Raw genomic sequence first — 56,213 nt, forward strand, 5'->3', positions numbered from 1 at the left:
CGCTATGGCGAGCCGGGAGGAGGACATCGGCTCGCTTCCGCACGAGACACTCATCATCCATGGGCGCGAAGACCAGGTCATCCCGCTGTCCAATTCCTATACACTGCTCAGACTGATTCCACGGGCGCAGCTGCACGTGTTCGGCCGCTGTGGCCATTGGACGCAGATTGAGCATGGAGAGCGATTTAACCGGTTGGTCGGTGACTTCTTCTCGGAAGAGGCGCTTTAAGCCTCCGCGCGGAGGTCTTTGGGGAGCGTTCAAGTGACGCCAACGGCATGTGGCAACGAACGGTCCCCCAATTAGGTTTTCGTTCCAGGCAGGTTTACGCACCCGGTGAGAGCGTGCGAGACGATGAACTTTTAAGAAAGAGCCCTGACTGGCGATCTCTTGAGGAGGGGACATGAAGGAGGAGAAAGGGAAAGCGGGAGAAATAGACAGAGGAATACCGCTTTTCGTGCCGGATGTAGTGGCTGATCTGCATTTCCCGGACATTCGGGATCTGGCGGAACGGCTTCGTTTCAATCCTGCGGACGGTCGCATCTGGCTCGACGATCGTCGAATGGTCTTGATCCATACGGACGCGTTTGCTTCACTGCGACAGGAACTCATCGAAGCTTTAGGTATCGATGCTGCGCGCGGATTGCTGACCCGCATGGGATATCTATCGGGTTCTCGGGATGCCGCGCTCGCACGAAAGGTTCGCGGGCAAGACAGCGCATTTGATGCCTTCGCGGTAGGTCCTCAACTTCACGCCCTGGAAGGCATCGTCCTGGTAGAACCTGTCAGAGTGGATATCGACAGCACCACCGGTCAGTATTACGGGGAATTTCTGTGGAAAGACTCGTCCGAGGATGAGGCTCACATATCCGTGTACGGCATCGGCTCCGAACCAGCCTGCTGGATGCAGATTGGCTACGCGTGCGGCTACACGAGCGCTTTCATGGGCCGGCGTATTCTATACCGGGAAGTCGAATGCCGCGCGATGGGCAATACATTATGCCGAATCATTGGAAAGCCCGTGGAGGAGTGGGACGCCCCCGATGCGGACCTTCGGTATATGCTGCCACAATCTCTGGAGAAACGTCGCTTTGTCGCGTTGAAAAGTTCAGGGCCAGCCCCGACTGACTCTACAGATCATGAGTGTGTGCCTTGCAAGCCTGACGAAGTGCCTGTCAAAGAAGGACCAATAGGCGCGTCTGCTGGATTCAACGCAGTGATGCACAAAATATTCAGAGTGGCTCCCACTAGTGCGACCGTTTTACTGATGGGCGAGAGCGGCGTGGGCAAAAGCCTGTTTGCTCGGGAACTGCACAACAGAAGTTCGCGTGTAGGGAAACCATTCGTTGAATTAAATTGTGCAGCTATTCCCGATTCGCTGATTGAATCGGAGCTTTTTGGTGCGGAGCGAGGGGCATTCACCGGCGCATCCGATGCCCGCGTTGGGCGTTTCGAAAGCGCAAACGAAGGGACCATTTTTTTGGATGAGATTGGTACTCTCAGTCTAACCGCTCAAGCGAAGCTATTGAGAGTTTTGCAAACGGGGGAGATGGAGCGACTCGGGAGTTCAAAGACGGTTAAGGTCAATGTTCGGGTAATTACTGCGACTAATGACAACCTCAAACAGGCGATAAAAAGCGGGCGTTTTCGTGAGGATCTTTTCTACCGGCTGAATGTATTTCCAATTTTTATTCCACCTTTGCGTGAAAGAAAGGATGATATCCCGGTTTTGCTGGAATTTTTCATAAAGAAATTTTCACGAAGGCATGGTCGGCCCCTCAAGGGCTTATCCAATCGTGCGCTTCATCTATTGCTGGATTACTCGTGGCCCGGGAATATCCGCGAGATGGAGAATGTGCTCGAACGTGGCGTTATCCTCGCCGAGGAAGGCGGTACGCTCGATGTATGCCACTTGTTTAGTAGCGATGACACCGTGGAATGTAAGGGTGCTTTTGGTTTAAGCGACCTTGGGTCGCTTGTCCTCGATTCCATATCGACGAGCGCTCCCCCCGAGGCGATCCGCAAGAGCGGAGAAGCCCCGGAGGGGCTCGAGGATTGGGCAGCGCTTGCTGTACAGATGAACAAAGCGACACTTTGCGAGGTCGAAGATGCGCTCGTACGCGCGGCACTCAAAGCCGCGAACGGGAACATATCAGAAGCCGCACGTCTTCTCGGATTGACACGCGCGCAACTCGACTACCGTGTCAAGAAGTTGAACAATTCAATGCCAATCTCGACGGAGAAGTAGAGAGCGCAAAGCACCAGCGCTTGGGACGCGCCGGGATCGAAAGTTTCCTCCTTGGCTAGGTCCTGTTCACATTCTCACGAGCGGTCCAAAGGCACAGGCAAGCGAAGCGAAGGCGAGATAGTTGCCTGCGAGCTTGTCGTAGCGAGTGGCGACACGACGAAAATGTTTGATACTACTGAAAAAGCGTTCCACGATGTTCCGGGTCCGATACAGCACGCGGCTATAGCGACGCTTGGTCTTGCGGTTCGAACGCGGCGGGATTACGGCCTTCGCACGCGTAGCGCGGATGCTCTCCACAAAGGCGTTCGAGTCGTAGCCTTTGTCAGCGATGACCGCCCCGGTGCGCAAATGCTCAACCAGTTCATTCGCGAACGAAATATCGGAAACTTGCCCCTCGGTGGCAATCAACCGCAGGGGACGTCCGGCGTCATCGACGGCCAGGTGCAACTTGATCGTCTGCCCACCTCGCGAGCGACCGAGCGCTTGCAGACCGTTTTTTTGGGGGCTCCGGACGAATGCTGGTGCGCGCGCACGATGGTCGAATCGATCAACACATGCTTGATCTCGGTTTCGTCGGCCACGGCGTGGATCACGCGTTCCCACACCCCCGTGCGACGCCACCTGGAGAAACGCACGTACACGGTATGCCATCGTCCCAACGCCTTCGGCAAATCGCGCCACGGGCAGCCGGTCCGGCCAATCCAGAGAACCGCTTCGACAAACCAGCGATTGTCGGCCGCCGTTCGTCCTGGGTCGCCTTCCTTGCCCGGCAAGACGGATTCGATTCGTGCCCATACCTCGTCGCTCAGTAACGTTCGGATTGTTACGGCTCGGGTTATTTGAGTGTTGGCAGGGGGCGTTTGTCTCGCGTTCGGCGGGAGCCCGGGCGGGCGTAAGCGGGTGCAATCAGGCTTTGCGCTTCAGCCGCTCGACTTCGGCGTGCAAGGCCGGGGTCAGTTCTGCGATCAGGGATTCGATGTCGCGCACCTGATGTTGAACCGTCAGCACCGCGATACCTTGCGGCATGAGGTCGTAGATCACGAAGTGTTGCCGCGCCGGAATCATCAGGAACGGAGCCGAACAGTACTGCCGCAAGCGGCCCTTCTCCGGGGTGGCGGCGGCAACGCCCATGGCAGCGTACAGATCGGCGATGTAGCGGTCGGCAACGTCATCACCCCACTCACGGCGCGACCGCGTGTAGATGCGACGCAAATCCAGCGCCGCATTCCGGGTCAGCAGAAACGTGGCGGGTGATGGCGCGTCATTGCCAGCCATCGGCTTCCTTGCGGTCGAGCACCGCCATGTCGGCCTTGAAGTCACCGCTGGACGCAAAGACGCGGCCCGCTGCCAAATCGCGGTATCCAGAGAGGATGGCTTCCTGCACGAACTGGCCGTCGCGCCGTTCCATGTCGCGGCGGATCAGGTCGCGCACGTATTCGCTGGGCGTTTCGTAAAGACCCGCCTCGCCGACCATTCGGTCCACGAATTCAGCCAAGGGTTGCGACAGGCGGGCGTTGATGCGTTCGGACATGGGAACCTCCCGGAGCGATCAGATAGAAGTATTGTCGCACAAGTGGCGGCATTTGTCGCAACTATTGCGCACTCAGAAGACAAGCGACTGTGCTGGTACCTGATGTTGCTCATTTGGTAATCCCCCCGTTTTTAACGGAGTTCAGGAGTAGAAACTATGCGGCCATGGCCAGCCGCTGCTTTGGCGTCAATCCGCCCAAGGCCATGTTTGGGCGGTCGTGATTGTAAGTCCACATCCAGTCAGTCGCGAAACGCTGCACATGGTCCAGATCCTCCCAGTGGTACTGCGACAGCCATTCGTACCGCACGGTCCGATTGAAACGCTCGACATAGGCATTCTGCTGGGGCTTGCCCGTGTTACGGACCGGGCTATTTGAGGATCAGCGAGGAGTGTTTTTCCCGCGAACGTCGGGAACGAATTTTTGAACTTCACCGCGAACAGCGCGGGACATGGAGAACGTAAAGAAGGCCGGTACTGCCGTGATATCGTGAGACGGTTTCCAAGCCACACACGAATCAACAACAGTCCGGCCTATGTATCGAATCGTACACGCCTTTCTCACTCTCGAACAACATCATCGCGCCGTCGTCTCCACGCCACAGTCCTATCGCCCCGAACGCTGCCCGCATTGCGGATTCGGCGGATGTCACTGACCGGCATATTCGAGCCATTCCTGACCTGCCCCCTTCAATAGGGCCAATGGGCTTCTAGCAAAGTCCCTTTAAGAGACTGTTTCATAAAGGCTGTTCGGTGCGCTGAAGAGTGTTCCAGCAAATCAGGCAGCAACCGAGTTTGAGGAACGCGCCGTGAATGTCGGCACGACGCTCGAAGCGAATACGGAGTCGACGGAAGTGATGCAACCAGGCATGCGTGCGTTCAACGACCCAGCGATGTTTGCCAAGGCCGCTGCCGTGTTCGGTACGGCGCCTGGCAATCACTGGCTCGATACCGCGATTGCGCAATGCTCTTCGATGTCGCTCGGAGTCGTAACCGCGATCGGCGTAGACAACGCGCGGTCTCTGCAGTGGGTGGCCACGCAATCCGCGAATCGGCGGAATCGCGTCGATCAGCGGCAGCAATTGCGTGACGTCGTGGACGTTGGCGCCAGTCAGGATCGCGGCGAGCGGCGTGCCGTTGGCGTCGGTGACGATATGGTGCTTGGAACCGGGTCGTGCGCGATCAGTGGGGTTTGGCCCAGTTTTTGGCCCGCCCCAACAGCACGAATCGATGAAGAGTCGACAGCGGCTCGCGAGAAATCGATCTGGTCTGCCGCACGCAGCTTCGCGAGCAGCAACACGTGCAACCGGTCCCACACGCCAGCAGCTTGCCAGTCGCGAAGCCGTCGCCAACATGTCACGCCCGAGCCGCAACCCATCTCGGCGGGCAAGTCGCGCCAGCGCAGTCCGGTCTTGAGCACGAACAAGATTCCGGTCAGCGCGGCGCGATCCGATACCGGCAGACGGCCCGGGTTCTTCTTGCGTCGAGGCTTGGGTGGCGGTAGTAACGGCTTGATCAGTGTCCACAATTCGTCGTCAATGATCGGCTTGCCCATCTCCTCGGCCTCGGTTGTTCCGATGCCTGAGGTTAACAGCTCGCCGCGAAAGTTGATATGACTCCCCGTGTCAATGGAAGATCGGTTTTTCATTTTCCTCTAAAGACATGTTGTTGGAATTTCCTGAGGGCGACGTAGCAGTAAATGTAGACGGTGGATCACGCTGAGATATCCGCGGGTTGGGTACCGCATTACAGTGGTCCGTCCAATGAGCCTGCCGCTATCTAACGCCGCAAGTCTGGATGCAATCCGTTGCCTAACTTTGTCGCGGGTTACTCGTGTGCCGGGCTACGCCGCCTTCAGGAAACTCGTCCTGCAGTGGTCAGGGGTCGGTGAGGGTTAGTCAGGTATCGCGTCACGCCGTCGTCGGCACCTCGCGTGGTACGGCGAGCGACATCGCGAGCCGGCTGATGTCCCAGATGAACCCGGCGAGTTCGCGTGCGACCGCAACCACCGCGATGTTCTTCTGCTTGCCGCGCGCGACAAGCTTCCGATAGCGCCGGCACAAGCGGACCTGGGCGTCCCAGGCGCGATCCACGATGGGTTTGGGGATGCCTTCGTGCCGGCGCTGGATCTCGGGACTCACGCGGGCCGGGTACTGGTAGCTCCAGGCGGCTTCGACCAGCAGCTTTCTGGCATAGCTGTTGCCGTGCTTGGTGATGCTGCCCTGACGGCGCTTGTCGCCCGACGAGTGTTCGGACGGCGTGACGCCGAGCCAGGCCATCAGCTCGGATGGGTGCGCGAAGCGTGACAGATCCCCCAGCTCGGCGAGCATGCCTACTGCCGTGGTGAACTTCACGCCGCGCATCGTCTGCAGGGCGAGGACGGCCGGATAGAAGCGCCAGTTGACGACGGCCTCGCGCAGCGCAGCTTCGAGCCGGTCGCATTGCGCGAGTCGGTCCTCGATGGTGCGCCGCAGCTCATCGAACGCGAATTGCTGCCAGGCACTGGGAAACGAAAACGCGCTCAGCCAGCGCCGGTGCGCCGGACCCCAGTCGGCTCGGCCCGTATAGCGCACCCCATGCGAGAGCAGGAAGGCCTTCAGCCGTTGTCGTGCACGCTTCAGATCGTCCTTGGCGGTCACCCACGCACGTGAGAGATCGCGGAACGCTTCATCGTCCACGGTGGGCACGTAGACCGCCGACAGGTCGCCGGCGCGGAGCGAGCGCACGAGCTTCACCGCGTCGCGTCGATCGGTCTTGACGCGCTCACCGGGCTTCTTGGGGATCAACGACGGCGCGCACACCATGCAGTCGAATTCCTTCTGCACGAGCTGCCGGTAAAGGCCATAGCCGCAGGGGCCTGCCTCATAGACGATGTGGATGTGCCGCGCTTTCGACTGCAGGCGTTTGCATAGGCGATCGATATCGGTCTGCGTCGTACCGATCTTGCCCAGCAGTTGGACCTCGTCCGTACCCGGTGCATAGGCAGCCGTGATCGAATCCTTATGGACGTCCAAACCGACGTACAAGATGCTATCGTGTTCCATGCTTTGCGACACGTGTCGCCGTCTGCCGGACGTAAACCGGTTGAGGTATTGGATGGCAAAGCTCTTCCCTGTCTTGTCACACTCCGCCGTCATTGCTATTTGTGGCAGAGGCTGTGACCTGCTGTACGACCAGCAGTTGCCTACCAGGACATGCGCGATGGGTAACTGTCGGGTGTGAAGCTCTTGGGACAATGTACTTTTCGAATGACGGCTCATCTCGGTGACGAGGGGGCTGATACTGCAAGCAGAAATGCGGTGTGAAGGCTAGGCAAGTTCCGAACGCACAACGTAAGTGAATTGCCGCTCGAATCCTCGGAAACACGAACAAGCCAAAGCTGCTGATAGGCTTGAACCAAAAGGTAAATGGCCGGTTACTTCCTTAGCATGTGGAAGTACGTCGTCGAAGTGCCATCGGGGAACAGGCAGGTGCTAACCGGATAGGCCCACCGGTGTGGGTCGGCAAGGATGGGAACGTGGTAAACCCGATTTCTCGCCTTCACTCCAGTGAACCGGTATGAAGGCAGGCAATCCGCAAGGAAAGCTGTTGGGGGAGCGGGCATGGGATTGCGGAAAAAGCGAACGGCGGCCTGTAATGGGCTGCATAAGGGTTCAAGATTTGCCCTGACCTGAAAGGGTGCCCACTTCCGCATGGTGCGGCTGTCGTATGCCATCGTCTGAGATTCGACGAGAGGAAGCCTGGAAGAAACCGGTATCGCTATGGTTCGGCGCCTCTCGCCTTGGCAATTACGGTGAATCAACGATGAGACGTATGCGAAGTCCATGTGTAGTCAGCATGGTCGGTGTCGGAACGACACTTAACGCTGTGCTTGAGCGCAGTGCGGTGAAAGTCGCACGCTGCGTTCTTAGGGGGCGGCGACGCAGCAATGCGTTGCTGCTACCCGCCGGCCTCCGTGCTGGAAATCGCTGCGTGTGGCCCTGTCCACACCGTGCGGCTCTGGCAGTCATGCTAACCCGCGTTTGATTCCTTCGCGGCAGGCCAGCCTCTCTGCCCGACGGGGAGTCATATTGACTAACAGCCCCTCAGGGCCTTTATGAAACCGTCTCTTAGATGTGAGACCGTCAAGTCTATAGATTGTCGTTTGGCGTGTTTGGACAAGGAAATCAGGAACGCTTCAATTGCATGAGGTGTGAGGGTATCGAGTGCATTATCCTGAGGCGATGCGAAAGAAAGAAATGCGTTTATCGATAGCAGGTGATTCTCGATGGTCTTTTTTGCGAGGCCGCGTGTCTCGCGCAAATAAGTCGCGTACTCGCGGAGCACAGGGGAGAAATTCATGCTGTCCGGTTCGACAGTCAGTTGGTCGTGCGCTCTCAGAAAACGCTGGAAGACGCGCTTGACAGAACGAGATGTTCGATCATCAGTCCAGGGCTCGAAGAACGCGTCGACGTCGCTGGCCACGAATCGCTGGGTGGAGCTGCACGAGCCTGCCTGCTCCAGCGCTCGTCGCGAGTGAAACAAGAAAACACGGATCGTGCTCTTGACGTAGCCCTCAGTCGCCAACCAATCACCGAAACTTTCCAGCAACGGAGCAACTGGTGAGCCCGTGTACTGTGCGTGAACTTTAGGAAAGAGCTGAGTAAGCATGGTGACCTCCGGTTCCACACACGTGGTGGAGATCTAAGGCTACGCCCCCCGGAATATTATGTTCACAACCAGTTCTGCAACCGCAGGAGCACAGCAGCATCGCTGTGACGACTCCACGTATTTAAAAACTGCACATTAGGCGTAAATCGCGGTGGTATCGTAAGCGCCTCACGTGGGCCGTTCGCGGTGTTGCGCGCGCATGAGGCATGATGGGGTTGTTCCTCTGAAGGGCAAAGGATCGCTCCTGGAAGCCCCCTGGGCTCAGACGTTGTTCGTCAGCGGAGGCCGTCGTATGGGCAACCTGTCGATAACGTTCCAGGGAAGCAACTCGTCGATACGATTGATCTTGTGATCGGCGATATGGGTCAGGACATATTCCAGATAGGCGTGCGGATTGATGTCATTGATCTTGCAGCTCCCGATCAAGCCGTACATCGCCGCGGCCCGTTCTCCGCCACTGTCGGAGCCGGCGAAGAGGAAATTCTTCCGCCAATGCACATAATTGCATTGTCGGAATAATGCGCAGCCAGAAACTATGCGGAGTTTGCATGGTACGGCTCGTCACGGGCGTCAGTGCGACGCGCCTTGCATGGATCGTTGGGTAGCAGCAAACTACACATAAAAAGTGCTTTCCTGTTTGGGTTGTAACCCATTCAGGAGAAACATCATGATCGGCTTGGTTCCTCTACGACCGCAGCCTCAGGCGTGGTTATGGCGCAGCGTCCTTTCTCCTTTCGCGGAGCGCTACTGCGAATATCTCGTTGAGGCCGGCTACGCGGCTTGCACCGTCAACCGTTACGTGAGGTGCGTCGCGCACTTTGCGTACTGGCTCACAACACGCCGCATAGCCGTAGCTCGGGTCGACAATCGACTTGCCTGCGGCTTCGTGAATGACCATTTGCCTCGATGCACCTGCCCCGATCCGATTCCGAGATGTCGGACAGACGTCAGCGCGGCACTTCAGCATTTGCTGGTCGTCCTGGGTGCGGATTTCGGTGATGGTGATCAGCCGTTTCGGCGAACGTGATCAGTTTGGAAGGTGGTGTTGCGCGGTCAATGGATTATAGCGAAGGTGATCACGATCAGGATGCGGAGGACTGCTTGGCGTTGGTCTTTCGCATCGATTCCCCCTTCAACGGGAGTTTGTGGGCCTGATGGACGAGCCGGTCGAGGATCGCGTCGGCGAGCGTCGGATCCTGCAACCAGGCATGCCAGTGTTCGAGAGGCAGTTGGCTGGTAATGATCGTGGAGCGCGTGCCAACGCGATCGTCGAGCACTTCGAGCAGATCGTTTCGGGCACCCTGATCGAGATCCTGCAGCCCCCAGTCGTCGAGCAGTAGGACGTCCATCTTGGCGAGCTGCGCGAGCCGCCGCGTGAAGCTGCCGTCGCCGTGGGCGATCTTCAATTCCTCGAACAGCCGGGCAACGCGGACGTACATCACGGAGAAGCCTTGTCGGCAGGCCTGCTGACCGAACGCGCACGCAATCCACGTCTTGCCTGCTCCGGTCGGCCCCGTCAGGATGAGGTTTTGTGCATTACGGATCCAGTCGCAACCAGCAAGTGCGGCGACGACGCTCTTGTCGATGCCGCGGCTCTGCCGGTATTCGATGTCCTCGATGCAGGCCTGGGGATTCTTGAGTTTCGCGGACTTCAGCAGCCGTTCGAGCCGCCGAGTATCGCGCCAGGCGAGCTCGCGCTCGACGACCATGCCGAAGCGCTCTTCGAACGACAGGCTGGTGCTGGCGGTCAACGCCGCTTGTTCCTCGAACGCGCGGGCCATGCCGTCGAGCTTCAGGGATTTGAGCTGGGTTAAGGTTTGCTGCATCAACATCGCGACCTCCTTGGGTCAGTGGTAATAGTCGGGCCCGCGCACGTTCTCGTGATCGGGCGAATGCCATTCGGTGAGCGGAATCGGGAGCATCGGTTGTCGGTCCAGGCCGGACTCGAGGATCGACAGAACGGAGCGACGGGTCGGTGAGCCGATCACGAGTGCTCGCTGGCAGGCGGCTTCCAGCCGTTCCTTGCCGTACTTACGCGAGAGCGACAGCAGTCCGAGGCACGCTCGATATCCCATCTCGGGGTGCGGCCGGTTGGTCAGCAGGTGTTTGACGATTGCCTCGGCACCGGGACCGACGGACGCGCCCCAGTTCAGTAATCTCCCGGGCGTCCATTCCATGTGGGCACGGTGCGCCGCCGGCATGTGCTCGGGCAACGTTGTATGCTTGTTCCGGAGTCGGCTGCGGGCGTGGGCGGCAACGCGCTTGCCGCGGTGCAGGATCTCGACGCCGTGGCGTGTGACGCGCGCATAGACCTCCTGACGTACGAGGCTGTGCGGGACGCTGTAATAGTGATGGTCGACTTCGACGTGGTAGTCGATGTTGACGCGGCACTTCACGAAGGTCGCGATCTCGTAGCGGCGGGCCGGCAGCGGGCGTAGCGCTGGTCGGTCAAGCCGCTCGAACCATTCATGGCGGTTGCCGTCGAGCTTTTTGAACGGACGCCGGTTCAGGTCGGCAATCAGCTTGCCGATCGCCTTGTTCAGCTCGGCCAGGCTGTAGAAGCGGTGGTTGCGCAGGCGTGCGAGGATCCAGCGCTCGACGATCTGCACGCCGACCTCGACCTTTGCTTTGTCCTGCGGCTTGCGCGGTCGCGCCGGCAACATGGCGGTCGCGTAGTGGTTCACGAAGTCCTGCGTGGTGTTGCCCAGCACCGGTTCGTAGCGATCCGCCTTGGCGATCAATGCCTTGGGGTTGTCGGGCTTCTGTGCCCGAAGCCGTTATGTGGCGATCGACGCACATTTGTATTGTTGTCGGGAGGGGCTCGAATTTCTGGGCACATAACGGGCTACAGCGCGTTGAGCCATTCGATGAGTGATTTGTCGTCCTTCCAGACTGCGCGAGTGCGGGATGCCCCCGAATTCGAAGGACCTATCTCGCAAGCACGTAACGCCTCGGTCTTTGCGCGTAACGTCAGCTCGGCATAGCGATTAGTGGTATCGAGGCTAACGTGTCCGAGCCAGCCTCGAATGACGTTGACTTCGACACCGGATTCAAGGAGGTGGACGGCGGCAGTATGGCGAAAAAGATGAGGACTGACATGTCGCGGCTGCGGACCGTCCGTGTCCCACGGCGCTGCATGTCGCCGGACTATCTTGTAGATACCAAAGCGCGTCAGGGGGCGGCTTTTACCTGCGCCGAACACCGGACCATTGGGCAATGTGCGTTGCTCATCGAGCAGTTGTTGAAGATATTTTACTGTTTCATCCCAGAGCGGGCACACGCGCCACTTGTCGCCTTTGCCGTGCAGATGGACCTTGGCTGGATGCGCTAGATCGAGATGGTCCCTACGAAGTTCGGCGACTTCCTGAACCCGGGCACCCGTGTTGTATAGAAAGAGCAACAGTGTTCGGTCGCGAAGTGCAAAACGCCCTTGCTTTGGAAGAGACCGAAACAACGCTGTCACCTCCTCCTGCTCGAGGTAATGGGTGTCGGGCAATGATGTCCGCTTGACGGGAATCGCTGCGATTTGCTGGCATGCTGCCAACATCTCCGGCACGCGCAACGCGAGGTACGCGTAGAAGGTATTCAGCGCCGCCCGCCGCTGGTTGCGAGTACGCACGGAGTTGCCGCGCTGCTGCTCCAGATACTTGAGGAACGTCAGAACGCGTTCGAAGGTGAGGTCCTCGACCGTCAGAGAAGTAATTGAAATGCGGCGTTGCTCGGATACAAATCCGAGAAACAGGCGAACTGTGTCGCGATAGCTTCGAATCGAACCTTGACGCAGGCCTTTCTGCACGGGAAGGTGATCGATAAAGAATGACTGTATCAATGAGCCGAGAGATGAGTTCATGATGGGAGAACCTCCCTGAGAGTTGCCGCGGCGAATGCCTTGTAACGGCGATTAGCCTGCTCAAGGAGCTCAGGTGTCGTAGACAAGTACACCGCGGTGGAGCTCACGTCGACATGCCCCATGAACGTCGAGAGCGCGAGGAGATTTGCCTGTGGATCAAGGCCGAGACGGTACCATCGTGTGAGCACGCCCACGGCGAATGCGTGGCGGAGATCGTGCAAGTGCGGATACGAGATGCCCAGTGGAATCTCAAGGTGCAGTTTGGGAATGAGGGCGTGAAAAGTCTGGCTGATCGTGCATGGGTTGATTGCCCGTCCACCACGCAAGCAGAACAGCGGACTCTCATCCTGAGCTGGGCATGTGGATGCTGTTTCGCGTTGGCGCAAATGCTTGGCAAGCAATGCCCCAAGCTTCGGGCCGAAAGGTACCAGCCGGCTCTTGTAGAACTTCGTTTCGCGGATGATGAGCAGTTGACGAGGAAGGTCAACGTCCTTGATTCGCAGCCTGCAGACCTCACCGACCCGCAATCCGAGTCCGTACAGAACAGCGAAAATGACGAAATACGTGTCACCTCGCCCTATGGTGCCGCCTTTATCGGGAAGCGTCTTGGCAAGCGCAAGCAACTTCTTAATCGACGCCCTGTCGAAAATGAAAGGCGTTCGTTCATATCGTGATCGGCGCGGTGGTGATCGCAGTGGCGTCGCGACAAGCCTCCCATGATTGACGAGATACGCGAACAACCTCCCAATCGTACAGCGCAGATGGTTGTAGCTTCTTGGGTGTGGTCGCGGACGCGAGAGCAGGAACTCGTCTACGACGGTTGGAGTTACTTGGGAAAAGCTGCGGATCTGCTTGCGTAGCAGGTATGCGTCGAGTAGAGCGAGTGCCTTCTCTTCGACGTCGAAACGCCTGCCCAACGAGCGCTTGTAGCCGAGGAATTGTTCGATATCTGGCCCAAGAAAGCTCCGGAAGCGGGTAGGAGATCTCATAGCACATCCTCCCCATCGCCTTGCGCGACATCGCGTAGTTGATCAATTGCCAGCTTGCCGTATATCTGGGTCGAAGAGATGCTTCGATGGCCAACATAGTCGCCAATATGCTTGAGTGAGAAATGAGCATTCAACAAGCGCTGTACGCAGCTGTGCCGTAGTACATGTGAGCCTGCTCGTGGAACGTTGACGCCTGCCTTGCGAATGAAGTGGGCAGCCCGGCATACCACGGCCGCGTGACCAATCGGAGCGAGCGGCGCCGACATGCGCATGAAAACCTCGCGATGCGTTGTGGCCGGTCGTCCATTCTTGAGGTAGTCGACGATCGCCGATCCGGCCACTGCCGAAAGCGGATAAGTGGTAGTGTTGCCTGCCTTGCGGTCCCGGATTCTAAACCGCTCGTTGCGCCAGTCGATATCGTCCAGGGTAAGCGAGGCAACTTCGCACGCCCGCAGGCCATATGTAGCCAGTAGCAACAACATCGCGTAGTCGCGCCTGCCACAGGGAGAACGCCGGTCAACGCTCGCCAGGACCTGTTCGACCTGGTCCCAGCTGATAGATCGGGGGATACTTGCGTGTCGATATGATTGTGGAAACTCGACGAGCGGGCTCAGGTCCCGGGATAAGACTCCTTCCCGATACAGATAGCGCAGAAAGACGCGCAACGTTCCGCAGGCGTTACGAAGAGTTGTCCATGCAATACGTGGACCATACTCGGCAATGAACCCGCTGATTACGGTTGGCGAAACAGCCCGTAACCGGATGCCGTTGCGTTCGAGGTGGGTGGCGAATTGATGCAGATGGAAACGGTAGTGGAGAATGGTACGTGGGCGAAGACCCTTCTCCTCAACAAGAAACGCCATAAAATGCGGAGCCTCTCGTTCGAACGGGTTATCCGGCTTGTGTGGACGACCTGGGCCATCGTAACCCTCAACTACTAGGCGAAGCATCTGGCAAATAGGATTGCGGACCTCATGAGAGAACTTGCTCCGCCGGGCAGCACTGCGTCCGCGCCCATGTCGACGAATCCACGTTTGCACAAACGGTTCGACGTAGTCGCTTAGCTGCGCGAAATCCCTCGCACCGTGCGCCTTCGCGTACTCCCCAAAGCTCATCAGCACGGGCACGCGATGCAACACACTACGTGCCGTGTAATGAGCCTCCGTCAGCCACGTGACGTATTCCTCAATCGCCGGAGCGAGCCAGGACGCACGAATGCGGTCGACGGTCTCCGGACGAAAGTAGTAGTGTTCGAGCATGACAATCTCCCAAGGAAAGCGGGAAATCACCATGCCACAGCAAGCGCGTTATGTTGCCTCGCAGTGCAGCAGAGTCGCTCTCAACGTCCAGGTGAAGGCGAATCGCCACATAACGGCCTCGGGCACAGAACCTCGATTTTGTTCCCGGCAACAAAATCGAACACCAGCAACTCGGGAACGCCGCCGTAGAATTCCAACGCGTCGATCAGGCTGCCGATCCAGTCGGGCATGGTCTCGGAACGCGTCGCACATGCATAGGTGTAGTTCGAGGCGCCGAGAACGGCCACGAACACGTGGGCCTTGAACGCGACGCCGCCGTCGCGGCCGAGGATCGGCACGGTTTGCCCGGCGAAGTCGGCGAACAGCTTCTCGCCGGCGCGGTGTTGCTGGCGCATCGAGCGCTTCAGCGCCGCAGCCCAGTCCTTGTACCGCTGGCAGAACTGCGTATAGCGATAGGTGCGTTGGCCTGGGTGAGCCTCGACGTACTCCTCCCAGAGCAGTTGCAGCGTCACGCCCTTGCGGCGCAGGTCGCGGTGCATCGCCGCGTAATCCGGTTCGACCCGGCGGGTCGGGACCGCGGTTTCCTCCGGCAGGTCCAACCTGATCTCGAGCTCGTCGTCGGCGAGCGGTTCGACGGTAGCCCAGTCGAGGCCCGCCGCGCTCGCGCGCGCGGCGTATGCCGAGATGGCGCCGACGCTGATGCCGATCGCGCGGCTGATCTGGCGGTGCGACAGGCCGCACGCCCACTTCAGCCGCAGTACTTCCTTCAGTTTGCGCATGCTCATCCGATGTGCCGGCATCAACCTGTCCCCTAAAAAGGATCAAGGCTAACGCCCGTCGTTGATCACATGCGCAACACCACCGCCGAGCCAGAACGGCTATCCCGTTTCGGTCGAGTGATCAGCTGTTTCGGTTCACTGATCACTCATTCCGGGAACGTGATCACCCGTTTCGGCAAGATGATCGCTCGTTTCGGAAACCGGTGATCAGCGATCACCTTCGACCGAAACGGCCGATCACCATCAATCGGAACCACCGATCACGTTCAACCGAAATCGCTGATCACGTTCGCCGAAATACGCATCCTGGGCGCGTGCGCTGTCCCCCGGTATCTTTGCGCAGAACCGGATTCGGTACAACAGGAGGTGTGTCGTTTCACTGAGTACCTCAAGGACGTTTGCGGCCTTGCCGAGTGCACGCGATATCAGCGTGGTCGAATCATTCGCGATTTCTTGCATCAACGCTTTGGTCGCGGACCCATCGACATGGAGCGGCTAACGATTCGGGATGTCCGTCGATTCGTGACACGTTACCCTGACGGGTGCAAAGCCGGAACAGCTCACGTAGCGGGCATAACGTTGCGCAGTTATCTGCGATTCAGGAGCATGCAATATAACGAGCAGGTCGCAGAGTTGATCGCGGCGGTGCCGAACGTAGCAGGATGGAGGTTGGCGGCATTACCTCAAACGCTTTCGGACGCAGCGATCGGACAGCTCCTGAATTCCTTCCATCACGAAACGGCGGCCGACTTGCGTGATTACGCAATGGTACGTTGTCTGGCAGATATTGGATTGCGTGCTGCGGAAGTCGTGCAAATACAGCTCGACGATTTAAACTGGCGCGACGGCACGCTGCAAATCCGTCGCACCAAATCGCGACGGGGCTACGTCATTCCGTTGCCGGAGCCAACAGGTCATGCGATCGCCGACTATATCCGGTTAGCCCGAAGAACAACGACGACCTCCCGCGCCGTCTTTGTACGGCACTACGCGCCTTCCGACCTTCCGTTGGGAACCGGGCGTGTCCATCAGGCGGTGCATGCCGCATATGTTCGCTGCGGCTGGACTGACCAATCTGGAACTCATCTTCTGAGGCACAGCGTGGCCCGACGGCTGCTTCGTTCCGGCTCGTCGTTGAAGGAAGTGGCTGACGTACTGCGCCATCAAAGCATCGACACCACCGCGATTTACACGAAGATCGACCTGCAAAGCATGGAGGCTGTCCCGCTCCCCTGGCCGGGGAGCAAATCATGAAACGCTTCGTCAACTCGGCTGACACTATGGTATCGCTGGCGCAAGCATATCTCGCCGAACGACGCTGTCTTGGCTTCGACCTCAAGATCTCTGGGCACGTATTGATGAACTTTGCCCGCTTCGCAGACGCGCTGGGGCATCGTGGTCCGATCACGGAAGATCTGACTCTTACCTGGGCGCACTCGACACCGAGCGAAAGGGCCATTACATGGGCGCGTCGGATCGAGGTAATCCGGCCCTTCGCGAAGTATCTCAGGCAGTTCTATCCCGATACAGTTGTTCCGCGACGTGACCTGTGCGGGCGGGCCCATCGTCGTCTGGCGCCGCACATCTACACGGAGCAGGAACTCGGCGAACTCCTCACGGCGTCGGTGGCAATGTTACCCGTCGGTTCGATCAGACCGCTTACATATGAAGCGCTGTTTGGATTGATTGCGGCAACCGGCTTGCGTATCTCGGAAGCCATCAATCTCTCTCGAGACGACGTGAATCTTGCCGAGGGCACGCTTACGGTGCGTGAGACGAAGTTTCACAAATCGCGCGTTATTCCGATGCATCCTACCGTAACTCTGGCCATGAAGCGTTACGCTACTCGCCGTGCGCTGGTCGTCGCCGCAGAGCCGTGCGTTTCGTTCTTTGTGAATCTTGATGGCAGGAAGTTGCAGGCCCGAACGGTGCATTGGGTGTTCGGTCGGCTTCGCGAGCAACTCGGGTGGACTTCTCGGGGTGACCACGCGTTGCCCCGAATCCATGATCTTCGCCATACGTTTGTGTGCCGGTGCATTCTCAAGTGGTATCGGGACGGCGTGAACGTCGACAACCGGATGATTGCGCTGTCGACATATCTGGGGCACGTGAAGCCGAGCGATACCTACTGGTATCTGACTGCGGTTCCCGATCTCATGGAAATCGTGAGCCAGAAATTTGCGCGCTTTGCTGAAGGGGTACGTCATGACTAAAACCTGCCTGGCTCCTTCCTTTGCGACGCTCCTGCAGGACTTCTTCGTCGAACGGTTGATGCAGCAACGCGCGGTGAGCCCGGAGACGATATCGAGCTATCGCGATTCGTTTCGTCTGTTTCTTCAGTTCGCATCGGATCGCCTCGGGAGGTGCCCAACTGATCTGACGCTGGCGGACATGGATGCACCTCTGATCCTGGCGTTTCTGCGACACCTCGAAGTTGAGCGGCGCAACAGCACGCGGACCCGCAACGTTCGACTCGCAGCGTTGCGCTCGTTCCTGAAGTACGCAGCACACCGTGACGTCGCGTCGTTGGCCGTTATACAGCGTGCACTTTCCGTGCCGATGAAGCGTTGCGATAAACCTATGGTCGGATTCCTGTCACGCGAAGAGATTCAGCAACTGTTGACGGCGCCTGACCCGGACACTTGGGCGGGTCAACGCGACAGGGTTCTGCTGGCAACGATGTATAACACGGGGGCGCGCGTCTCGGAGATCCTGGCACTACGCGTCCATGATGTCGTCCTGGATACATCACCCTTCGTTCATATTCTTGGCAAAGGACGTAAGGAACGAACGGTGCCTTTATGGCGATCCACGGCAAGGCTCATCAGGGGGTGGTTGCCGCAGATCCAGGATGCATCAAGTCAGAGGCTCTTTCCAAATCGATCGGGAAACGCAATGACACGCTCCAATGTCGCCGATCGGATGAGAATTGCCGTAACGCGCGCGAAGGACCAATGTCCGCAACTCGCCAAGCGACGTGTTTCTCCGCACTTGGTTAGGCACGCGACTGCCATGCATCTACTTCAATCAGGGGTCGACCTGTCGGTCATCGCCTTGTGGCTGGGACACGAAAGCCCGTCGACAACACATGGCTATATGGAAGCTGATCTGACAATGAAGGAGCGAGCGTTGAAGAGGATTCAGCCGCCGCAAGTAAAGAATCGTCGATATCGACCACCGGACCGCATCCTTCAGTTCCTGGAGTCGTTGTAATTATGCGTAGCTCGCCGAACCGCGAATCCTTGCGGATCGCTTCGGCGACTCGCATGGCACTATTCGACAGTGACGGACTCAACATAATTTCTGGCTGCGCATTATTCCTTCCCAGACTGACGCAGCGCAAGGCGTTTTCGGCCAGGGCGTTGCTGATTTCGATGCGACCATCTTCGCAGTACAGAACAAGCGCATCCCATTGATTGAGCGAGTAGCGGATCGCTTTGGCCAGCTCGGACTTTGTCGACAGGATTGCGATCTTCTGCATCATCCACGCATTGATGGCTGCAAGCACCGGCAGGCTCTTGTGCTGTCGTACCAGCTGCCGTTCGTCTGGCGGTGCGCCACGGATATGAGCCTCTATGTCATAGAGTTCGCCGATCAGCTCGAGCACATACCGCGTCGCCTCGGTCGGTGTACGGACGTGAACATCGTATATGTACCGTCTCGCGTGATCCCAGCATGCAGCCTCACGGATCCTGCCGCCCTCGTACAACTCGTTAAAGCCATCGTAAGCGTCGGCCTGCAGGATACCCTCGAATCCGGCGAGATGAGTCTGCGGATGAATGCCTTTGCGGTCAGGCGAGTAAGCGAACCAGACTGCGGCGGGATCCCTCGATCCCGAACGGCGATCATCGCGAACATAGACCCACAGGCGTCCCGTGCGGGTCTTCCTGTTACCCGGAGCAAGCACCGGGATCGGCGTGTCATCCGCGTGCAGCTTGAACGCTGCCATCGTGTAGACCCGCAGCGCTTCGGTCAATGGCTCGCACAGGGCTTCGCATTGGCCGACCCAGCGCCCCATGCTTGCAGGATCGAGCTTCACGCCATCGCGCGCGGCAATGGCCGATTGCCGGTACAGCGGCTGATGATCCGCAAACTTCGAAACGAGGATGTCAGCCAGCAGGCTCGGATGGGCGATGCTGCGCTCAATCGGCAGGCCAGGCATCGGTGGCTGTGAAAAGTGATGGCAGCAGGGGCAGACTGCCTTGCGCCGGATCGTGCGAATCACCTTGAACGCAGCAGTGACGCGGGCGAGTTGCTCGGACACGTCCTCGCCAAGTGGGTGCATGGGGCTGCCGCAGTCCGGGCAGCTTGAACCGGGATCAAGCGCATGCTCTTCGCGCGGCAGATGCGGCGGCAACGTTTCCTTCGGGGCCGTTGCACCGATGGACGCGCTCGTGCCCGACGCGCGGGCACGTCGAACATCGGCGACGCCACGTCCCCCGGTCAGATCCTCCAGTTCGGTCTCAAGCCGCTCGATCTGCCGGTCCAGTTGCTCGGACTTGCGGCCAAACTGCATCCGTTTCAGTTTGTCGATCTGGGCCTTGAGCTGTTCGATCTCGATATCACGCTCGGCAAGCTGGGCACGGGCCTCAATCAGCAAGGCCTTGAGCGCATCGACGTCATCAGGAAGCTGGGCATCATCCGTCATGCGCGGAGTTTACGCGCGCGCCAAAGCGTTTACAACATCGATAGCACCGCCGTTCGACGTGGTTGCCGCCAATCGATGCCTTCGAGCAACATCGACAACTGTGCGTGGGTCAGATGGATCTTGCCGCCGTCAGCCTGCGGCCAGATAAAACGCCCTCGTTCGAGCCGCTTCGCGAGGAGCCAGAGTCCGTCCTCTGTGGCCCACAAAATCTTTATCAGGTCACCGCGGCGCCCCCGAAAAATGAAGACATTGCCGCCCAGCGGATTCTCCTCGAGCGCCATCTGCACCTTAGCCGCCAGCCCCTGGAAGCCGCAACGCATGTCGGTGACGCCTGCCGCGATCCAGATGCGAGTGCCTGCCGGCAGGCCGATCATCGCAACAACTCCCGGATCAGCAGCCGCAGCACGTTCGGCGACACCTCGCCTCGAATTCTCAAGCGTGCCCGGTCGAACTCGATCTCGCAAAGATCCTCTGACGACGGTGCTGCATCGATCGTCATCGGCGGCGTATGCTCGGCGGTCTGGGCGTCGAGATGCACCGGCAGCAGCGACGGCACCTCAGGTTCCTGCCTCGGCGCCGCGCTCTCCGGCAGCGTTGGCAAACCGTATTCCCCCGCCAGATAAAGCCGTCGCCATTTAAACAACAGGTTCGCATTGATATCGTTGCTGCGCGCGATCAACGCCACCGACGCGCCCGGTTCGAGCGATTGTTCGACCAGTCGCCGTTTGAACTCGGTCGGAAAGTTCGGCCGCTTATAGGCGCCGTTTGCGGCGCGCTCGTCCCACGTCTTGTCCACTTTGGTATCCACCATAATTTGGTGCACACCAAACTACCCAAAACCTCAATCAGCACACCAGAACGGCCCATGCGAGGCGCTTACGTGGTATCGACGTCGCGATGTCGCAGCACTGCGCCGATCGCCTGTAGCGTCAGGCCTTGGCGCAACCAGCCAGTGGCGGCGGAATGACGAAACAGATGGGCGCCGAGCGAAGGTGCCTTGACTCCGGCGCATCGGATGGCGCGTTGGGCGGTTGATGAGATTTGTCGTGCGGCGACCGGCGTGAAGGGAGCACGGACAATCAGGAACACGCCGTCGCCCGCGACTGCAGGACGGGCCGTGCCAAGGTAGTGCAACAGTGCATCGCCTACGTCCTGCGGCATGGGCAACCAGATCTCCCTGCGTGACTTGCCCGTCACACGCAATCGACCGTGTGTCCAGTCGAAGTCGCCCAAGCGCAGACCGGCGACGTCGCCGGCGCGCAGGCCCAGCCGGGCGAGTAGTAACAACACAGCGCGATCGCGCACGCCGAGGGCTTGACTCGGATCGCATGCATTGAGGATCCGTTCGATATCGACGGGTTCGAGATAGCGCGGCAACCCACTCTGTCGCCAGCGCGCGACCCGAGGAATTGCGTGCCGCAAGCCATCGGCGCACTCCTGATGGGCGACAAGAAAGCGCACGAAGGCGCGTACCGCCGAGACCACGTTGCCGGCCTTGCTACGGCTGAAGCCGCGTGATTGCGCGAGAACGAATGTACGCAATTGAGCAGCGGTGTAGGAGCGGGGTTCGGTGCCAAGCGTGTCTAGCAGCCGCCTGACCACAAGCCCGTATGTGTCAAGGGTTAGCTCGCACACGCCCCGATGTTGGCCCATCCACATGCGAAACCTTGTCTCCAGCGGCGGCAAGACCTTCGTCACCTCCGGCACAACCCCACTCTGACGGAGATACAACATGAAGCGGCGGGCGCCGCAGTAGGCGTTCGAGCGCTCGTGCGCGCGCTTGCCACTACGGCCGTTCGCCAGATGGGTGCGATAGGCCGTCATGCTGGACTCGTCGAGCGTCGCGACGCTTGCATGGCCGTTGACCTGCGCCCAGTTCATGTATCGCGCAGCGGCGAAGATGTAGCTGCGGATTGTCTGGGTACCGTAGCCGCGGCTGGCTAGCCAGTCCGTAAAGCCATCCAGGTATGTACCCGCGCCATTCCGACAAAGCCTCTCTCGAGACCGGATGTCAAAGACGTAGTTGCTGACCATCGTGTCCCCCAATCGGTAAGGATGGAGAGCCCACTTTATGCAGCACGATGGTCGTCGACAACCGGCGGAACGCACCGAGAAACAGAGGCTTGCGGTCGCAAGCGCGATTCAACTCCGCATATTCCTGAACTCTGCATTCGCCAGAGCGCATTGACGTGCTCGACCTCGAAGCTGCGTACCTCAAGCTTCTCGAGACGATCGCGGGCGAGCATCGCTCCGGTGCTCGTATGACGCGGCTTGCGTTCGCGATACATCCCCTGGGCGCGCAGGTAACGGCGCAGTGTCGTATAGGACGGTACGCCCACCTCGCCGAGTATGACCTTGAGGTTGTCGTAGTGGAGCTGGCATGTCCAGCCTGGGTGCTGGCGATATTGCGCGCGGATCGACTGTACCGCTGCGGGCGACAGGAGTGCGCCGGCGCCAGAAGGACGTTGGCGGTTGCGAAGGGTGTCCACCGGGTCGTGGGCGGCCTTGCGGGCCTTGTAGAACCATCGCTCGATGGTCGAGCGGCCGAACTGGACATCGTCGCCGGTCACCGGATGACGCCAGCGTTTGGTGGCCAGCACGGTGATGAGTTCGCGCAACTCGCCGGGTTCAGGTGGTGCGGCAAGCAAGGGGCCCACGATCGCAAAGCGCAGCCGCGCCCAACGATCCCGCAAGGGTAAATCGTGAAGTTCAGTCATGCTCTCTCCAGGGATGCGGCGCATCGCACCGCGATTCAAGGCAGAGGCGAGACTACAGGCGCGTTCCGAGGGGGGCGAGCGAGAAGTTCTGCGGGCGGCTACCGTCCCTCACTCACGGCGCCCATGGCGCTTGCGCTGGTGAGTGGAGCAAGCCACAGCAGCAGGCACAGCAGCGGCTCGGGAGGTCGCGTCGCGACAAAGCGTTCGAGCAGGCTCACCGGTGCCAGCCCGGTATCGATGGGCGGCATGAACGCCGCCTGTCCGAGCGTCCAGAATGGTGTGCTGACGAAGTCCGTGGTCCACCACTTGCGCCATCTGGCGATCGTCGCGGGCGGCACGCCAAGGGCGTCGAGCTGGCGCATTGCCGCAGCCGAACCCGCGCTAGCCCGGGTGGCGCTGACGGTGACCATGATTGCGCCGACGTAGACGCGCCGGCCAAGAAAGCGCACGGAGAAAGGCGTGGTACGGCGGCGACAGCCAGCGCAGCAGAAGCTGTGGCGGAAATCGCAGTGGCAGCGGGCTTCGCATGAAACTCCGCGCGGCTTGCGTGGGTAACGGGCGCTATGCAGTACGCCGCCGCAGCGGCAACCCTGTTCCCGGGTCTGATCGGCGTAGTCCTGATCAATACGTAGCAACAGGCGATAAAAATTGGGGGCGTTGGCTCTCACGTGGCACACTGGGGGAGTCTCTGTTCTTGGCAGACGTGAGACTCTCCCTTGGGCATCGTTTGTGCAAGATGCCTGAGGGAGATCCCCCTCTCTACATCACGCTGGACGCCCAAAACACCCCGAATTCCCATCAACCAACGCGCTCATGCTCATTCGAATGCGCTGCGCGTACCAGGAGGCAGCACAACACCAAAGGTTTTGAGCACCCCGCGGATCTGGTTGTACAGGCCGGTACGCATACTGACCAACTGACTGCGCGCTCCAAGAAGCAGTCGGACTTTGAAGCGCCCCGGGATTTCCGGAGGCTCCAATTCTTGAGAAAATGGAGCTATGGAAAACACCAAGAAGAAGTCCCCAAGGTACTCGCCGGAAGTTCGTGAGCGGGCTGTGCGAATGGTACTGGAACATCAAGGCGACCACGAATCGCAATGGAAAGTGATCGCGTCGATCGCAGCGAAGTTTGGCTGCTCAGGCGAGACGCTGCGTAGCTGGGTACGCAAGGCAGAGCGGGATCGGGGTTTGCGCCCGGGCAAAAGCACGCAGGAGCAGGATCGGCTCAAGGAGCTGGAGCGGGAAGTGCGTGAGCTTCGGCAGGTCAACGAAATCCTGCGCAAGGCGTCAGCGTATTTCGCACAGGCGGAGCTCGACCGCCGACCGAAGTGATGATCACGTTCATCGATGATCACCGGCACGTCTACGGGGTCGAGCCGATCTGCAGGGTGCTGCCGATCGCACCGTCGACGTACTACACGCACGTGGCGCGCCGCGCCGATCCTGGCCTGATGCCACCGCGGGTCGAGCGCGACCGGATGCTCAAGGATGAGATCCGGCGTGTGTGGGAGGAAAACTTCCAGGTCTACGGCGCAGACAAGGTCTGGAAGCAATTGAAGCGGGAAGGCATTGTGAATCGGCCCGGGTTTCCCGGAGACCGTTTTGCTTGAGTCACGCCCCCATGGCGGACCCAGCGAGTTGACGATAGTAAGCTGCTTCGGCTTCGGCGGGTGGAATGTTGCCAATCGGCCCGAACAGGCGGCGGTGATTGAACCAGTCGACCCATTCGAGCGTCGCCAGCTCGACGGCCTGCAGATTGCGCCACGGACCGCGTTTATGAATGACTTCCGCCTTGTACAAGCCGTTGATCGTCTCGGCCAGAGCATTGTCGTACGAGTCGCCAACACTGCCCACCGACGGCTCGATACCAGCGTCCTTCAGGCGCTCCGTGTAGCGAATCGAGACATACTGCTTAGGTTCAAGGAGTCGTCGCAACACCCGTCATCAAGTCGCGAATAGTAACTCGTCTAGCGCTTCTCCAGGTGTCTTCCATCCGAGAGTTTTGCGTGGTCGGCAGTTTAGGGCGTTGGCGACCGCGTCGAGTTCACGCTCGGAGTATCGGCTGATGTCGGTGCCTTTGGGAAAGTATTGTCGAAGTAGGCCGTTGGTGTTCTCATCGGTTCCGCGCTGCCACGGGCTTTGTGGATCGCAAAAGTAAATTTCTAAGCCCGTGTCGATCTTTAGCTGCGCATGCTGAGCCAGCTCCGCTCCTTGGTCCCATGTCAGCGATTTGCGCAAATGATCAGGCAGCTTGGCAATCTTCGCGGCGATAGCGTTGCGAACAGCCTCGGCTCCGTGCCCCGCTAACGCTGGTCCGTTCTTCAGTCGCGTACCAGAACCGTGGCCTGGCATGCGAGGAAGATGCAGAAGCATCGTGAAGCGGGTTGTTCGTTCAACCAGCGTACCAATCGCGGAGCTGTTCAGGCCGATAATCAGGTCGCCTTCCCAGTGGCCCGGCACCGCGCGATCATCAACTTCTGCCGGACGCTCACTGATCATAACTTCGGAGGTGATGAAACTTTTGCCCCGTTGTTCCGTTCTGGCGCGTGGCACGCGCAGCGCCCGGCCCGTACGCAGACACGCGGACAGTTCTCGTCGTAGAGCTCCCCGGCCCTGAATGTAGAGCGCCTGATAAATGGCTTCGTGCGAGATCCGCATAGACATATCGTCCGGATAGTCGACTTGCAAGCGACGACTGATCTGTTCTGGACTCCAGCACGTACCCCAGCGTCGATCCGCCCGGCGACCGTGTCGTCGTCCCTTCCACGGTACGTTCGGACCGGCAATCGGCTTGCCTCGTGAATCAGTAACCGCTCCGGCTAATCGATTCTGAACATATGCTCGCAGCTGTTCGTTCTCTGCCAGTTTGGCGGCTTTCGGACGTTCCGCCGCGCGCTCGGCCTTCCATTGAGCGACTGTGGCCCGATACGTTAGCGTACCACTACGGGTCGCTGCGTTCCGCCGCAATTCTCGCGAGATTGTCGAAGGCGAGCGACGCAACTGTCGCGCGATCTCACGAACCCCGTGACCTTGAGTCAAGAGCAATGCGAGTTCTTCGCGCTCGGAGAACGACAGGTAGCGACCAGAGCTTGGCGCCAGCTCGATCGGCGCCATGCCTCCCGCTTCACGGAACCATCGTGGACCCAGGGGGCGCGACATGCCGCACGCCAAAGCGGCGCCTTCGCTCTCCATTCCCTCGGCAATGCATTTCCAGAATGCTTTCTTCGTTTCCAACTGATTAACGCCAGGTCTACCGGGCGACGGCATCATCGGCCGCCCTGTTCGTTGCGAGGCCCAACCTCGTGGTCTTCCCATTTAACACCTCCATTATTAGAGGTGTTGCGACGACCAGTTGAATCCGCCCAATGCGTATCGATCCGCTATACGGATCGGTTGGTCGACGCTGGCATCGAGCCGTCAGTGGGCAGCGTCGGCGACTCCTACGATAACGCAGTGGCTGAAACGATCAACGGCTTGTACAAGGCAGAAGTGATCCATCGCCTTGGTCCGTGGCGCAACCTGCAGGCCGTTGAAATGGCGACGCTCGAATGGGTGGACTGGTTCAACAATCGCCGGCTGTTCGGCCCCATCGGAGACATTCCCCCTGCCGAGGCAGAAGCCGCTTATTATGAGCAACTCGCTGGGTCCGCCATCGGGGCGTGACTCAAGCAAAACAGCCTCCGAAAAACCCGGGGCGCTTCACTTCGTGGCTCGCGATACTCTTGACCTCGACGGCTCGATACCAGCCACTGCGCGTAAGTTGAGCAATACCGCGCGTGTCATTGCTGTCGGTCTTGTTCAATTGTGTTGCGAGCGCCGCGTGCACGTGACGGGCATGAATGCAATCAACAGGAACACCTCGATTTCGCAGTGCGTGATAGAACCATACTGCGAGAGGGCCCGTTTCCATGCCGACGCGCCGGACCTCGGGGGCCTGCTGTCGGATGATGCTGTCAATAGCCTGCGGATCCGATGCTACTGTTCCGCGCCAGACGGGGTTACCGTCCGCATCGATTACGCAAACCGCCGTCGACTTCTGCGATACATCGAGACCCACATACGTTTCCATGGCAGCCTCCGTCGTTAGCCGGAGACGCAATTACAGCATGTGATTGGCGTGCGTGCCTTCGCGTTCCACCAGGGCGTGCAACCGGCGGTAGCCGAATCGACGACGTTCGTGCGCCAACTCCACCAGACGCGCCGCTAGCACCTCATTCTCGTGGTCCGGCTTCGCGTCGTAATGCAGCACGCTGCGAGAAAGCCCGACAAGCCGGCAGGCGCGGCGCTCGGAGATGTTGACCTTCTCCCGAATCGCCGACACTGCTTCGCGTTTGGCTTGCGGGCTCAGGGCTTTCCCTTGACGACGACCTTCAACGCTTCCATATCGAGCATTGCTTCGGCCAGCAGTTTCTTCAGCCGGGCATTCTCCACCTCGAGGTCCTTGAGCCGGCGGGCTTCCGAGTGGATAGCGTCAACTGTCTTGTACGACCGGACACTGTAATTGTCGCGCTCCATCCGAGACTTCCATGCCGCCGAACTTCGCACGCCAGGTGTAGAACGACGCATCACTGAACCCGTGCTTCCTGCACAGTTCCTTGACCGGCATACCGGCCTCGGCTTCCTTCAGAAACCCGATGATTTGCTGTTCCGTAAAGCGCTTCTTCATGTTCGTCTTCTTCTCCGAAACGAACTTTACTAGACTCCGGCTGGCCCTGTTTGCAGGGGGCAGGTCATTCCGGGATCGGCGTAATCGAGCCACCGGATGATCGCCGCCGCCTCGCTCACCGTCTTACTGTCCAGCAGACCGGCACGGTACTGCCTGCGCCACTTGAACACCATGTTCGGATTCAGGCCGCGCGACTGTGCGAGCTTCGCCACCGAGATGCCCGACTCGCACGCTGCTATCGCAACCTCGCGCCGGAATTCAGGTGTGTAATTCGGCCGCCCTTTGTGGCTCCTGGCACTGTCGATCTCTGTCATCAAAGTGATCCCCACTACTCGAAGTGATGGGCATCACTTTGGACTCACGCGACTACGCTGTCGATGCGGCCTCGAAATAACGCTTACCTTATGGATCTGTTTTCCAGCCCCATTTTCTGAAAATTGCAGCGCCTTCCTTCGACTCGAGAAAGTCGACGAACTGCCTTGACGCCGGCTGATCTGCGCCGAGCCGCGTGATGGCGGCACCGGCGTCACGATAGATGGCGTACGCCGACTTGATCGGCACGACATCGGCAAGCGATGGATTGGCGACCTGCCAGATGTTCCAGATCAGCCATACATTGCTCTCTGGATGGTCGGTCCACGTCGTCTTCGCCTCAGCACTATTTTTCGCATAGCCGACGATGTTGCTGCGGAGAGCCTTTACCTGCGCAATGCTACCGAGCCGCCCGGCGACGTCTTCCCATACGCCGTTCTGTCCCGCGCCGTTGACGACGAGTATCTTTACGCCCGGTTTGAGCAGATCGGTGAATCGCCGGATGTGCATGGGATTGCCAGGCCGCACCAGCATCGCCATTGGCCGCAGATAGAGCGGCTCAGGCGCGTTTGGCGTGAGCTGGTCACCCATTGCGTCGACAAAATCCGACATCATGGTTTCAGACCCGCTGTAGATGATGTCCGCATCATCTTTCGCCTTGCTGATCCAGGTCGGCGTGGGTCCGGCGGTGACCGACACGGACACGCCGGTCTTTTTCTGGAACGCCGCGGCGGCTTCCTTCATGACAGGTGCGGGACCGCCTGGACCATACACGTTCAGCGTAGTTTGCGCGTGGACCGCAGCGGAGAACAGCGCCGTCGCGATCCATGCAGGCAGGATGGGAAACCGTTTCATGAGGGAGCTCCTGAAATATCTGCTGGATAGAAGCTGGTGACCGCCTGTCTGAACGTCGCTTTCGAAAACGGACCAAGGTGCGCGGCGAGCAGGTGGCCCTGCGCATCGTAGAAGAGCGTGGTTGGAAAGCCGACCGCACCCACGGCGGCCGCGACGGCATGCGTTGGATCGAGCAGGGAGTTCGTGATGTCCAGATGGTGTGTCGCCAGAAAGTCGTCGACGGTTCGCGCTGCCTCGCCCTGGTTCACGAAGACAAGGCGTACGCCCGGATAGTCTGTCTGCGCCTGAGCGAGAATGGGCATTTCCGCCTGGCAGGGACCGCACCAGGTCGCCCAGAGATTGACCACCGTTGGCACACCGTCTCCTGCCGATAAAGGCCTCGTGTGGCCCGTCCCGACAGGCAACGATATTGCCGGCAGCGTGGCGGTGGGGCGCGCAAACTCCGCGGCTGCGCTTGCTGTGCCCCAGACGACTGCACCCGCTGCAATGGCGGCCAGCAAAGGTAGTCGGATGGAGCGCGATCGCATGAGAAAGTACACAACCGCGCAGGCCCCCGCGACGAGGCCACTGACCGCATCAAAACCGCGATCACGGATGTCAAACGCTTTCATAAGGTCGCCGCTGTAGTCGGGCAGATACCGGATCACGAAGCCTGCACGGGCCACGACCAGTCCGGCCAGCACGGCGCAGAAAATTGCGGATTCAACGCGCGCGTGACCGCGCTCGAGCCAGAGCCCGGCGCACATGGCAACGCCTACGCTGAAAATGAAGATCAGCGGCTGCAGGGGTAACGCAAAATGTCCGACGTTCACGCTTCGCCTCGCCCCGCTGCGTCTGTCAAAGCGGTATCAGGCTGTACCCGTCCGCCTGGAGAACCGCGAGCGTCGTGAGGGCAGACAGTGAGTGCGTCACCGCCGGCATCACCCATTCGGGCGCAAACTGGTTTGCAATCAGCGCCTGCGCGCAAACTGTAACCTCAACATTCGCCTCGCACAGCGCGGCGATAAGATCCACGCTCGGGTTCGGTGTTCCGTCATACGCCTGGTGCCAGGCATCGTCTAGCACGACCGACGTAGCGTCTCCATGCACGACTGCGACGAAGTGAAGGTGAGCGGCCGGAACGCCAGACATCCTGAACAGATTCACCGCGCGGGCGACCCTGTTCAGTGAAGGGTTCGGCATGTCCTTTTGCCTGCCGGCGCTGCTTATGGAGAAGACGAGGCGATAGTGCGCTGCCGGATCGGGCAGGTGCGCCGCGCCATCGACTGCATGGGCAGCGCCGAAACGGGCAATGGACGGACCCGACCCGGTCTCTGTTGTCGATGAGTCAGGCGTCACGGCGGGCTCCATTTCTTGCTGACAAGCTGTCGCTGTTGATATGGCCATTGCTCCCGGCGAGGATGAAGGCGTCCAGGTGCGATGCCCGACTTATTGACCCCACGCTCATGATTTGCCCGCATCCAGTGCGCTGTTCAGTTCGTCCAGCGGCAGCGCGCCGGTGCGTTCTGTACCGTTAGAAAAAATGATCGTAGGTGTTCCGCTGATGCCAAGGCTCCGTGCGAGCGCGAGGTTACTGCTGACGGCTGCTGCATTGCACGAGGTGCCCCGCGGCGGCTTCGTACCATTGAGCATCCACGATGACCAGGCAGTGTGCCGGTCCGGGGAACACCAGATTGCATCCGACATGGGCTTCGAATCGGGCGTCAGGATCGGAAAAAGGAACGTATAGATGGTGACGTTATCGAGCTTCTGGAGGGTCTGCTCAAGCCGCTTGCAATAAGGGCAATACGGGTCCGCAAAGACGGCCATCCGGCGACTGCCATCGCCCTTGACGGTCCTGATCGCATTGGCGAGCGGCAGGCTCGAAAAATCGATTCTTGAACTGTCCTGCAGGGCGACCTGTGTGAGATTGCGACGGGTGCGGCTCTCGATCATCTGGCCGACAAGGAGATAGTTGGCCGATCGATCCGTGTAGATGAGCTGCTTGCCCACATTCACCTCGAAGATGCCTGCGAGCGGCGTTTTCGCGACGGACGTTACGTCGATGTCCGGGCCAGGATTTTTGCGCAGCATGTCCTGAATTTCCGCCCGCGTTGGTGCCGATGGCGGAGCTGCGATGGCAGAAAGCGAAATGCCTGCCGTCGCGAAGGTGACAAAGGCATGCCGTGCAAGACGCGTTGCCCACATTGACTGGATCATGTTCATCGGGCCTGCCAGGAGTTATAAAGCATGTAAGCCGCCACGGAAAGAATCATTGCCGAAAATACAAGATTGAGGGCACCGCGTTTGCGGGCCAGCCGGCTAGCCGCACGGGTGCCGAGCCAGCCGCCGACCACACCACCGCCGACGAACTCTGCAGCGATGAGCCAGTCCACCTGTCCCGAGATTGAATAATTGACCGCCGTTGTCAGACCGAACGATCCAACCGCAAACAGGGAGGTCCCGATTGCATCCATGATCGGCAGGCGACCTGCAAACATCAGCCCGGGCACAACGAGAAAGCCGCCACCGATTCCGAAAAAACCCGACAGGCTACCGGCGCCAAGGCCCGTGCCGCAAAGGCGCGGATACGGCGTCGGATAGGCCGCAATGGTCGAAGCGGCCTGCTGCTTCGGCCGCAGCATCAGGAATGCAACGACACACATCAGAAACGCGAAATAGGTGACCAGCTTCTGTCCGTCGACGAGCTTGCCAACGGTCGAGCCTAACGCGGCACCGAGCACGCCGCTGGCGGCAAACGCGAAGGCCGGCCCCCATCGCACGTGCCCGGCTCGTGCGTGCGGAATCATGTTGATGTAGGCACTAGCCGCGACCGCCAGTGCCGCTGTACCGATTGCAATGTGGGGATTGCGCAGGCCCACCACATACAGGATGAGCGGCACGGCGAGGATTGATCCGCCGCCGCCCACCAGTCCGAGCGAAAAACTGACAAAACCGCCGCATAACGCAGCAGCCACGCCCTGCGTCGTGGCGTCCGCAGCGAAAACCATGAGTTCTACCCCTGACGCTGTGGCAGCGTTGACGGCTGGCCGCATGCGAGGTTAGCCGGGATTGCAACGTCCATCATTTTCGGGTTCGGCAGATGCAGCCCGTTCATGATTTCGACATACTCGGCCTCGGTTTTGCCCGCAAGGCGGGGATTGAATTTCTTCTCTTCGCCGATACTCGAAGCCGTCCAGCCCTTGTAGTCGTGTGCCGGATACAGCGTCGTGTCATCGGGCAGCCTGAAAAGCTTGTTGACGATCGAATCGTAGGAACGATGGGGATCGCCACCCTGGAAATCCGTGCGACCGCTACCACGGATCAGCAGAACGTCGCCCGTAAAGACCGCCGTTGGCGCCGTGGGATTGAGCACGAAGCTGAACGATTCATCCGTATGGCCGGGTGTGTAAATTGCTCGCAGTTCGATGCCGTCGACGCTCAGCACTTCGTCTTCATGGACGTGGCGGGATACGCAGTGCGCTTTCGACAGTTCACCCATGATCGTGACGCACTGTGTCGCATCCCGCAAATCGCCAAGGGCCGTGATGTGGTCGGCATGGGTATGGGTATCGATGGCCTGAACGAGACGCAGGTCGAGTTGCGCGATCACGGTCAGATACTGATCGAGCTGCTCCTTGACAGGATCAATGATCAGCGCCTCACCCCCTACTCGCGACGCGAGAAGATAGGTGTAGGTGCTTGAGGTGGAGTCGAACATCTGACGGAACAGCATGGCCTTATAACCTCAAAAAAAACGCCTTTATTACTTATTGATATAAGCTTATATCTGAGTAGAATATAGACTTGAGAGCATGAAATGTCAACATGAGGGAGCGGGGGCCTTGGCAGAAATCACGGACATCCGGAAGCACTACAGCGTGGTCATCGTGGGTGGCGGCGCTGGAGGGACGAGCGTGGCAGCGCGACTGAAAAAGCTCGACCCGGACCTTGAGATCGCGGTGATCGAGCCGTCGGAATATCACTTTTATCAGCCCGCGTGGACACTGGTGGGCGGTGGGCAGTTCGACATTGCGAAGACGCGTCGGCCGATGCGCGCATGTCTTCCCGCGGGGGTTGAACTCATTCCTGGCCGGGTGGCACTGTTCCAGCCGGAGCAGAATGCGGTGATGCTGGAGGGCGGCCAGAGTGTCGGCTACAAATACCTGGTGGTTGCAGCTGGTATCCAGTTGGACTGGGACGCGATCGAAGGTTTGCAGGAGACGCTGGGAAAGAACGGCGTGACGAGCAACTACCGGTTCGACCTTGCGCCTTATACGTGGGAGTGCATTCAGGCGTTCCGTGGCGGCACCGCCCTGTTTACCCAGCCGCCCATGCCGATCAAGTGTGCAGGTGCCCCGCAAAAAATCCTGTACCTGGCGGCGGATCACTTTCGTAAAAGAAAACTCGCGGCCGACATCCGGTTTATGACGCCGGGGCCCTCGATGTTTGGGGTGCCGTTTTATGCCAAAGCGCTCGACAAGGTGATGGCCGATTACGGCGCGACACCCTGCTTCGGACATCGGCTCGTGAAAGTTGACGGGCCCGGGAAAACCGCGTTCTTCGAAGTCGGCGGTGCCGACGGTAGCAAGTCGGTGCAGGAAATCAGATTTGATCTGCTGCACGTGGTCCCGCCACAAAGCGCGCCGCGATTCATTCGGGAAAGCCCGCTGGCCGATGCTGCCGGATGGGTTGAGGTGGATAAAAATTCCCTGAGGCATGTCCGCTATCCGAATATTTTGGGGCTCGGCGATTGCACGTCAACACCTAACAGCAAGACTGCGGCGGCGGTGAAGAACCAGATGCCGGTGGTCGCTGCCAATCTCATGAAGGCACTGACCGGTCAGGGCGAAACATTGACGTATGACGGCTACGCGTCGTGCCCGCTGACGACGTCGGTCGGAAAAGTCATGCTGGCCGAGTTCTGTTACGACGGCGTCGTGACGCCGAGCTTTCCGATGGACCCGCGTTTGCCGCGCGGGTTTTACTGGTGGCTCAAACAGTCGTTCCTGCCATGGCTTTACTGGAACAACGTCATGAAGGGTAAGCGCTGGCCACTGACCCACAAGCGTCGTGACTTCCCGGAAGCCGTGCCGGCGATACGGCCATAGTGACCCCGGCGGGAGGCTGTCGTGTCCGGTTCCAATGATGCATCCGCAACCCAGGTCTGGCACCTCAAGCGAAATTGCGCGATCTCGCCGCGTCAGTTCGCGATCTTCTACTGTTCTCTCGTAGCATCAACCGAATCGATGAGTTGCTGCCGTGGCGTTTGATGCCGGCGGAGCAGCCGCTCCAGCAGGTTGCGTGACGATGGCATCAACTCGGAAACCCGCGTTACGCGCGGTCAATTCACCGGCACCGGTCTATCAGTTGCACATCGGTAAGCAATGAAATGAACGCGTCCCACCCGTGAACGTGGGAGAAGAGGAAGGTGGATCCTCACGGGCCAACGGCATCGATGTGCCCAAGGTGAAAAATGCTCGCATTTCCCGGCAACCGGAGGACCCACAGATGAATGCTATGCCAGTTGGAATCGACATTGCGAAAAACGTGTTTCAGGTCCACTACGTCGATCAGGAGACCGGCGAGATTGTGAACAAACCGATTAAGCGAGGACAGTTTCTCGAGCACTTCGTGAATCGTGCCCGATGCCGGATCGGGATGGAAGCCTGTAGCGGCGCCCATCACTGGGCGAGGCAGTTGATGCAGATGGGACACGAAGTGAAGCTGATGCCGGCGCAATTCGTGAAGGCATTCAACATCCGCAACAAAAGCGATGCGGCTGACGCGAAGGCGATCTGGCTGGCGGTACAGCAGCCGAGCAAGGTGGTGGCGGTAAAAACTGAGATGCAACAGGCGGTATTAATGATGCATCGACAGCGCGAGCAACTGGTGAAGTTCCGTACGATGCAGATCAATGGCCTGCGCGGGATGCTTGCCGAGTTCGGCGAAGCTATGGGGAAAGGTCGAGCAGCCATGGCCATGGAAATTTCTGTTGTGCTCGCAAGTGTCGAAGAGCGTTTGCCGAAGGTGCTGATCGATTCTCTGCGTGAGCAGTGGGAGCGGATCGAAAAGATGGATGGAGAAATCGCAGCAATCGAACGTCGGCTGCGCGAATGGAAGAAAGAAGACAAGGCAGTGAAGATGATCGGCGAGATTCCTGGCGTTGGGTTGCTGACGGCAACAGCCGCGGTCGCAATGATTGGTGATCCGAAAGCTTTCCGGTCTGGTCGGGAGTTTGCGGCTTGGGTGGGGTTGGTGCCAAGGCAGACGGGTTCGGGCGGAAAGGTGAACCTGCACGGGATCAGTAAGCGCGGTGACCAGTATCTGCGCAAGATGTTGATCCACGGAGCGTGGGTAGATCAGATGAAGACACGGCGACCATCAAACGTAGTGGTGGTCGCGCTGGCGAACAAGATGGTGCGGACGATCTGGGCGATACTGGCCTACGAGCGACCGTATGAAAAAGGCTACATGAACGTGAAACCGGCCTAATCGGTGGACGTGGCGTGGTGTAGAAGATCAACGTTTTACAGGGTGAGCGTCGAAAAGTTGCGTTGGCAATCGTGAGAGATGACAAGACAGGTCGGCCCGAGCCCATCGCGGCGGACCTATCCGCGATTTCGTGGGCGGGGCATATCATGAGGTGTAAAAGTCATGGATATGCCAATGAAGAAGAAAAGGCAAACTGTAGCGCGTCAGGCAGCGGCCCGAGGGCCGCTGCCTGAGCTGCCCAAGGAACTGCTGGACCAGTTGGTCAAGGGGCCGATGTCGCCGGCCGAGGTGCAGGATCTGATGCTGGCCTTCAACAAGGCGGTCATCGAGCGTGCAATGGGCGCCGAGATGAATCTGCATCTGGGCTACCCACCGGGCCGGCCTAAGCCGCCCGGTCAGGACAACGAGCGCAACGGCGCCAGCGGCAAGACGGTCATCACCGATCGTGGCCCGGTTCGGGTCGATGTCCCCCGCGATCGAGACGGCAGCTTCGAACCAATCCTGATTCCCAAGCACGAGCGCCGTTTCACCGGCTTCGACGAACGCATCATCGCGATGTACGCACGCGGCATGAGCGTGCGCGAGATTCAGGCGTTTCTGGCCGAGCACTACGGCACTGAAGTCTCGCCCGACTTCATCAGCTCGGTCACCGACGAGGTGATGGCCGAGGCGCTGAGCTGGCAGAACCGTCCGCTTGAGCCGATGTATCCCGTGGTGTTCTTCGACGCTTTGCGGGTCAAGATCCGCGACGACGGCGTGGTCAGCAACAAGGCCGTCTATCTGGCCTTGGGCATCCAGGCCGATGGCCAGCGCGACGTGCTGGGGCTCTGAATCGAGCAGACCGAGGGTGCCAAGTTCTGGCTCAAGGTGTTCAACGAACTCAAGACGCGCGGCTGCCAGGACATTCTGATCGCCGTGGTCGACGGCCTGAAGGGGCTGACCGAGGCCATCAACGCAGCCTATCCGCGGACAACCGTCCAGACCTGCATCGTGCATCTGATTCGCAACAGTCTCGAGTACGCCAGCTACAAGGACCGTAAGGCGCTCGCCGCAGCACTGCGGCCGATCTATGCGGCCGCCAGCGAGGACGCCGCAAGACAGGCGCTGCAAGACTTCGCCGACGATCCTTGGGGGGCGAAGTACCCTACGATCGTGCAGTCGTGGCAACGCGCGTGGGAACACGTCGTGCCGTTCTACGTGTTCCCGCCGGAAATTCGACGGGTTGTGTACACCACGAATGCCATTGAAAGTCTGAACATGCAACTGCGCAAGATCATCAAGACGCGCGGCCACTTCCCGAATGACGAGGCGGCCATCAAGCTACTCTGGCTGGCGCTGCGCAATGTGCTGGCCAAGACCGTGCGGGCCGCCTTCGACTGGAAATAAGCGATGAACCAGTTTGCTATCCTGTTCGGCGAGCGATTTATGCAGGCGGGTGGATAGCGTTTGTTCAACCGCCTCGCCCACAAAAATGCGGACAGGTTCAAAATCCGTGATAACAGCGCACCCTGATCAAACGATGCTGTGCTGTTCTGCGGGCCCTTGAGCCATTGTCCAATATAGACTTCTATTCCAGAAATGCAACGGATCAACCTTCAGATGCGCGCAGCGGCGGCAACTCCTGGAGCTAAGTTGCGCGCAACCGTGTATGCAGGTGGTCGCTGCGAACAAAAGGACATGGTAGAAGGATGGATATCCAGATCCAGCGAAAATGTCCAGCGTGCATGTTATGGGAATCTGGCCGGCGTCTCCTGCCTGTGTGAGAGATAGGCGCATGTTGATCCAAGGAGCTTCCCGGGCATGCTTAACGACGCATTTTTCAGAGCAGTCTGAACAGGTCTCTCCTTATCATTGGGACATCTAAACCAATTCGGCGCGACTGAATTCTGCGCGCTTTTTTACAAGTGCGATGCAAATACCAGAGCAGATCCGGTCAGGCTCCGTGCCTTGTCCAGAACTCCGCGGGCGTGATGATGGGATAGCGATTCGACAATACCAGCAGATCCTTGTCCCCTGTGATCAGGTACTGGGCTTTCGCGGCGATCAGGGTCATTAGCACGGGCTGGTCGGCAGGGTCACGCAAATTCTCATCCTGCACTGCTTCAGGCTCGACAATATCGGCCAGGAACATGAGGCTGTCGGCCAGATCGCGAATCTCTGCCCGCGTTATCTGAATCCTTGGCAGACGCGGCAGGACGCGCACCAGTTCATCCAGAATGTAGTGCGACAGCGCAACGTCCAGGCCGCCCTGGCGCCAAGCCTCGACGATGCGCCCGGGCACGCTACCCGGATACGCGAGGCCCGATACCAGCACGTTGGTATCAAGTACGACGCGCAACCCGGACATCAGCGCGCCTTCCGGTCGGCTGCCACCGCTGCCTCGATCTCGGCCAGGCCTTCCTCGGCCGGCACGCCGGCATAAGCCTCGCTGATCCTGCCGCTCAGGGCGTCGAAGCGCTCCTGCATGCGCCGGATACGGGCGAACAGTTCGGCGTCGACCAGGGCCGCGACCGGCTTGCCGTCCTTGTTGATGACAATGCTGTCGTTGCGATACTGCACCTGGTTTAGCATCTCCCCCAGGTTTTGCCGAAAGTTCACGGCACTAACTTCGGTAATCATTGCGCACCCATAAGCAATATGATCAATATAGTCATTATGATCCGGTCGCTGTACGATGTCCAGCATCAGGCGGGCTGCATGACCGCCGAGACATGAGCGTTATAGGGTCAGATGGCGGTCCGGATTCGCCGCGTTCCTGGCAGGGCCGGCGCTTCATTATCGCGGGATATCAGGCGCAGCTTTCCATTTTTGCGCTCACTAACTGACTCTCACCTGGGCGGCTGGCCGCCGCACAGGTAAGAGCTTGTCAGATTCACTTTGGTTGCTGTTGCTCGTATCGGGCTTGCTCTTTCCCGTCGAATGGTGGGGGAAACTGGACAGACGGGCTGCATGCCAGACAGCGCGCAGCGCTTCGAACGTCAAGATCGGACTCCCGCAAGCTTCGTCCACTTCTCCGTCGAGCAGTGTGTCTTGTAAAGCGTTCATTCGATCCTGTAACGACGGATGAGAATCACTTTCTTGCCATTGATCGAACGCAAGCACGACGAACGCAAACAGTGCAAAGTAGATTCCCGTTTTTTGTTTGCATTCGAGTAAGGTCAGCGGCTGGCCTCTGCTATCTGCGTACTTGCCAATGCCCTCCGGAATGAAGCGGGTCGCGAACTCATCGCACGAAAGTTCCTCTGCACGGTGCTCCATCTTTGAGGCATCAGTGCTGGAAGTACCATCTTGCTGATGTTGAACATGACGTACGTGTGGAGCATCGCCCACCCGGACACAAACATTGCCGATTAGCTTGCTAAAGATCCTTATCCGGAAATGAGCCCGGCTCCGGAATGTCCGGAAGGGAATCGCAAGAGGATTGCTGGAATCCCTGTGACCTGCCCCCGGTTTTAGTCCGGACTGCAGTTAGAGTCCGAGGTTAAAAACTGCTGCTTTGCATCGTGCGCCCGGGCGAACTGCACCGGCGTCAGATAGCCGAGTGAGCTATGAGGCCGCTCGGTGTTGTACTCGATACGCCATTCCTCAATCAGCCGCTTGGCGTGGCGCATTGACACGAACCAGTGCTCGTTCAGGCATTCATTGCGTATTCCACGCAAAACGAACATCCATTCCAGGCTAAAGCGAACGCCGATTCCACGGCAAAGCGAACAGGGATTCCACGCCATCGCGCACAAACAGGACGCAGCGACGCGGGAGCTTTGCCTTTTTACTCGGACTGCGACTTCGCAGTCAACCGGCTTCGCGTCTTGCGCATCGATTCACCTGCGAGCGTGATGCGATGAGCGTTGTGTACGAGCCGGTCGAGGATCGCGTCCGCAACAGTGGGTTCGCCGATCGCGTCATGCCAGTGGTCCACTGGCAGTTGGCTTGTCGCCAGCGTGGAGCGATTGCCGTGACGATCGTCGAGGACCTCGAGCAGATCACGTCGCGCGGAGTCGGTGAGTGGAGCCATCGCCAGATCGTCGAGGATGACGATGTCCGTCTTGGCGAGTTGCGCGAGCCAGCGTGCGTAGCGGCCGCTGCCGTGTGCGATGGCCAGTTCCTCGTTGAGTTTGGGCACGCGCAGGTAGCAGACGGAGAAGCCCTGCCTGCATGCCTGAACGGCGAACGCGCAGGCCAACCAACTCTTGCCGAGCCCGGTCGGCGCGACCAGTATCAGGTTCTGGCGCTCCCGAATCCACTCACAGGTCAGCAGCCGAGCGGTGAGCGTACGATCGAGGCCGCGCGCAGTTCGATAGTCGATGTCCTCGGGCGATGCGTCGGGGAACTTCAGTTTCGCGCGGCGCAGCCGCGCGGCTGTTTGTCGCGACTCCCGTTGGCTGGCTTCGCGCTCGACCAGCAGCCCGAGACGTTCCTCGAAGCCCAGCCGGTCGATGCCGTCCTGGGCCTGCTGTTCGGCAAGGGCGGCGGCCATGCCGGTGAGACGCAGTGCGTGCAGTTTGTCGACGGTCGGATGTTCAAGCATAAGAACTCCCTGTTGATTTCAGTGGTAATAGGAAGGCCCACGCACGTTGGCGTGCACGAGCGGCAGGTCGGCCTGGGCAGCAGCCGCTTCGGGCTCCCGGTCCAGGCCGTTCTTCAGCGTCGAGGCAATGAACTTGTAGTTCGGCGCTTTCAGATCGATGGCGCGACGGCAGGCGGCTTCGAGCCGGTCGCGCCCGTAGTCCTTGCCCATGCGCAGCACGTCCAGGCAGGCGCGGTACGCCTGCTGCGGATGCTTGCGCGCGCCGAGCAGGTGCTGGATAACGGCCGCGGTATGCGGACCAATGTCGGTGGCCCAGTTGCGCAGCCGCTGTGGATCGCAGCCCTTCACGACGGCCTGATGTTCCGGCGGCATGTGCGCGTCGATGGTGGTATGGAAACGACGGCGGGCGCTCTTGCCGTGGGCGGCAATGCGCTGACCGCGATGGAAGATCTCGACGGTGTTGGCCGTGACGCGCACATTGACCTGTTCACGCGCGTACCGGTACGACACCGAGTAGTAGTGCTCGTCCACCTCGATGTGATAGTCCGGACCCACGCGGGCCACGATCCACTCCGCGTACTGGTATGGCTTCTCGGGAAGCGGCCGCAGCGCCGGACGATCGAACTCCTCGAACGCGCTGCGTCGACAGCCCGGCAGTTTCTTGAACGGCCGGTTGTTCAGCTCGACAAGCAACGCGGCGACGGCCCGGTTGGCCGCGTCCAGACTGAAGAAGCGCTGGTTGCGCAGCTTCGCGAGAATCCATCTCTGGGCCAGGAGTACCGACAGCTCGGCTTTGGCCTTATCGCGGGGCTTTCTGACACGTGCAGGAATGATGGCCACGGAATAATGCGAGGCCATCTCCAGGTAGGTCGGGTTGATATCTGGCTCGTAGAAATTCGCCTTGCGCACGCCGGACTTCAGGTTGTCGGGCACCAGGACCGCAGGCAGGCCATCATAAAATGCGAAGGCGCGCACATGCGAGCCGATCCAGTCGGGCAACTGCTGCGTCCACGTGAGTTCGGCAAACGTGTAACCGGACACGCCCAGTGCCGCGACGAACGGCCGGCCTCGCGGATCTCGCCGGTGTCGGGATTGATGATGCCGAGCTTCTTGCCCGAGTAGTCGACGAACAGTTTCTGGCCCGGCGCATGCGTTTGCCGCAGCGTGACCGGCAAGCGCTGCGCCCATTCCTGATAGGCCTTGCAGAACCAGCTATAGCCAAAGCCATCCGGGTGTTGCGCCCTGTATTCCTGCCACAGCAGGTCCAGCGTCACGCCCGGTTTGCTGATCTCCCGATGCACCGTCGGCCAGTCAGGCATGCCGCGCGGCAATGCCCGTGGCGCCGGCGGCGGATACAGCTTCGCTTCGAGCGCCGCGTCGTCGCTGGCCAGTTGCGCGGGCAACGGCCAGTCCAGCCCCGCCAGTTTCGCCCGATGCAGGTATTGCCACACCGTGGCTGTCGAGGTGCCGATCGCCTGGGCGATCTCCCGATGGGTGCGGTCGCACTCGAAATGCAGCCGCAAAACTTCACGAATCTTGCGCATGGTCAACCTGATGTTTGCCATCCGGCACTCCCGACAAAATCGTCGAGAGTGCCACTGTTGACCCGCGTCGCTGCTACAGCACCTTGCTGTTCGCTTTCGCGTGGAATCCCTGTTCGTTTTGCCGTGGAATCGGCGTTCGTTTGGCCGTGGAATTCATGTTCGCTTTCGCGTGGAATCCGCGTTCACTTTGCCGTGGAATATTCACATTCATCTCGGAACCGCCCGTTGAAGCTCTCGATGTAGGCATTCTCCACCGGCTTGCCGGGTCGAATGAACGATAGCGTGACGCCGGCTTCGTAGGCCCATGCATCCAGAACCTTACCAGCGAACTCCGGCCCGTTGTCGACCGTGATGGATGCGGGTAAGCCTCGCATCTCCTTGAGTCGCTCGAGCACTTGCTGTACTCGTAAGCCCGGCAGCGAAGTATCAACCTCGATGGCCAGGCACTCGCGCGTGTAGTCGTCGACCACGTTCAGGCATCGAAACCGTCGACCATAGGCCAGCCCGTCAGAAACGAAGTCCATCGACCAGCTCTGATTCGGGCCTGTTGGTAACGGCAGCGGCGTGCGCTCGACAGCCGCAATACGCTTGCGTCGCCGCTTGCGCACGCTCAGTCCCGCCTTGCTGTACAGGCGCCAGATGCGCTTGTGGTTGGCGAAGCAGCCATCCCGCTGCAACAGCACGTGAATCCGGCGATAGCCGTAACGGCGCTTCTGAGCGGCGATGGCCATCATGCGGCCAGTCAGCGCTTCGTCGTCAACCCGGCGACGTGATTCGTAGTGGAACAGCGAGCGCGAAATCCCTACCAGCCCGCAGGCCCGGGTAACACCCATGGCGCGTTCGGTCATCAATATCCGGACCGCTTCGCGCTTGGCCTGCGGGCTTGCTACTTTCGAGCCAGCAGGTCCTTTAGCGCGGCGTTGTCGAGCATCGATTCGGCCAACAGGCGCTTGAGCTTGTTGTTCTCCTGCTCCAGTTCCTTCAGGCGCTGCGCTTCGGAGACCGTCATCCCGCCGAACTTCGCTTTCCAGTTGTAGTAGGTCGCTTCCGAGATGCCGTACTTGCGGCACAGCTCCGCCGGCTTCAGGCCAGCCTCGGCTTCCTTCAAGATGCCGATGATTTGCTCTTCGGTGAATCGCTTTATCATTGCCGTTCCTCTCTGGAACGGACTCTACACCGTCACCGTACTAAACGCGAGGAGCAGGTCATCATACAGTTAAGCTGGTCTTACGCTGACGTGGTGCGCTTCGTAACTGCTGTCATGGGCCAGTATCGCCCAAGCCGTTCGCGCGATCTTGTTCGCCAGAGCGACGGCTGCCACATTGGCGGGCCGCCGCTCCTGAATTCCTTTCTGCCACGCTGTTGGTACCTTCGTGTGACACAGGACCGAGCGGGCTCCATGAATCAGCAGTGTGCGCAGGTACGGGTCACCTCGCTTCGAGATGGAGCCCAATCGGATCTTGCCGCCCGTACCGCTTTGTCTCGGGACAAGACCGAGGAACGCAGCGAATTCACGTCCTGACCTGAAGGTCCTCGCGTCTCCGATGGTTGCGACCAGGGCCGTTGCGGTTAGCCTGCCGATGCCGGGCACGTCGGAAATCGCGCGACACGCCATCTCCTGTTTCTGCCACGCACCAATGCGCTTCTCGAGTTGATCGATATCGTCCTGGAACGCGTCAATGCGACGTAACTGGTCTTGCAGATTAAGCATGATCGATGCTGGAAGTGCATCCTCCAATTCCGCCATGCGTTGCCTTACCTCGGCAAGTCCTGCCGCACGTCCTGTCCGAAACGTCACGCCAAACTCGTAGAGAAACCCACGGAGCTGGTTCACCTGCATTGTTCGAAACTTGATGAGTTGCGAGCGCATTCGGTGCAGGCTCAGCATCGCTTGCTGGTCTTCCGTCTTCGCTGCGACGGTGCGCTTTCCAGGTTGCTGAACCGCAGTCCATATCGCCTTAGCATCCGCCGCGTCGGTCTTGTTCGTTTGGACAAAGGGCCGGATAAACTGCGCATGCAACAACACGACCTCGTGTCCCAATGCCTGAATCTTACGTGCCCACCAGTGAGCGCTCCCGCATGCTTCAAGAGCGGCACGCCCGGCGGGACGCTGGGCAAGAAACGCGATCAGATCATCGCGGCCGAACCGCCGATTCGCAATCTCGCCGGTTTGGGCGTCGACCCAATATAACTGGAACACCCGCTTTGCAACATCCAGTCCGTATGTCGTAGCATTCATTTGGGGCCTCCGTTCCTCAAGTGGTTGTGTCGCAACTCCACTTTGGCACATTGATGCCGTTCGGTTCTGGAGGCCCTCAATTACGTCCTCCTCCCCAATATAGGGAGGGCGGTGTCCATTCCATCTCGTCCCGAAGCGGACGCTTTGCGCTCTCCGCAGCCTTCGGCGCATGCGCACCGTTCAGGCGGAACACCGACACGAGTTCGGCCAGATACCGACCCTGATCCTCGAGCGACTGCGCTGCAGCCGCCGCCTGTTCGACGAGTGCCGCATTCTGCTGGGTCACATGGTCCATCTGCGTCACCGCCTGGTTGACCTGCTCGATGCCGCGGCTTTGCTCTTCCGACGCAGCGGCAATTTCGCCCATGATATCCGTAACCCGCCTCACGGCCTGTGTGACCTCCGACATGGTTTTGCCGGCCTGCTCGACCTCTGCGGTTCCTTCCCGGATCTGCTCGACGGAGGTCGAGATCAGTTCCTTGATTTCCCTGGCGGCGCTCGATGAGCGCTGCGCGAGGCTGCGTACCTCGCTGGCCACGACTGCGAAGCCCCGGCCTTGCTCGCCGGCGCGTGCGGCTTCCACGGCGGCGTTCAACGCGAGAATGTTGGTCTGGAACGCGATCCCTTCAATGATGCTGGTGATCTCGGCGATTTTCGCTGAGCTTTGGTTGATCTGACCCATCGTGCCCACTACGCGACTGACCACAGCGTTACCCTTTTCGGCAACCTCGGACGCATTCGCCGCGAGCGAACTTCCCTGGCGGGCGTTCTCCGCATTGTGCCTGACCGTGGAAGTGAGCTGTTCCATCGACGACGCCGTTTCTTCCAGCGATGCAGCCTGCTCCTCGGTGCGCGATGACAGATCAGTATTGCCCGCGGCGACTTCCTTGGCTGCGGTGCCGATAGAATCCGTCGACGACTTGATGCCAGATACGATCGACACAAGTTTCGCCTGCATATCTCCCAGCGCACGCATCAGTGCGCCCACTTCATCGATCGTGCGTGTGTCGATCGTGCGCGTCAGATCGCCGTGAGCGATCGCCTCGGCGAGGACCACGGCGTCTCGAAGCGGCGGGGCGATGAGCCGCGCAATCCACGTGGCGAGTAGCATGGCGAGAATGGCCGACACGACCACCCCCGCAACGAGCGCGATCTGGGTCCTGACCTGGAGCGAGGCGACCTCCTGTGCGCGCGCGGAGAGCAGCACCGCTTCAGCGTTCGAGACCTCGGCTATGACCGCGCGCATGGAATCCATGCGCTGCTTGCCGGGGTGGGTGCGAAACGAGGCGATGAAGGCGTCCATCTGCACATTGCCCGCGTCCACTGTCCTGCGCTGCTCGATGAGTTTCCCGGCAAAATCCGATACCCACGCCGCTTCCTGCGCCCCGAGCCTGCGAAGTCGCTCCTGCTGCGCGGCATTATCGCTCGTAAGCGCTTGAGCTTTCTCCAGATTCTGCCTGAAGGCATCGCTTCCCTGGTGAAACGGCTCGAGAAATGCGTCGTCTCCGGTAAGTGCATAACCGCGCACGCCGGTTTCCATGTTGATCAGGCTTTCTGCCAGGGCCCGGCTCGCGTCAATCACCTGATAGCTGTGAACGTTCCATGCATTGGCGGCCGTAACGGCTGAAAAAAACGAATAGAACAGCACGCCGAGCACGGCCAGGATGGCGACCACCACGCCAAAGCCCAGATAAAGCTTGTGCGCGACACGAAGATTGGACAGTTTCATGAAGTTCCCACGAATAGTGCATGACAGGCCGGCGGCCGATTCGCGGCAGGCCTTGCGCGAAGCCTGCGCGCCCACTTGACCAGATAACGGCATCTGCCACCAGATCTTGAGGCGCAGGGCGGGGTGATTTCGCCGCTGCTCAGTAACATCTATCTCACCGAGGTAGCCAGACCACTCTCGCCGAGAATCGACTCCGCATCCTTGTTCTGCACGTGCGCCAGCAGTTGATCGATCAGCTCATCGGGGAACAACTTCGGTGCCTTCGGTCTTGCTCTTCTTCGTCAGGGTTGCTTCGGTCACCCGACGACGTTCCACCACTCGACGAGGATCCGCTTGACGATCCGTTCTGACCTTCGGCCCCGGCGTTCATCTCGCCGGGGCCGCTTCTCATTGCCGCCCGTACGCGCGACGGTCCCCGTTTGGCGTCCCGTTCCGTCGCGCGTTGCTCAAGACAGCCTTCTCCTCGTCGGCCGCGCGACGAATTTCATCGTCTCACCTTGAATAGCACGCGACGCCGAACCTATTCCAGCGCGCGACGTAACCGTCTGGCGCGCCTCGGACGTGCGCGGGTCGTACCTTTCGTGACTGAGGTGCTGCCCGAGGGCTACAAGATGATTTTCGAGCCCTTGAAGGACTTCACGTCTGGCGACGATGCCACTGACGCAACCCGCATGAATGCGTTTCTCGAACAGGAAATCGAACGATTGCCCGACCAGTATTACTGGGTAGATCGCCTTTTCAAGAATCTCCCGGCTGATGTGGCTGCGGTGTACTGATGCCCACTGCGTCGCGCTCGCAACCATCGCGGCATCGCTGACAGTTCCCGCGACGTCAGGGACGATGAATGGCAGCGAGGTTGGCATTCCGTTATCGCTTTGTTCGAGACATCGATAAATCATTTATCGATTATCCCGGGCAGCCCTGCCTGCGGACAGACTTCACGATCACATGCTGGAGCCATTCCCAGCAAGGCCGGCATGCCCATGCCTCGCCATCCAACGGCTGTATGGCGCGATATTTGCTTAAGTGGCGGGTGAGTTTGCGCGACCGGCTGCTGGACCGGAGGCCCGACGCACTCCCCACAATAAGCTACAGTCAGGAGACGTTCAGTGATTGAAACGTTCTATGAGGTGATGCGGCGGCAAGGCATCTCTCGTCGCAGCTTCCTTAAATATTGTTCGTTGACCGCCGCCTCCCTGGGTCTGGGTCCGGCCTTCGTGCCGCGAATCGCACACGCCATGGAAACGAAACCGCGTACCCCGGTGCTGTGGCTCCATGGGCTTGAGTGCACCTGCTGTTCGGAATCGTTCATCCGTTCGGCCCATCCGCTCGCAAAAGACGTTGTGCTGTCGATGATTTCGCTCGACTACGACGACACCCTGATGGCGTCGGCAGGCCACCAGGCCGAGGCGATCCTCGACCGTGTCATGACGAAGTACAAGGGCAACTACATTCTCGCGGTCGAAGGCAATCCGCCTCTGAATCAGGACGGCATGAGCTGCATCATCGGCGGCCGTCCGTTCGTCGAGCAACTCAAGCGCGTGTCCGCAGATGCGAAGGCCATCATCTCGTGGGGCTCGTGCGCATCCTGGGGCTGCGTTCAGGCTGCCAAGCCGAATCCGACCCAGGCCACCCCGGTACACAAGGTCATCACCGACAAGCCGATCATCAAGGTGCCAGGCTGTCCGCCGATCGCGGAAGTGATGACCGGTGTCATTACCTACATGCTGACTTTTGACCGCATTCCGGAACTGGACCGCCAGGGCCGGCCGAAGATGTTCTACAGCCAGCGGATTCACGACAAGTGCTATCGGCGTCCGCACTTCGACGCGGGCCAGTTCGTCGAATCATGGGACGACGAGTCGGCTCGCAAGGGTTACTGCCTGTACAAGGTCGGCTGCAAGGGGCCGACGACCTATAACGCGTGTTCGACCACGCGCTGGAACGACGGCACGAGTTTCCCGATCCAGTCGGGACACGGTTGCATCGGCTGCTCCGAAGACGGCTTCTGGGACAAGGGTTCGTTCTATGACCGCCTGACCAACATCAATCAGTTCGGCATCGAGGCGAATGCCGACAAGGTCGGCGGGACCGCAGCCGGTGTGGTCGGCGCAGCAGTGGCTGCGCATGCCGCGGCATCGGTGATCAAACGCATGTCGACCCGCAAGGACGAACGGACTCCCGATCCGAGGGTCGATCATTGATTCCGCAAGCAATTCAACAAACCCGATACTTCCCCATACACGAGATCAGCAGCATGCCAGCTTACTCGACGCAAGGCTTTAATCTGGACGACAGTGGTAGGCGGATCGTGGTTGATCCGGTCACGCGCATCGAAGGACACATGCGCTGTGAAGTCAACCTCGATTCGAACAATGTGATCCGCAATGCCGTCTCGACCGGCACCATGTGGCGCGGTCTGGAAGTTATTCTGAAGGGGCGAGACCCGCGCGATGCCTGGGCGTTCGTCGAACGTATTTGCGGCGTGTGTACGGGCTGTCATGCGCTCGCTTCGGTGCGGGCCGTCGAAGACGCGCTCGGCATCAGCGTGCCGAAGAATGCCTATCTGATCCGCTCGATCATGGCCAAGACGCTGCAGGTGCACGATCACGCCGTGCATTTCTATCACCTGCACGCCCTCGACTGGGTCGATGTACTGGCCGCGCTCAATGCGGATCCGAAGCGTACCTCGGAGCTGCAGCAACTGGTGTCTCCGGAGCATCCACTGTCATCACCGGGCTACTTCCGCGATATCCAGAACCGGCTCAAGCGCTTTGTCGAGAGCGGTCAGCTCGGCCCGTTCAGCAACGCGTACTGGGGCTCCAAGGCCTATGTCCTGCCGCCCGAGGCGAACCTGATGGCGGTCACGCATTATCTCGAGGCGCTCGATCTGCAAAAGGAGTGGGTCAAGATCCATACGATCTTCGGCGGCAAGAATCCGCACCCGAACTATCTTGTGGGCGGCGTGCCGTGTGCGATCAACCTGGACGGCGATCTGGCCGCGGGTGCGCCGATCAACATGGAGCGGCTCAATTTCGTCAAGGCACGCATCGACGAGATCATCGAGTTCAACAAGAACGTTTATGTACCAGACGTGCTTGCGATCGGCACGCTGTACAAGCAGGCGGGCTGGCTTTACGGCGGTGGCCTGTCGGCGACCAACGTGATGGACTATGGCGACTATGCCAAGGTGGCGGGCGACAAGCGCACCGATCAACTGCCCGGCGGCGCGATCCTGAACGGCAATTGGGACGAGGTGCTGCCGGTCGATCCGCGCGATCCGGAGCAGGTACAGGAATTCGTTGCGCACAGCTGGTATCAGTACGCAGACGAATCGCGCGGCCTGCATCCGTGGGACGGCGTGACGGAGCCGAACTACGTGCTCGGCGCGCATACCCAGGGTACCCGGACGCAAATCGAGCGTATCGACGAGAGCGAGAAATACTCGTGGATCAAGTCGCCGCGCTGGCGCGGCCACGCGATGGAAGTCGGTCCGCTGTCGCGCTACATCCTGTCGTACGCGCATGCCAAGGCGGGCAATCAGTATTGCCTGCGGCCGAAGGAGCAGCTTGAATACTCGGTGGAAATGATCAACTCGGCGCTACCGAAGGCGCTCGCTCTGCCTACCACCGATCTGGATCTCAAGACGCTGTTGCCGACCACCATCGGCCGCACGCTGGCACGTGCACTCGAAGGCCAGTACGCCGGCGAAATGATGGCCGACGACTACAACGACCTGATCGACAATCTGCGCGGCGGGGATCTCGCGACCGCGAATGTCGACAAGTGGGATCCGTCGACCTGGCCGAGCGAGGCCAAGGGTGTGGGCGTGGTGGCCGCACCGCGTGGCGCGCTCGGGCACTGGATTCACATCAAGGATGGCCGTATCGAGAATTACCAGTGCGTCGTGCCGACCACGTGGAACGGCAGCCCGCGCGATCCGAGCGGTCAGATCGGCGCATTCGAGGCATCGCTGCTTAATACGCCGATGGTCAATCCGGAACAGCCGGTAGAGATCCTGCGTACGCTGCATTCGTTCGATCCGTGTCTCGCCTGTTCGACCCACGTGATGAGCGAGGACGGCCGCGATCTCGCCACGGTCAAGGTCCGATAGGCACGGTGTGAACGGTTACGGTCCGATGTCCGGTCGAGCATTCAGGGTGCCGCGCCCGACCGGATCCGTCCGACGGGCGTCGGTATATTGACGTCACGGCGTTACATTCAGGAGACGAAGACATGACAACACCTGTCCCGGCAGGTCACGGCGCCAATCAGGCGCGGCAGGATGGCGGCCCCGCAGAGGCGGTCACGGCTGTGTATGTGTACCAGGCGCCGGTCCGGATCTGGCACTGGATCAATGCTGCCGCCATCGTGGTGCTTGCCGTAACCGGATACTTCATCGGTTCACCGATCGCGACCAGACCGGGCGAGGCGAGTGCCAATTTCATGATGGGCTATATCCGCTTCGCGCACTTCTCGGCGGCATATATCTTCACTATCGGCATGCTCGGGCGCGTGTACTGGGCGTTTGTCGGCAACAAGCATGCGCGCGAGCTGTTTCACGTACCGATCTTCACGCGCGCCTACTGGAGCGATCTTGCCTCGATGCTGCGCTGGTACGGCTTCATCTCGAAGCGTCCGAACCGCTATACCGGACACAATCCGCTCGCGCGTTTCGCGATGTTCTTCATCTTCGTGCTCAGTTCGTTCTTTATGATCCTGACCGGCTTCGCACTGTACAGCGAAGGCGCCCAGGCGGGCTCGTGGGAGGACCATCTGTTCGGTTGGGTCATCCCGCTGTTCGGCCAGCCGCAGGATGTGCATACCTGGCATCACCTCGGGATGTGGGTGATCATCGTATTCGTGATCCTGCACGTCTACGCGGCGATCCGCGAAGACATCATGGGGCGGCAGAGTGTCGTCAGCACGATAGTTTCCGGCTATCGGACCCTCAAGGACTAATCGGCAGGGACGTCATGCATAGCCAGCCATTCGTGAATCCGCGACCGCAACCGACCGAGGCAGCGGGACCGATCATCGTGCTCGGTATCGGTAACGTATTGTGGGCCGATGAAGGCTTCGGGGTCCGTTGTGTCGAGCTGCTGCAACAGCGTTACGCGTTCGCCCCGCATGTGCAGCTGGTCGACGGCGGAACGCAGGGGCTTTATCTGATCTCGTACGTGCAGTCGGCCGAACGACTGCTGATTCTCGATGCGATCGATTATGGTCTGGCACCCGGCACGCTGAGGATCATCGAGGACGAGGAAGTACCGAAATTCCTCGGCGCGAAGAAGATGAGCCTCCATCAAACCGGTTTCCAGGAAGTGCTGCAACTGGCCGAGCTGACCGGCCACTACCCGCAGCGCGTGGTGCTCGTCGGCTGTCAGCCCGAGGAGCTCGACGATTACGGCGGCAGTCTGCGTCCGGCCGTGAAGGCTGCGCTGGAGCCCGCCATCGAACGTGCCTGCGAGGTCCTGTGCGAGTGGGGCGCGGAACCGGTGCCGCGTTCGGGCACGCTCGCTCCGGATGAGGCCGTGACCACCGAGCATCTCGCGATCACGCGTTACGAGGCGGAACGCCCGACCGAGCAGGATGCTTGCCGGACCGGCGACGCGCGTTTCTTCTCTCATCACGGTTAAAGGGCATTCAATGTGTATCGGCATTCCGATGCGTGTGCTGGCGGTCGAGCCCGGTAACGCGTTATGTCTCGGGCGCGGCGGACAGCGGCGCATCTCGACCATCCTCGTCGGCGAGTGCCGCGCGGGGGACTGGTTGCTGGTATTTCTCGACTCGGCGCGCGAACGTATCGATGCCGCACGTGCGGCGGAGATAGACGCAACGCTCGATTTGCTGCAGGCCGCGCTGACCGATCAGCCGGCAGCGGCGGGCGAAGCCGCGTTTTCATTGCCATCGGCCATGACGGCCGAGCAACTCGCGGCGCTGGTCGGCCGATGAACCTTCAGCCCATGAGGAGTGGTTGATGCAAAACGAAACGGCGATCTTTGCCGCCCCGCTGCCGGTTGCATCAGGTGCCGTGCCGCCGCTCATAGCCCGTTTGCTCGACCAGTTCGAGGCGCAATGGGTGGACCCGGCTTCGATTGACTCCTGGCTGGCCGCCGAGGGCTTCGGCGTGTTGCTGATTGCCGGCGACCCGGTACGCTTTCCAGAGTCGCTCGATGTCGCCGTGGTGCTGCCCGAGTTGCGGGCCGCCTGCGGTCAGCAGTTTCGGATCGGCATCGTGCGTGCCGAGCACGAGGAGGCACTCGCGGCGCGCTTCGGCGCGCGGCGCCGCCCGACGCTGGTCTGCGTGCGCGACGGCGGCTACCTCGGGGAGCTGGCCGGCATGCTCGACTGGGACGATTACGTGAGTCAGCTCACGGCGATCTTCGAACGTCCTGCTTCGCGGCCGCCGTCGGTCGGGATTCCGGTGGTGACGGTGAATGGCGGCTCCGGCTGTCATTGAGCGGCAATTGAGCGGTATTCCTGGGAACGCATCAAGATGAATCCATTTCCGATTCCGGTCGTCGCGCTGGGCCCCGGCTCGCAGATCGAGGACGACACACTCGATTACATGCATATGCCTCGGGGCATGAATACCTTCCGGCCGCCCGTGCTGCCCGACGCCGAGAATCTTGCCGGTCATACGCCGACCAAGGTCGTGCTGCACGCGATTCTCGATGCGTTGGCCGAGACCGTTGCGGACGCACGGAACCGGTTGATCGACCTCTCGAGACTCGCCTCGGACGATCATCGGTTGCTCAACCAGATACTGGGCGAGGGCGAAGTGGGTGCGAGGGTCGAGGGCGAGTACGAGGCTCTGATCCAGGAGTCTGTTTTCGCCGGGGTGTGGCACGTCGTGACGCGTACAGCGGATTATATCGAGGTCGGCGATGCGCCCGGCGTGCTGGTCAAGGCGGCACGGCACGAGGCGCAGGAACTGCGCATGCCGGAATCGATTCCCGACGAAGTGATGAATGCGCCGTCGATACTCACGGAACTACACGATCAGGTAAACGTGTGGCAACCTGGTGCGTTGCCACACGTGGTGAATCTGACGCTTCTGCCCCTGTCCGGACGCGACGTGGATTTTCTCGACAGCACGCTGGGCCAGGGCGATGTAACGGTACTGTCGCGCGGCTACGGAAACTGCCGGATCAGCGCAACCCGCACGCGTTGCTGCTGGCGCGTGGTTTACTTCAATTCCGAAGATGCGATGATTCTGAACACGATCGAGGTCACGGATCTGCCGGAAGTCGTGCGCGCGGCACCTGACGATTTGCGCGACTCGCACGAGCGGCTCGTCGAGGTGCTGAGCTGGGTGGAGCAGGCATGAGCGGATCCATTCCGAGCGGCTTCGAAGGCAGCTACCGCGGCGATCTCGAGCGCCTGCCGGAGACCACGAAGCTCGAGTGCAAGATCTGCTGGTGGGTTTACGATCCGGCAGTGGGCGATCCGGTCTGGCAGATTCCGCCCGGCGTGCCGTTCTCGGCGCTCCCGCCGCATTGGCGCTGTCCGAATTGCGATGGCGACGCCGATCAGTTCATGGTGCTGCGCTAGCGGTGGTACGGGAGGAGATCATGCAAGGCATGTCTATGCAGAGGGCCGGCGGCGATGCGGCAGACCCGCAACTCGCCGCCCGTGTCGCTGTGCTCGAACACGCCTTCACGACGATCGCCCACGAGCGGATGGCGGGCTTGCCAGTGCTGAATCCGAATCTTTCGGTCGAGGCCATCGGCTTCGAACGCGTGGCCGGCGCAGCCGACGAGGCAGGTCATGCTCTGGGCATACTCGCTACGCCGTGGTTCATGAGTCTGGTCTGGCTGCCACTGTCGCCGTCGGTCGCCGGTCGCGCAGACGGCGGCGTGCCGGCGGTGTCTCCTGACCAGGTCGGTCCGCGGACCTTTGGCGAACACACATTCGACTTCATGCCGAACTGGCAATCCGGTCTCGGCGCGTTCGAGTCGTGTTCGCTGGTTTCGCCGATGGACGAGTTCGCGAGTCAAGCCGATGTGCGCGCGATAGCCGTCGAAATTCTGCGTGTTCTGCGCACGGCTCGGGACCGTCAGGATGTCTCGCCCCAACGAACGCCGGCACGTATGGCTGGTGCGCCGCTGGATCGGCGCCGCTTCCTGTTCGGCGGACTGAGTGCGGCCGAAGGGATCAAGACATGACGATGCAAAGCGCGCTGAGCGGCTCGCTCGCGATTTATCCCGGTTGTGTGCCGGCCATTTCGGGCCAGCGGCCGATGCTGGCCGAGCGCATCCTGTCGGGCAAGCCGGCCGGGTTCGCGCTGCGCCTGCTGCCGCAGTTGTATGCGCTATGCGGCGAGGCGCACAGGTTGTGTGCGACCTTGGCGGTGAACGCAGCGCTCGGTCTGTCCGACTCTGCAAGCGGCGAGCACGCCGAGCGGCTGGCCGATGAAACGGCACGCGAGCATATCCGGCGGATCTGGCTGGACTGGCCGATTCGCCTGTCGTCGTCGAGCGCCGTGATGGCGGCGGGATTCGGATTGAGCGAACTGGCGCGCTGTGCGCTGTTGAAGCCGGCAGGCACGCGCGACGAGGCGGCGGGGCACTGGGTCGAGGAATGCATGCTCGGTACGACAGTCGGAAACTGGCTCGCGGGCTGGCAGGACGATCCGGGCGGCTGGCTCGACGCATGGAGCCGGCGCAGCGATGTCTGGCCGGCCCGCTTGCTGGCCCGATGCCGGGAGCATGCGCAGCTGACCGGCGCGGCCCGGCCTTTGGCGGTGCATGCGGACCCCGTAGCGCTGCGCGAACTGGCTCGCGAGATCGAGGCATCCGCAAGCTTTGCAAGCGAGCCGGTCTGGAATCACGTCGCATGCGAAACCGGTTGTTGGACGAGACTCGGTACGAATGTTCGTGGCATCGTGTTCGATACGGCATGGTTGCGTCTTGGTGCGCGTATTGCCGAGCTGGCCGGCTTGATGGTGATGCCGCGTGATCCGGCACGGTCTGCGGAAGCGTTGCAATGCGGGGCACTGCGTATCGAGCCGGGGCAGGCACTAGGCTGGTGCGAGATGGCGCGCGGGCTGTTGCTGCACTGGGTTCGCGTGCGCGAGACGCAGCACGGGCCGGTTATCGACGGGTACCGGATCGTCGCGCCGACCGAATGGAATTTTCATCCGCGCGGGGCGCTCGCGCGCACGCTCGAGGGTCTTGGGCCCGTTGAGGGTGCCGTTGACCGGCAGCGCATCGGCGCGCTCGTCGCGGCTTACGATCCCTGTGTGGCCTACACGGTCGAATACGCTCACGATGTTCGGCAGGTGTGCGATGCATGAAGTAGGCCTAGCCGGTGGTATTCTCAGGGTGGTCGAACAGACCGCCGAGCGCGAGCGTTTCCGCCTTGTGGTGCAGCTGCGGCTTGAAGCGGGCCGGTTCTGCGCGGTCGATGTGCGCGCGCTGCGTTTCGCGCTTGAGGCGATCGCGCCGGGAACTCTGCTTGAAGGGGCCGAGATTCTGATCGACGAAGCCCCGGGTCGGGCGTGGTGCTGGACCTGCGAGATCGAGGTGGCGCTCATGCAGCGCGGCGACAGCTGTCCGAACTGCGGTGGCTATCGATTGCAGGCTCGGGCAGGTACGGAGTTACGCGTGATTGATATGCGGGTAGAAGATTAGTGCGCGCATCGAGCGCACTGGCGGGATCATTCGACAGGAGAGGGATATGTGTGTCGTATGCGGTTGCGGTACGGGGGCGCAAGGCGCCGGGCAGGCTGTTGACACTGTAGGCGAAAGCGGGCATGAGCATGGGTCGGACCTTCTGCATTTCGGTCAGGGACCCGCCCGCGTGTCGGTGCCCGGCATGAGCCAGGAGCGGGCGATCCGGGTCGAGCAGGATGTGCTCGGCGAGAACAATCGTTATGCCTCGGCCAACCGCCGGCATTTCGAGGCACATGGCGTGATGGCCTTGAATCTTGTGTCGAGTCCGGGTGCGGGCAAGACCACCTTGCTGTGCACGACGATCGAGGCCCTGCGGCGCCGCACGGATCTGGCAGTCGCCGTGATCGAAGGCGATCAGCAGACAAGTCTGGACGCGCAGCGGATCCGTGACTCGGGCGCGCCGGCGATTCAGGTCAATACCGGCAAGGGGTGTCATCTGGATGCGCAGATGGTGGCCGAGGCATTCGACAGACTGCCGCTGCATGCGGGTGCCCATGACGCGCATCATCACAATCATCATGACGGTGGTCACAACCATAGCCACAGCCACGAACATCACCCTCACGCGGATCATGATCATGGCAGCGTGTTGTTTATCGAAAACGTCGGGAATCTAGTGTGTCCTGCGATGTGGGATCTCGGCGAAGCGGCAAAGGTTGTGATCCTGTCGGTGACCGAGGGCGAGGACAAGCCGCTGAAGTACCCCGACATGTTCGCGGCGGCGCGCCTGATGATCCTGAACAAGACGGATCTGCTGCCGCATGTGCGCTTCGACGTCGAGCGCTGCCTCGACTACGCGCGACGCGTGAATCCCGAACTCGAAGTACTGCAGCTGTCGGCCCAGACCGGCGAGGGGCTCGATGCATGGGTCGACTGGATCGTGGCCGTGCACGCCGGTATACAAGGGAACGACGCCGACGTCGCAGCGCGCTTGCGTGCCGAGCGTATCGCGGCGCTCGAACATGAACTCGCGCATTTGCGCGAACAGGGCGATGCACAGCGGAGTCCGTCATGTGCCTAGCCCTGCCTGCACGGGTACTCGAACTGCAGCCGGGCGAACAGGGTGTGGTCGAACTGAACGGGGTGCGCAAGACCGTGTCGCTGGGACTTGTGCCCGATACCCGGCCCGGCGATTACGTGATCGTGCATGTCGGTTATGCGATCGGCAAGATCGATCCGGCCGAGGCCGAGCGCACGTTGCAGATGTTTGCCGAGATCGACGGGATCACCGAACCGGCCTCAGGGGCCGGCTCGGCAGGACTGGAATCTTCACGTCAGCCGAACCCAGCATGAAATATATCGACGAGTTCCGCGACGGCGAGATCGCGCAGCATATCGCGGCACAGATTCGCGCACATGCCGGTGCAAACCGGCAATACAGCTTCATGGAGTTTTGCGGCGGTCATACGCATGCGATCTCGCGCTATGGCATTGCCGGGCTGCTGCCCGATAACGTCAACATGATTCATGGCCCGGGTTGCCCGGTCTGCGTGCTGCCGGTCGGCCGAATCGACCTGGCAT

General features: G+C 60.2%; 52 protein-coding genes, 15 pseudogenes and 1 other annotated feature (2 of these 68 only partly in view). Of the genes and pseudogenes, 25 read left to right on the top strand and 42 right to left on the bottom strand.

Annotated elements, in window-relative coordinates; genetic code table 11:
- Positions 1-229: the 3' end of an alpha/beta fold hydrolase gene (locus tag CJU94_RS38205; RefSeq protein WP_025647959.1), read on the top strand. It extends 602 nt beyond the left edge of the window; only the last 229 of its 831 coding nucleotides appear in the window; its start codon lies beyond the left edge, outside the window; its stop codon occupies positions 227-229.
- A gap of 172 nt (positions 230-401) precedes the next feature.
- Positions 402-2,246 carry a sigma-54-dependent Fis family transcriptional regulator gene (locus CJU94_RS38210; RefSeq protein ID WP_025647997.1) on the top strand — a complete coding sequence of 615 codons (1,845 nt, stop codon included), beginning with the start codon at positions 402-404 and terminating at the stop codon, positions 2,244-2,246.
- Between the two features lie 66 nt (positions 2,247-2,312).
- Here CJU94_RS38210 and CJU94_RS38215 read toward each other — a convergent pair.
- The 14 genes and pseudogenes from CJU94_RS38215 to istA (CJU94_RS38285) form a co-directional block, all read right to left on the bottom strand.
- Positions 2,313-3,067, bottom strand: a protein-coding gene (locus CJU94_RS38215) for an IS5 family transposase (RefSeq protein WP_095423709.1) whose coding sequence is annotated in 2 segments (ribosomal slippage) — positions 2,313-2,749 and positions 2,749-3,067 — 756 coding nt in all. Because the reading frame shifts where the segments join, the coding sequence is not laid out codon by codon here.
- A gap of 85 nt (positions 3,068-3,152) precedes the next feature.
- Positions 3,153-3,521, bottom strand: a complete 369-nt coding sequence (locus CJU94_RS38220; protein WP_095423710.1) for a type II toxin-antitoxin system RelE/ParE family toxin — start codon at positions 3,519-3,521, stop codon at positions 3,153-3,155.
- Positions 3,508-3,777, bottom strand: a complete 270-nt coding sequence (locus CJU94_RS38225; protein WP_095423711.1) for a ribbon-helix-helix domain-containing protein — start codon at positions 3,775-3,777, stop codon at positions 3,508-3,510. Before CJU94_RS38225 ends, CJU94_RS38220 begins: the two co-directional genes overlap by 14 nt.
- Positions 3,778-3,931: 154 nt before the next feature.
- A pseudogene (locus CJU94_RS38230) lies at positions 3,932-4,129 on the bottom strand (integrase core domain-containing protein); the annotation flags it as partial.
- Positions 4,130-4,511: 382 nt separating this feature from the next.
- Positions 4,512-5,329 (bottom strand): IS5 family transposase gene (locus tag CJU94_RS38235; protein WP_095423477.1). Its coding sequence is split into 2 segments (ribosomal slippage): positions 4,512-4,981 and positions 4,981-5,329, totalling 819 coding nucleotides; the frame shifts between segments, so codons are not numbered across the junction.
- A 355-nt stretch (positions 5,330-5,684) separates the two neighbouring features.
- Complete coding sequence (locus CJU94_RS38240) at positions 5,685-6,818, bottom strand: IS110 family RNA-guided transposase (protein WP_095423712.1); 1,134 nt, start codon at positions 6,816-6,818, stop codon at positions 5,685-5,687.
- Between the two features lie 1,030 nt (positions 6,819-7,848).
- Positions 7,849-8,424 carry a site-specific integrase gene (locus CJU94_RS38245; RefSeq protein ID WP_095423713.1) on the bottom strand — a complete coding sequence of 192 codons (576 nt, stop codon included), beginning with the start codon at positions 8,422-8,424 and terminating at the stop codon, positions 7,849-7,851.
- 261 nt (positions 8,425-8,685) lie between these two features.
- Positions 8,686-8,913: pseudogene (locus CJU94_RS38250) on the bottom strand (transposase domain-containing protein); the annotation flags it as partial.
- Between the two features lie 593 nt (positions 8,914-9,506).
- Complete coding sequence (istB, locus tag CJU94_RS38260) at positions 9,507-10,256, bottom strand: IS21-like element ISBmu3 family helper ATPase IstB (RefSeq protein ID WP_006400877.1); 750 nt, start codon at positions 10,254-10,256, stop codon at positions 9,507-9,509.
- 15 nt (positions 10,257-10,271) lie between these two features.
- A pseudogene (gene istA, locus CJU94_RS38265) lies at positions 10,272-11,183 on the bottom strand (IS21-like element ISBmu3 family transposase); the annotation flags it as partial.
- Between the two features lie 86 nt (positions 11,184-11,269).
- A complete protein-coding gene (locus CJU94_RS38270; protein ID WP_095423714.1) occupies positions 11,270-12,274 on the bottom strand; it encodes a tyrosine-type recombinase/integrase in 1,005 nt (334 codons plus the stop codon).
- Positions 12,271-13,263: a tyrosine-type recombinase/integrase gene (locus CJU94_RS38275; RefSeq protein WP_095423715.1), complete on the bottom strand. Its 993-nt coding sequence runs from the start codon at positions 13,261-13,263 to the stop codon at positions 12,271-12,273. Before CJU94_RS38275 ends, CJU94_RS38270 begins: the two co-directional genes overlap by 4 nt.
- Positions 13,260-14,522 carry a site-specific integrase gene (locus CJU94_RS38280; RefSeq protein ID WP_095423808.1) on the bottom strand — a complete coding sequence of 421 codons (1,263 nt, stop codon included), beginning with the start codon at positions 14,520-14,522 and terminating at the stop codon, positions 13,260-13,262. The genes CJU94_RS38275 and CJU94_RS38280 overlap by 4 nt, the downstream gene beginning before the upstream one ends.
- Positions 14,523-14,677: 155 nt before the next feature.
- Positions 14,678-15,322 (bottom strand): annotated as a pseudogene (gene istA, locus CJU94_RS38285) (IS21-like element ISBmu3 family transposase); the annotation flags it as partial.
- A gap of 585 nt (positions 15,323-15,907) precedes the next feature.
- Here istA (CJU94_RS38285) and CJU94_RS38290 point away from each other — a divergent pair.
- Genes CJU94_RS38290 through CJU94_RS38300 form a run of 3 tightly spaced genes read left to right on the top strand, consistent with a single transcriptional unit; the run spans position 15,908 to position 18,514 of the window.
- Positions 15,908-16,555, top strand: coding sequence for a tyrosine-type recombinase/integrase (locus CJU94_RS38290; RefSeq protein WP_244221176.1), 648 nt, complete (start codon positions 15,908-15,910; stop codon positions 16,553-16,555).
- The gene (locus CJU94_RS38295) at positions 16,552-17,514 is read left to right on the top strand and encodes a tyrosine-type recombinase/integrase (RefSeq protein WP_095423717.1); all 963 of its coding nucleotides are present in this window, start codon (positions 16,552-16,554) and stop codon (positions 17,512-17,514) included. Before CJU94_RS38290 ends, CJU94_RS38295 begins: the two co-directional genes overlap by 4 nt.
- On the top strand, positions 17,507-18,514 hold the full coding sequence (locus tag CJU94_RS38300) for a tyrosine-type recombinase/integrase (RefSeq protein ID WP_095423718.1): 1,008 nt from the start codon (positions 17,507-17,509) through the stop codon (positions 18,512-18,514). Before CJU94_RS38295 ends, CJU94_RS38300 begins: the two co-directional genes overlap by 8 nt.
- Before the next feature lie 100 nt (positions 18,515-18,614).
- On the opposite strand, the pseudogene tnpC reads toward CJU94_RS38300, so the two are convergent.
- From tnpC to CJU94_RS42100, 6 genes and pseudogenes are all read right to left on the bottom strand, one after another.
- A pseudogene (tnpC, locus tag CJU94_RS38305) lies at positions 18,615-19,949 on the bottom strand (IS66 family transposase); the annotation flags it as partial.
- A gap of 29 nt (positions 19,950-19,978) precedes the next feature.
- Positions 19,979-20,323, bottom strand: a complete 345-nt coding sequence (gene tnpB / locus CJU94_RS38310) for an IS66 family insertion sequence element accessory protein TnpB (RefSeq protein ID WP_095423719.1) — start codon at positions 20,321-20,323, stop codon at positions 19,979-19,981.
- Complete coding sequence (gene tnpA / locus CJU94_RS38315) at positions 20,320-20,745, bottom strand: IS66-like element accessory protein TnpA (protein ID WP_244221177.1); 426 nt, start codon at positions 20,743-20,745, stop codon at positions 20,320-20,322. Before tnpA ends, tnpB begins: the two co-directional genes overlap by 4 nt.
- 80 nt (positions 20,746-20,825) lie before the next feature.
- Positions 20,826-21,983: a tyrosine-type recombinase/integrase gene (locus CJU94_RS38320; RefSeq protein WP_095423721.1), complete on the bottom strand. Its 1,158-nt coding sequence runs from the start codon at positions 21,981-21,983 to the stop codon at positions 20,826-20,828.
- Between the two features lie 134 nt (positions 21,984-22,117).
- A pseudogene (locus CJU94_RS38325) lies at positions 22,118-22,666 on the bottom strand (IS481 family transposase); the annotation flags it as partial.
- Positions 22,667-22,764: 98 nt separating this feature from the next.
- On the bottom strand, positions 22,765-23,076 hold the full coding sequence (locus tag CJU94_RS42100) for a hypothetical protein (RefSeq protein ID WP_244221179.1): 312 nt from the start codon (positions 23,074-23,076) through the stop codon (positions 22,765-22,767).
- A 588-nt stretch (positions 23,077-23,664) separates the two neighbouring features.
- Here CJU94_RS42100 and CJU94_RS38335 point away from each other — a divergent pair.
- A pseudogene (locus CJU94_RS38335) lies at positions 23,665-24,233 on the top strand (transposase); the annotation flags it as partial.
- Positions 23,955-24,071, top strand: a sequence feature (AL1L pseudoknot). Its footprint overlaps the pseudogene before it by 117 nt.
- Before the next feature lie 43 nt (positions 24,234-24,276).
- Here CJU94_RS38335 and CJU94_RS38340 read toward each other — a convergent pair.
- Together CJU94_RS38340 and CJU94_RS38345 are read right to left on the bottom strand one after the other, a co-directional pair.
- Positions 24,277-24,576: pseudogene (locus tag CJU94_RS38340) on the bottom strand (integrase core domain-containing protein); the annotation flags it as partial.
- 7 nt (positions 24,577-24,583) lie between these two features.
- Positions 24,584-25,980: pseudogene (locus tag CJU94_RS38345) on the bottom strand (IS30 family transposase).
- 45 nt (positions 25,981-26,025) lie between these two features.
- Between CJU94_RS38345 and CJU94_RS38350 the strand changes: the two are divergent.
- Positions 26,026-26,328: pseudogene (locus CJU94_RS38350) on the top strand (integrase core domain-containing protein); the annotation flags it as partial.
- Position 26,329: 1 nt separating this feature from the next.
- Here the strand turns inward: CJU94_RS38350 and CJU94_RS38355 are convergent.
- From CJU94_RS38355 to CJU94_RS38395, 9 genes and pseudogenes are all read right to left on the bottom strand, one after another.
- On the bottom strand, positions 26,330-26,734 hold the full coding sequence (locus CJU94_RS38355) for an IS110 family transposase (RefSeq protein WP_095423724.1): 405 nt from the start codon (positions 26,732-26,734) through the stop codon (positions 26,330-26,332).
- 39 nt (positions 26,735-26,773) lie between these two features.
- Positions 26,774-27,331, bottom strand: a pseudogene (locus CJU94_RS38360) (transposase); the annotation flags it as partial.
- 29 nt (positions 27,332-27,360) lie between these two features.
- Positions 27,361-27,645 (bottom strand): transposase, encoded by a 285-nt coding sequence (locus CJU94_RS38365; RefSeq protein WP_095423725.1) that lies wholly within the window; start codon positions 27,643-27,645, stop codon positions 27,361-27,363.
- 88 nt (positions 27,646-27,733) lie between these two features.
- A complete protein-coding gene (locus CJU94_RS38370) occupies positions 27,734-28,498 on the bottom strand; it encodes a substrate-binding domain-containing protein (protein ID WP_095423726.1) in 765 nt (254 codons plus the stop codon).
- Positions 28,495-29,310 carry a TlpA disulfide reductase family protein gene (locus CJU94_RS38375; protein WP_095423727.1) on the bottom strand — a complete coding sequence of 272 codons (816 nt, stop codon included), beginning with the start codon at positions 29,308-29,310 and terminating at the stop codon, positions 28,495-28,497. The genes CJU94_RS38370 and CJU94_RS38375 overlap by 4 nt, the downstream gene beginning before the upstream one ends.
- Before the next feature lie 25 nt (positions 29,311-29,335).
- Positions 29,336-29,836 (bottom strand): DsrE family protein, encoded by a 501-nt coding sequence (locus CJU94_RS38380; RefSeq protein ID WP_157763899.1) that lies wholly within the window; start codon positions 29,834-29,836, stop codon positions 29,336-29,338.
- A 105-nt stretch (positions 29,837-29,941) separates the two neighbouring features.
- Positions 29,942-30,703, bottom strand: a complete 762-nt coding sequence (locus CJU94_RS38385; RefSeq protein WP_095423729.1) for a DsbC family protein — start codon at positions 30,701-30,703, stop codon at positions 29,942-29,944.
- Positions 30,700-31,488 carry a sulfite exporter TauE/SafE family protein gene (locus CJU94_RS38390; RefSeq protein WP_095423730.1) on the bottom strand — a complete coding sequence of 263 codons (789 nt, stop codon included), beginning with the start codon at positions 31,486-31,488 and terminating at the stop codon, positions 30,700-30,702. Before CJU94_RS38390 ends, CJU94_RS38385 begins: the two co-directional genes overlap by 4 nt.
- A gap of 5 nt (positions 31,489-31,493) precedes the next feature.
- Positions 31,494-32,213, bottom strand: a complete 720-nt coding sequence (locus CJU94_RS38395) for an MBL fold metallo-hydrolase (RefSeq protein WP_095423731.1) — start codon at positions 32,211-32,213, stop codon at positions 31,494-31,496.
- A gap of 109 nt (positions 32,214-32,322) precedes the next feature.
- Between CJU94_RS38395 and CJU94_RS38400 the strand changes: the two genes are divergently transcribed.
- From CJU94_RS38400 to CJU94_RS38410, 3 genes and pseudogenes are all read left to right on the top strand, one after another.
- On the top strand, positions 32,323-33,588 hold the full coding sequence (locus CJU94_RS38400; RefSeq protein ID WP_244221180.1) for an NAD(P)/FAD-dependent oxidoreductase: 1,266 nt from the start codon (positions 32,323-32,325) through the stop codon (positions 33,586-33,588).
- Positions 33,589-33,988: 400 nt separating this feature from the next.
- On the top strand, positions 33,989-34,972 hold the full coding sequence (locus CJU94_RS38405; RefSeq protein WP_095423733.1) for an IS110 family RNA-guided transposase: 984 nt from the start codon (positions 33,989-33,991) through the stop codon (positions 34,970-34,972).
- Positions 34,973-35,140: 168 nt separating this feature from the next.
- Positions 35,141-36,358, top strand: a pseudogene (locus CJU94_RS38410) (IS256 family transposase).
- 547 nt (positions 36,359-36,905) lie between these two features.
- On the opposite strand, the gene CJU94_RS38415 reads toward CJU94_RS38410, so the two are convergent.
- The 11 genes and pseudogenes from CJU94_RS38415 to CJU94_RS42105 all read right to left on the bottom strand — a co-directional run.
- Complete coding sequence (locus CJU94_RS38415) at positions 36,906-37,319, bottom strand: putative toxin-antitoxin system toxin component, PIN family (protein ID WP_095423734.1); 414 nt, start codon at positions 37,317-37,319, stop codon at positions 36,906-36,908.
- Positions 37,319-37,591 carry a type II toxin-antitoxin system Phd/YefM family antitoxin gene (locus tag CJU94_RS38420; protein WP_095423809.1) on the bottom strand — a complete coding sequence of 91 codons (273 nt, stop codon included), beginning with the start codon at positions 37,589-37,591 and terminating at the stop codon, positions 37,319-37,321. Before CJU94_RS38420 ends, CJU94_RS38415 begins: the two co-directional genes overlap by 1 nt.
- 198 nt (positions 37,592-37,789) lie before the next feature.
- Positions 37,790-38,230: a hypothetical protein gene (locus CJU94_RS38425; protein WP_095423735.1), complete on the bottom strand. Its 441-nt coding sequence runs from the start codon at positions 38,228-38,230 to the stop codon at positions 37,790-37,792.
- A 194-nt stretch (positions 38,231-38,424) separates the two neighbouring features.
- A pseudogene (locus CJU94_RS38430) lies at positions 38,425-38,619 on the bottom strand (integrase core domain-containing protein); the annotation flags it as partial.
- A 122-nt stretch (positions 38,620-38,741) separates the two neighbouring features.
- On the bottom strand, positions 38,742-39,500 hold the full coding sequence (gene istB, locus CJU94_RS38435; protein WP_095423613.1) for an IS21-like element helper ATPase IstB: 759 nt from the start codon (positions 39,498-39,500) through the stop codon (positions 38,742-38,744).
- An 18-nt stretch (positions 39,501-39,518) separates the two neighbouring features.
- A pseudogene (gene istA, locus CJU94_RS38440) lies at positions 39,519-41,065 on the bottom strand (IS21 family transposase).
- Between the two features lie 161 nt (positions 41,066-41,226).
- Positions 41,227-41,892, bottom strand: a complete 666-nt coding sequence (locus CJU94_RS38445; protein ID WP_095423737.1) for an IS3 family transposase — start codon at positions 41,890-41,892, stop codon at positions 41,227-41,229.
- A 38-nt stretch (positions 41,893-41,930) separates the two neighbouring features.
- Positions 41,931-42,191: a transposase gene (locus CJU94_RS38450; protein WP_095423738.1), complete on the bottom strand. Its 261-nt coding sequence runs from the start codon at positions 42,189-42,191 to the stop codon at positions 41,931-41,933.
- A 69-nt stretch (positions 42,192-42,260) separates the two neighbouring features.
- On the bottom strand, positions 42,261-43,283 hold the full coding sequence (locus tag CJU94_RS38455) for an IS110 family RNA-guided transposase (RefSeq protein ID WP_095423739.1): 1,023 nt from the start codon (positions 43,281-43,283) through the stop codon (positions 42,261-42,263).
- 76 nt (positions 43,284-43,359) lie between these two features.
- Complete coding sequence (locus CJU94_RS38460; RefSeq protein WP_279636667.1) at positions 43,360-45,087, bottom strand: methyl-accepting chemotaxis protein; 1,728 nt, start codon at positions 45,085-45,087, stop codon at positions 43,360-43,362.
- Between the two features lie 77 nt (positions 45,088-45,164).
- Positions 45,165-45,312: pseudogene (locus CJU94_RS42105) on the bottom strand (IS256 family transposase); the annotation flags it as partial.
- Positions 45,313-45,602: 290 nt separating this feature from the next.
- Here CJU94_RS42105 and CJU94_RS42110 point away from each other — a divergent pair.
- The 15 genes from CJU94_RS42110 to hypD all read left to right on the top strand — a co-directional run.
- The gene (locus tag CJU94_RS42110) at positions 45,603-45,788 is read left to right on the top strand and encodes an LpxL/LpxP family acyltransferase (RefSeq protein ID WP_482811958.1); all 186 of its coding nucleotides are present in this window, start codon (positions 45,603-45,605) and stop codon (positions 45,786-45,788) included.
- Between the two features lie 336 nt (positions 45,789-46,124).
- Positions 46,125-47,216, top strand: a complete 1,092-nt coding sequence (locus tag CJU94_RS38470) for a hydrogenase small subunit (RefSeq protein ID WP_035483934.1) — start codon at positions 46,125-46,127, stop codon at positions 47,214-47,216.
- Positions 47,217-47,269: 53 nt separating this feature from the next.
- Positions 47,270-49,126 carry a nickel-dependent hydrogenase large subunit gene (locus CJU94_RS38475; RefSeq protein WP_035483886.1) on the top strand — a complete coding sequence of 619 codons (1,857 nt, stop codon included), beginning with the start codon at positions 47,270-47,272 and terminating at the stop codon, positions 49,124-49,126.
- 122 nt (positions 49,127-49,248) lie between these two features.
- Entirely contained in the window at positions 49,249-49,974 is a 726-nt protein-coding gene (cybH, locus tag CJU94_RS38480; RefSeq protein ID WP_035483887.1) for a Ni/Fe-hydrogenase, b-type cytochrome subunit, read from the top strand.
- 14 nt (positions 49,975-49,988) lie between these two features.
- Positions 49,989-50,651 carry a HyaD/HybD family hydrogenase maturation endopeptidase gene (locus tag CJU94_RS38485; protein WP_035483890.1) on the top strand — a complete coding sequence of 221 codons (663 nt, stop codon included), beginning with the start codon at positions 49,989-49,991 and terminating at the stop codon, positions 50,649-50,651.
- A 10-nt stretch (positions 50,652-50,661) separates the two neighbouring features.
- Complete coding sequence (locus tag CJU94_RS38490) at positions 50,662-50,967, top strand: HypC/HybG/HupF family hydrogenase formation chaperone (protein ID WP_035483895.1); 306 nt, start codon at positions 50,662-50,664, stop codon at positions 50,965-50,967.
- A 25-nt stretch (positions 50,968-50,992) separates the two neighbouring features.
- On the top strand, positions 50,993-51,475 hold the full coding sequence (locus CJU94_RS38495) for a thioredoxin domain-containing protein (RefSeq protein ID WP_095423741.1): 483 nt from the start codon (positions 50,993-50,995) through the stop codon (positions 51,473-51,475).
- 36 nt (positions 51,476-51,511) lie between these two features.
- Entirely contained in the window at positions 51,512-52,345 is an 834-nt protein-coding gene (locus CJU94_RS38500; RefSeq protein ID WP_035483900.1) for a hydrogenase expression/formation protein, read from the top strand.
- Entirely contained in the window at positions 52,342-52,569 is a 228-nt protein-coding gene (locus CJU94_RS38505; protein ID WP_035483905.1) for a rubredoxin, read from the top strand. Before CJU94_RS38500 ends, CJU94_RS38505 begins: the two co-directional genes overlap by 4 nt.
- 20 nt (positions 52,570-52,589) lie before the next feature.
- Positions 52,590-53,183 (top strand): [NiFe]-hydrogenase assembly chaperone HybE, encoded by a 594-nt coding sequence (gene hybE, locus CJU94_RS38510; RefSeq protein ID WP_082201560.1) that lies wholly within the window; start codon positions 52,590-52,592, stop codon positions 53,181-53,183.
- Positions 53,180-54,313, top strand: a complete 1,134-nt coding sequence (locus CJU94_RS38515) for a nickel-dependent hydrogenase large subunit (protein WP_095423742.1) — start codon at positions 53,180-53,182, stop codon at positions 54,311-54,313. The genes hybE and CJU94_RS38515 overlap by 4 nt, the downstream gene beginning before the upstream one ends.
- A complete protein-coding gene (locus tag CJU94_RS38520; RefSeq protein ID WP_035483913.1) occupies positions 54,306-54,650 on the top strand; it encodes a hydrogenase maturation nickel metallochaperone HypA/HybF in 345 nt (114 codons plus the stop codon). Before CJU94_RS38515 ends, CJU94_RS38520 begins: the two co-directional genes overlap by 8 nt.
- 46 nt (positions 54,651-54,696) lie before the next feature.
- Positions 54,697-55,713, top strand: coding sequence for a hydrogenase nickel incorporation protein HypB (hypB, locus tag CJU94_RS38525; RefSeq protein ID WP_035483914.1), 1,017 nt, complete (start codon positions 54,697-54,699; stop codon positions 55,711-55,713).
- Positions 55,704-55,985: a HypC/HybG/HupF family hydrogenase formation chaperone gene (locus CJU94_RS38530; RefSeq protein ID WP_051224668.1), complete on the top strand. Its 282-nt coding sequence runs from the start codon at positions 55,704-55,706 to the stop codon at positions 55,983-55,985. Before hypB ends, CJU94_RS38530 begins: the two co-directional genes overlap by 10 nt.
- Positions 55,982-56,213 carry the start of a hydrogenase formation protein HypD gene (gene hypD, locus CJU94_RS38535; protein ID WP_035483917.1) on the top strand. Its footprint extends 908 nt past the window's final position, so 232 of the gene's 1,140 nt are visible here — the first part of the coding sequence; its start codon is at positions 55,982-55,984; its stop codon lies beyond the right edge, outside the window. The genes CJU94_RS38530 and hypD overlap by 4 nt, the downstream gene beginning before the upstream one ends.

This window comes from Paraburkholderia aromaticivorans, from assembly GCF_002278075.1.
GTDB lineage: Bacteria > Pseudomonadota > Gammaproteobacteria > Burkholderiales > Burkholderiaceae > Paraburkholderia > Paraburkholderia aromaticivorans.

What these genes read in the sequence shown, in the direction of transcription:
- CJU94_RS38450 (WP_095423738.1), bottom strand. Translation starts at nt 42,191, where the DNA reads ATGATAAAGCGATTCACCGAAGAGCAAATCATCGGCATCTTGAAGGAA.
- CJU94_RS38395 (WP_095423731.1), bottom strand. Translation starts at nt 32,213, where the DNA reads ATGCTGTTCCGTCAGATGTTCGACTCCACCTCAAGCACCTACACCTAT.
- hybE (WP_082201560.1), top strand. Translation starts at nt 52,590, where the DNA reads ATGCAAGGCATGTCTATGCAGAGGGCCGGCGGCGATGCGGCAGACCCG.
- CJU94_RS38240 (WP_095423712.1), bottom strand. Translation starts at nt 6,818, where the DNA reads ATGGAACACGATAGCATCTTGTACGTCGGTTTGGACGTCCATAAGGAT.
- CJU94_RS38275 (WP_095423715.1), bottom strand. Translation starts at nt 13,263, where the DNA reads ATGAGATCTCCTACCCGCTTCCGGAGCTTTCTTGGGCCAGATATCGAA.
- CJU94_RS38475 (WP_035483886.1), top strand. Translation starts at nt 47,270, where the DNA reads ATGCCAGCTTACTCGACGCAAGGCTTTAATCTGGACGACAGTGGTAGG.
- CJU94_RS38270 (WP_095423714.1), bottom strand. Translation starts at nt 12,274, where the DNA reads ATGAACTCATCTCTCGGCTCATTGATACAGTCATTCTTTATCGATCAC.
- CJU94_RS38225 (WP_095423711.1), bottom strand. Translation starts at nt 3,777, where the DNA reads ATGTCCGAACGCATCAACGCCCGCCTGTCGCAACCCTTGGCTGAATTC.
- CJU94_RS38365 (WP_095423725.1), bottom strand. Translation starts at nt 27,645, where the DNA reads ATGACAGAGATCGACAGTGCCAGGAGCCACAAAGGGCGGCCGAATTAC.
- CJU94_RS38520 (WP_035483913.1), top strand. Translation starts at nt 54,306, where the DNA reads ATGCATGAAGTAGGCCTAGCCGGTGGTATTCTCAGGGTGGTCGAACAG.
- CJU94_RS38245 (WP_095423713.1), bottom strand. Translation starts at nt 8,424, where the DNA reads ATGCTTACTCAGCTCTTTCCTAAAGTTCACGCACAGTACACGGGCTCA.
- CJU94_RS38515 (WP_095423742.1), top strand. Translation starts at nt 53,180, where the DNA reads ATGACGATGCAAAGCGCGCTGAGCGGCTCGCTCGCGATTTATCCCGGT.
- hypB (WP_035483914.1), top strand. Translation starts at nt 54,697, where the DNA reads ATGTGTGTCGTATGCGGTTGCGGTACGGGGGCGCAAGGCGCCGGGCAG.
- tnpB (WP_095423719.1), bottom strand. Translation starts at nt 20,323, where the DNA reads ATGATCGGCCTGCCGGCAGGCACTCGCATCTGGATCGCGGCAGGCGTC.
- CJU94_RS38490 (WP_035483895.1), top strand. Translation starts at nt 50,662, where the DNA reads ATGTGTATCGGCATTCCGATGCGTGTGCTGGCGGTCGAGCCCGGTAAC.
- CJU94_RS38420 (WP_095423809.1), bottom strand. Translation starts at nt 37,591, where the DNA reads ATGATTACCGAAGTTAGTGCCGTGAACTTTCGGCAAAACCTGGGGGAG.
- CJU94_RS38370 (WP_095423726.1), bottom strand. Translation starts at nt 28,498, where the DNA reads ATGAAACGGTTTCCCATCCTGCCTGCATGGATCGCGACGGCGCTGTTC.
- CJU94_RS38445 (WP_095423737.1), bottom strand. Translation starts at nt 41,892, where the DNA reads ATGACCGAACGCGCCATGGGTGTTACCCGGGCCTGCGGGCTGGTAGGG.
- CJU94_RS38385 (WP_095423729.1), bottom strand. Translation starts at nt 30,703, where the DNA reads ATGAACATGATCCAGTCAATGTGGGCAACGCGTCTTGCACGGCATGCC.
- CJU94_RS38320 (WP_095423721.1), bottom strand. Translation starts at nt 21,983, where the DNA reads ATGGTCAGCAACTACGTCTTTGACATCCGGTCTCGAGAGAGGCTTTGT.
- CJU94_RS38495 (WP_095423741.1), top strand. Translation starts at nt 50,993, where the DNA reads ATGCAAAACGAAACGGCGATCTTTGCCGCCCCGCTGCCGGTTGCATCA.
- istB (WP_006400877.1), bottom strand. Translation starts at nt 10,256, where the DNA reads ATGTTGATGCAGCAAACCTTAACCCAGCTCAAATCCCTGAAGCTCGAC.
- CJU94_RS38485 (WP_035483890.1), top strand. Translation starts at nt 49,989, where the DNA reads ATGCATAGCCAGCCATTCGTGAATCCGCGACCGCAACCGACCGAGGCA.
- CJU94_RS38295 (WP_095423717.1), top strand. Translation starts at nt 16,552, where the DNA reads ATGAAACGCTTCGTCAACTCGGCTGACACTATGGTATCGCTGGCGCAA.
- CJU94_RS38300 (WP_095423718.1), top strand. Translation starts at nt 17,507, where the DNA reads ATGACTAAAACCTGCCTGGCTCCTTCCTTTGCGACGCTCCTGCAGGAC.
- CJU94_RS38210 (WP_025647997.1), top strand. Translation starts at nt 402, where the DNA reads ATGAAGGAGGAGAAAGGGAAAGCGGGAGAAATAGACAGAGGAATACCG.
- CJU94_RS38405 (WP_095423733.1), top strand. Translation starts at nt 33,989, where the DNA reads ATGAATGCTATGCCAGTTGGAATCGACATTGCGAAAAACGTGTTTCAG.
- istB (WP_095423613.1), bottom strand. Translation starts at nt 39,500, where the DNA reads ATGCTTGAACATCCGACCGTCGACAAACTGCACGCACTGCGTCTCACC.
- CJU94_RS42100 (WP_244221179.1), bottom strand. Translation starts at nt 23,076, where the DNA reads ATGGTCACCGTCAGCGCCACCCGGGCTAGCGCGGGTTCGGCTGCGGCA.
- cybH (WP_035483887.1), top strand. Translation starts at nt 49,249, where the DNA reads ATGACAACACCTGTCCCGGCAGGTCACGGCGCCAATCAGGCGCGGCAG.
- CJU94_RS38425 (WP_095423735.1), bottom strand. Translation starts at nt 38,230, where the DNA reads ATGGAGCACCGTGCAGAGGAACTTTCGTGCGATGAGTTCGCGACCCGC.
- CJU94_RS38355 (WP_095423724.1), bottom strand. Translation starts at nt 26,734, where the DNA reads ATGGAAACGTATGTGGGTCTCGATGTATCGCAGAAGTCGACGGCGGTT.
- CJU94_RS38415 (WP_095423734.1), bottom strand. Translation starts at nt 37,319, where the DNA reads ATGTCCGGGTTGCGCGTCGTACTTGATACCAACGTGCTGGTATCGGGC.
- CJU94_RS38500 (WP_035483900.1), top strand. Translation starts at nt 51,512, where the DNA reads ATGAATCCATTTCCGATTCCGGTCGTCGCGCTGGGCCCCGGCTCGCAG.
- CJU94_RS38390 (WP_095423730.1), bottom strand. Translation starts at nt 31,488, where the DNA reads ATGGTTTTCGCTGCGGACGCCACGACGCAGGGCGTGGCTGCTGCGTTA.
- CJU94_RS38220 (WP_095423710.1), bottom strand. Translation starts at nt 3,521, where the DNA reads ATGGCTGGCAATGACGCGCCATCACCCGCCACGTTTCTGCTGACCCGG.
- CJU94_RS38530 (WP_051224668.1), top strand. Translation starts at nt 55,704, where the DNA reads ATGTGCCTAGCCCTGCCTGCACGGGTACTCGAACTGCAGCCGGGCGAA.
- CJU94_RS38455 (WP_095423739.1), bottom strand. Translation starts at nt 43,283, where the DNA reads ATGAATGCTACGACATACGGACTGGATGTTGCAAAGCGGGTGTTCCAG.
- CJU94_RS38280 (WP_095423808.1), bottom strand. Translation starts at nt 14,522, where the DNA reads ATGCTCGAACACTACTACTTTCGTCCGGAGACCGTCGACCGCATTCGT.
- CJU94_RS38505 (WP_035483905.1), top strand. Translation starts at nt 52,342, where the DNA reads ATGAGCGGATCCATTCCGAGCGGCTTCGAAGGCAGCTACCGCGGCGAT.
- CJU94_RS38290 (WP_244221176.1), top strand. Translation starts at nt 15,908, where the DNA reads ATGCAATATAACGAGCAGGTCGCAGAGTTGATCGCGGCGGTGCCGAAC.